Below are 57,671 nucleotides of genomic sequence, written 5' to 3'. Positions count from 1 at the left end.
GTGCCGTGCATTCCCGGCTACGAAGGAGCAGCCCAGGACGATGACACCCTGAGCCGCGAGGCCGAGCGCATCGGCTACCCGCTGATGATTAAAGCCAGCGCCGGTGGCGGCGGCCGTGGCATGCGGCTGGTACACGAGTCCAGCGAGTTACTGGCGCAAATCCGCACGGCGCGCTCGGAGGCGCAGAACGCCTTTGGCAGCGGTGAGCTGATCCTTGAGCGTGCGGTGATCCAGCCGCGCCATGTGGAAATTCAGGTGTTTGGCGACCAGCACGGCCACATCGTCTATTTGGGCGAGCGCGACTGCTCGGTGCAGCGCCGCCACCAGAAAGTGGTTGAGGAAGCGCCCTGCCCGGTGATGACGCCCGAGCTGCGCCAAGCCATGGGCGAAGCTGCGGTCAAGGCCGCTGCCTCGGTGAATTATGTCGGCGCTGGCACCGTCGAGTTTCTGCTGGATCAAAGCGGCGAATTCTTCTTTCTGGAGATGAACACCCGTCTGCAAGTGGAGCACCCGGTCACCGAACTGATCACCGGCCAAGACCTGGTCGCCTGGCAAATTCGCGTCGCCGAAGGCCAGCCGCTGCCACTCAAACAAGACGAAATTCGCCTGACCGGCCACGCCATGGAAGTGCGCCTGTACGCCGAGGACGCCGCCCATAACTTCCTGCCGCAAACCGGCACCGCGTTGCGCTGGGAACCGGCGCTGCGTGACGGCATCCGCATCGACCATGGCCTGCTTGAAGGCCAGGTGATAAGTCCGTTCTACGACCCGATGCTGGCCAAGGTGATTGCCTACGGTGCCACCCGCGAAGAAGCCCGGCGCAAGCTGGTGCGCGCCGTGGAAGATTGCGTGCTGCTGGGCGTTAACGCCAACCAGCGCTTTCTCGCCAACCTGCTCAGCCACCCTGAATTTGCCGCTGGCAACGCCACCACCGCGTTTATCGCCGAGCACTTTGCCAACGACCCAAGCCTGTCGCCGCAGCCGCCGGCCGCCGGCGAACTGGCTGTTGCTGCCGCATTGCTGTTCCAGCAATCGGCCAACGCCCGCGCCCATCAGCCGGGGCTGGCCGGTTGGCGCAATGCCGGCAGCGCGCCATGGCACTTTGTCCTCAAACACGGCGAACAATCACTGACGGTTGAGCTGGAAGTACGCGCAGACGGCCCGCAGCCAAGCTTGTTGGCCACTGTGGGCGAACAACAGGTGAGCCTCACGTTGCTCGCCAGTGACGGCCGCTGGGCCACCGTTGAGCGCGATGGCATTCGCCAGCGCCTGGCCTATCACCTGGATGGCGAGCACATCTGGCTGTATGGCCACACCGGCAACCTGCACTTCACCGACATCACCCACCAACCGGTCAGCAGTGAGGCCGGGGCCGGTTCGGGCAGCGTCAAAGCGCCAATGGACGGGGCAATTGTCGAGGTGCTGGTTGAAGAAGGCGCAACGGTGAGCAAAGGCCAACTGCTGGTGGTGCTGGAGGCGATGAAGATGGAGCACCCGCTGAAAGCCAGCATCGACGGCGTGGTCCGCCGCATTGGCGTCAGCCGTGGCGATCAGGTGAAGAACCGTCAGCTGTTGGTAGAAATCGAAGCCAGCGAGGCCTGACCCATAGGGTGCGCCATGCGCACCAAAATCCCGACGGTGTGCACGGCCTAGAAACGTAGGATGGGTTGAGCAGAGCGATACCCATCGGCACTCAACATTGTTGGGATTGTTGGGTATCGCTGCGCTCAACGGAACGCCGCCCGCCCCACCCTACAAAAGCAGCTCATTTGAAGAACAAATCACGGAGCACGTCTATGTCACTGCACGGCAAAACCCTGTTCATCACCGGTGCCAGCCGCGGCATCGGCCGGGAGATCGCCCTGCGCGCCGCGCGCGATGGGGCCAACATCGTGATTGCGGCGAAAAGCGCCGAGCCCCATGCCAAGTTGCCCGGCACTATCTATTCGGTGGCCACCGAGGTCGAGGAAGCAGGCGGTAAGGCCCTGGCCCTGCAAGTCGATGTACGTGACGAGAACGCGGTGAAAGCCGCCATGGCCAAGGCGGCCGAATATTTCGGCGGCATCGACGCGCTGATCAACAACGCTGGCGCAATCAAGCTGGTCGGTGTGGAGAAACTCGAGCCCAAACGCTTCGACCTGATGTTCCAGATCAACACCCGTGCGGTGATGGTCTGCAGCCAAGCCGCCCTGCCGTTCCTTAAGCAGAGCAGCAATGGGCATATCCTCAACCTGTCGCCGCCACTGAATATGGACAGCAAGTGGTTCGCCCAGCACGGCCCCTACACCGTGACCAAGTACGGCATGAGCATGCTCACCTTAGGCATGAGCGAGGAGTTCAAGAAGTACGGCATCAGCGTCAACTCGCTGTGGCCGAAAACCATGATCGCCACCGCCGCCATCGAGTTCGAACTGGGCAGCCGCGAGGCCTTCAAACGCGCCCGTACCCCGGCGATCATGGCCGACGCCGCCCACGCCATTGTGTCGAGCCAAGGCCGCAGCCTGACCGGGCGCTTGCTGATTGACGAAGATATGCTGCGTGAACAGGGCCAACGCGAGTTCGAGCACTACCGCTTCGACCCCGATGGCGGTGCATTGATTACTGACCTGTTTGTCGACTAGCCAGACAACCCGGCCACAACCCCGCGTGGAGCGCGCGCAACCCGGCTGCGGCTATCGCTTGAACTCGAACTGCAGCTCGGCACCCTCCAGCGAATCCCAATAGTCATCTTCCTGCTCATTGGTAATCAACTTGCCATGGAGCTGGAAAGGACTTTGCGAAGACTCTTGTGCCCGGAACAGCGGCGGTAGAAGAGCCGGAGACGAGAATTCATCGGGGGTAGCGAACGGCTGCAACTCGTCAAACAAATCCGCCGGCAAGCTCAAGTCCAGGTTCTCCTTGAGCGCAGGGGTAACAGCAGGCTCTTTGGCCGCTGGCTTGGGAATGGGCCGAGCAGGCTCGCTTGGCGGTTTGACTGGCGGCTTGGGCGTGGGCACCGGTTCGGGGTCGGGCACAGGCACAACATCTGCGGGCGCAGCGGGCACCACGACAGCAGCGGGTTTGGCCGGCTCACGTGGTGCAGTGGCGGCTGGCTCTTGGTTGTCGCAGGCACTCAGTGCTAGCAGGGCCATCAATAAACACGAAAAACGTAAGCTGATCATCAACATGCACAATCGCAGAAATAAGAGGAACCCATGCTCGCCTCTCCTCCGGCATCAAGCAAGCCTGGCGCCTGATGCTTACACAGGTTTTACTCAACCCGCGGTTAGCCAAGAGCACTTCGAGTAAGGCACGCTTCTACGCCGAGCCTGAGCTGCATTGTGGGCAACCAGAATGACGGGCTAGCAATATCTGGAGCCTGATCAGCTACTCGGCGCTTCTTCCTGACACAACTGGCTGGCCAGCATGCCCAGGGTCATCAAGGCACGCTCGGCCTCGCGGTTCCAGGGAATGCCACAATTGAGGCGCACGCAATGGTTGAACTGTTCGGTGTTGCTGAAGATCAGCCCCGGCGCGATGCTGATGCCATGCTGCAGCGCGCGCACGTGCAAGTCCTTGGTATTGACCCGCACTGGCAGGCTGATCCAGAGAATGAAGCCGCCGTTGGGCCGGGTCATCTGCGTGCCTTCGGGAAAATACTGCTGCACCGCCAACTGGAAGGCGCTGAGGTTCTTGCGGTACTCCTGGCGGATATAGCGCAGATGACGGTCATAACCGCCGTTTTCCAGATAGGCCGCCACCGCCATCTGCGTGACACTGCAGGCTGAGTGAGTGCTGAAAGTCTGCAGGCGCTGAATTTCATCCTGGTATTTACCGGCAATGATCCAGCCGATGCGCACGCCGGGCGACAGGGTTTTCGAGAAGCTTGAGCAATACACCACCCGCCCTTCACGGTCATGCGACTTGAGTGCCTTGATCGGCCCTTGATCGAACATCAACTCGCCGTAGATATCATCCTCGACAATCTGCATGTCGAAATCTCCAGCCAGACGCAGCAACTGCTTCTGCCGCGCCTCCGGAATACTGCCGCCAAGCGGATTACTCAGGCGCGCGGTCAACACCAGCGCCTTGATCGACCACTGACTGGCGGCCAGTTGCAACGCCTCCAGGCTGATCCCCGTAGTCGGATCGCTGGGAATCTCGATGACTTTCAAACCCAACAGATCAGCCAGTTGCAGCAGCCCGTAATAGGTCGGCGACTCAGTGGCGATCAAGTCACCCGGCTTGGTCAGCACCCGCAGCGACATCTGCAACGCATCGACGCAGCCATGGGTAATCACCACCTCGTCTGGATCGACCACCACACCGGCATCGCGCATGCGGATCGCCACCTGGCGACGCAGCGGTTCGAAGCCTGGACTGAACATATAGCTGAAAGCGCGCGGGCTCTGAAACCGGGTGACCTTGGCCAACTGCTGATGCAAGGCGCGCACCGGCAGGTAGTCGACATGCGGCACCGCAGCGCCCAGGGGGAACACACCCTCGCGGCGCGACTCGGTGAGGATCTGATTGATGATGCTGCTGCGCGTCACCAGGCTGGGACGCTCGACCCGGGCAATATCCGGGGTCGGTGCAGTCAGGGCTGGAGTCTGGTGCACATAAAAGCCGGATTGCGGGCGGGCACGGATCAACCCTTGATCCTCCAGGTTGGCGTAGGCCTGCAATACCGTGGCATGACTGACATTGAGCTGCGAACTCATCTTGCGTACCGACGGCACTCGCTCTCCCGGCTGATAAACGCCGCGACGGATATCTTCCGCCAATTGCTGGGCGATACGCTGATAGAGCAACAGATTAGTCATGACCACCTTCCCGCTTTATTGGACCCAAACAGTAACCCGGTGACCTACACGTGCACCGGTACAGTTTTGTCGATTGTGAACCACACAGTAACAATTCACTAGTGACTGTATTGGATCAATTCTCCATCGACTCAACTGTTTGCAGATTGCTTTACACGCAGCAGGCCTGCCGAACGGTTGCTGCGTAAATTCCAAAGCCGTTGGGTGATGGCGCCCCAGCGCTCAAATCACAGTAGGGTCTGCGCGTCATACCCCACGCCCAGCTGCGTTCTGGGTGTAGCTCTTATATGCAAACACTCACATTGCTGGCATGGCACCACCGCACGCGGCAGAATGCCGGCATGAGCAACCTGTACCTGCCTCCCTGCTGCACTCCGTTGAGTGATCACTGGCCACTGCCCCAGGCATTACCTGGCGTGCAGCTGATCAGCACCCGTTTCGATGCAGCCCGGCTCGACGCCAACGACTTCGACCTTAGCGGCATCGCCGCCGTCAACGGCGTGGCCAAACGCCAGAGCGAATACCTCGCGGGACGCCTGTGTGCGCGCGAAGCCTTGCGCCGAGTGACGGGCACGGCCACGGTGCCAGCGGTCGGTGCCGACCGTGCTCCGCAGTGGCCGGCCGGGGTCAGTGGTTCGATCACCCACGGCAGCGGCTGGGCTGGCGCCATGGTTGCGTACGCCAGCGCCTGGCGTGGCCTCGGTGTCGATGTGGAGCGCAGGCTGACGCCGGCGCGCGCCGAACGACTGGCCGGAGAAATCCTCACCCCTGGCGAGCTGCAGCAGCTACAAGGTCTGACAGCGGAGCAACAGGCCTGGCGCATCAGCCTGACCTTCTCGCTCAAGGAAAGCCTGTTCAAGGCGCTCTACCCCTTGGTATTGAAGCGTTTCTATTTCCAGGACGCCGACCTGCTGAGTTGCCATGCCGGCGGCAGCGCGCGCCTGCGCCTGCTCATCGACCTGAGCGGCGACTGGCCAGCCGGCAGCGAGCTGGATGGCCAGTTCGTCGAGCACGATGGTCATCTGCTCAGCCTGGTCGCCATCCCTGCCTGAGCCATTAACGTTGCATGTACCCAATGCGCCGGCCAATTCCGATAAACTCCGCGGATTGCCGCCAGGAGCGCCCCATGCGCGAAGAACTCAACCAAGGCCTGATCGATTTTCTCAAGGCCTCGCCCACCCCCTTTCATGCCACCGCCAGCCTGGCCCAGCGCCTTGATGCTGCAGGTTTCCAACAACTCGACGAGCGCGCGCCCTGGCATACCAATGCCGGCGGCCGCTATTACGTGACCCGTAACGACTCCTCGCTGATCGCCTTCAAACTGGGCCAGCGTTCGCCGCTAGAAGGCGGCCTGCGCCTGGTCGGTGCCCATACCGACAGTCCCTGCCTGCGCGTCAAGCCGCAGCCGGAGTTGCAGCGCCAGGGCTTCTTCCAGCTCGGTGTGGAAGTCTATGGCGGCGCCCTGTTCACCCCCTGGTTCGACCGCGACCTGTCGCTGGCCGGGCGGGTGACCTACCGCCGCGATGGCAAGGTGGAAAGCCAGCTGATCGACTTCCAGCTGCCGATCGCCGTAATCCCCAACCTGGCCATTCACCTCAACCGCGAGGCCAACCTGGGTTGGCCGATCAATGCGCAAACCGAGCTGCCGCCGATCCTGGCCCAGCTGGCTGGCACAACAGCGGCGGATTTCCGCGCGCTGCTCACCGAGCAACTGGCTCGCGAGCACGACTTCAGTGCAGATGCAGTGCTCGATTTCGAGCTGAGTTTCTACGACACCCAGGCCGCCGCGGTAATCGGCCTGAATGGCGACTTCATTGCCGGCGCGCGGCTGGACAACCTGCTGTCCTGCTACGCCGGCCTGCAGGCCCTGCTGGCCGCACCGGACGCGGAAAGCTGCGTGCTGGTCTGCACCGACCACGAAGAAGTCGGTTCCAGCTCAGCCTGTGGCGCCGATGGCCCGATGCTCGAGCAAGTGCTGCGCCGCGTGCTGCCGGAAGGCGAAGGCTTCGTGCGGACCATCCAGCGCTCCTTGCTGGTTTCCGCCGACAACGCCCACGCCGTGCACCCCAACTACCCGGATAAGCACGACGACAACCACGGCCCCAAGCTCAACGCCGGCCCGGTGATCAAGATCAACAGCAACCAGCGCTACGCCACCAGCAGCGAAACCGCCGGTTTCTTCCGCCACCTGTGCCTGGAAAACGAAGTGCCGGTACAGAGCTTCGTCACCCGCAGCGACATGGGCTGCGGCTCGACCATCGGCCCGATCACCGCCAGCCAGCTGGGCGTGCGCACCGTGGATATCGGCCTACCGACCTTCGCCATGCACTCGATCCGCGAACTGGCCGGCAGCCACGACCTGGCGCATTTGGTCAAGGTACTGACGGCGTTCTACGCGAGCGCTGAGCTGCCCTGATGGACGCCCCGTAGGGCGGACATGCCGAAGGCTGGTCCGCCATCTGCTCGCCAGTAGACAACGCTTCGCATGTCCACACTAAAAAAGCGTGACGCGTAGCCCGGATGCAATCCGGGAAGGTCTATCGCCGCATAAATCGCTCCCGGATTGCATCCGGGCTGCGGGCCCTGCTACTCCGGCACCTCGACGCTGACGTGTAAGGCGTCATGGCGCCAGAACTCCAGATCGCAATCAATCAGGCGACCGTGTTGGTCGCGGTTGACCCGCACGATGCGCAGTGCCGGGCTGCCCACTGCAACCTTCAGTGCAGCCGCTGCTTCGCTGTGCAGGGCGGTCGGCACCATGTCGAAACGCACCCGCCCATAGTGAATGCCGTACTCGCTGACATACAGCTCGGTCAGCGACAGGGTCAGGTCAAAGTCGAGCACGCCGGGAAAGTAGGCCGGGTTCAGGTAGTGCTCGACGTACAGCACCAGACGTCCGTCGATGCGCCGCGCCCGACGGATTTGGTACACGCTGGACAATGCGGGCAAGGCCAGTAGCTGACAGACCTCGGCGCTGGCTGGAATCAGTCTCGCGCTCAACACCTCGGTAGCCGGCACCCTGCCCTGTTCGCCAACCATGGCATGAAAGTGACTGCGTACCAGCGGGTTATAGGCCACACGCGGCGGCGAAACAAACCAGCCGCGGCGCTCCTCGCGGTAGATCAGTCCCTGGGCCTCAAGCTGGCCCAACGCCTCGCGCAAGGTGATCCTCGTCGTGTCGAACACCTCACTGAGCTTGCGCTCTGCCGGCAACTGACTTCCCGACGGCAACAGACCGTGTTCGATCTGCTCCTCCAATGCCCGGCATATCGCTGTGACTGCCCGCGGCGCTTCATCGCGCATCAAGACCTCCAAATTTGGACTAGTCCAGCCCCACTAAAGGGCATGAAATCGTGTGTGCAGCGATAAAAACAATGTTTCAAGTTTAAGCAGTCTTGATGACCAGGCCATGACAACTTTCTTTCAGTGGCAGTAAAAGCTGATGAAAATTGGCCTGCATGCCATACATGACCGATTTTTTCATGGTCTACGCTAGTAATGCACCGGTTTGTGCCGGCCGGATCTAACTGAAAAATGACCCGCATACATAAAAATGTCATTTAACACGCCTAGATTGGCCTAGGTCTTGCTGATCTAGACCAGACCTTTTTCGCTGCATGCATTTCAATCGCAAAGGAGTTTCCAATGAAACAACTGCTGCTGGCTTCATTGATGGGTTCAGCCATCGCCCTGGCAACCTCGGCCATGGCTGCCGACACGGATCTGCAGGCGCTGGAACAGGCTGCACGCGCGGAAGGCGCGGTGAACAGTGTGGGCATGCCCGACAGCTGGGCTAACTGGAAAGACACCTGGGCTGACCTGAACACGCTGTATGGCCTAAAACACATGGACACCGACATGAGTTCGGCCCAGGAAATCGCCAAGTTCGCCGCTGAAAAAGATAACGCTACCGCCGATATCGGCGACGTCGGTGCCGCCTTTGGCCCTATCGCCGTGCAACAGGGCGTGACTCAGCCGTTTAAGCCAAGCACCTGGGAGCAGATCCCGGCCTGGGCCAAGGACGCCGACGGCCACTGGATGCTCGCCTACACCGGCTCCATCGCCTTTATCGTCAACAAGCAACTGGTCAAAGACATTCCGCGCTCCTGGGCCGATCTGAAAACCGGCACCTATAAAGTGTCTGCCGGCGACGTCAGTACCGCCGCACAAGCGGTAAACGGCGTTCTGGCGGCTGCCATCGCCATGGGCGGTAACGAAAGCAACGTCAAACCGGCCCTGGAGTTCTACGGCGAACTGGCTAAGCAAGGTCGCCTGTCACTGGCCAACCCGACTATCCAGACCCTGGAAAAAGGCGAAGTAGAAGTCGGCGTGGTCTGGGACTTCAACGGCCTTAGCTACCGCGACCAGATCGACCCCGAGCGCTTCGAGGTGCTGATTCCGTCCGATGGTTCGGTGATCTCCGGCTACAGCACCATCATCAACAAGTGGGCAAAAAACCCCAACGCCGCCAAGCTGGCGCGTGAGTACATCCTCTCCGACGCAGGCCAGATCAACCTGGCCAAGGGCAACGCCCGGCCGATCCGCGCCGAGTACCTGACCCTGCCGGAAGAGGTGCAGGCTAAATTGCTGCCCCAGGCGCAGTACGCCAACGTGCAGCCGATCAAGGATCCCGCCGCCTGGGAAAATACCTCCAAGGCCCTGCCGCGCCTGTGGCAGGAACACGTGATCATCAATATGAACTAACAGCTTCAGTAACCCGTAGCCCGGGTCGAGCGCAGCGACACCCGGGAAACCTGACCTGGCTATCGCTGTGCTCAACCCAGGCGACGACTCACTTAACGATCACAGGATAATCCATGGTGTCCAAGGTCATTCTCGTCATTCTCGACGGTCTGAATTACCAGGTGGCCCAGCATGCGCTGGGTCATTTGCAGGCTTACTGCCAGGCAGGACGGGCCGCGCTGTACAAACTCGAGTGCGAGTTACCGGCGCTCTCACGTCCGCTGTACGAGGCAATTCTCACTGGTGTCGCGCCAATCGACAGCGGCATCGTGCACAACGATGTCGTGCGCCTGAGCAATCAGCGCAGCATGTTCCACTATGCCCGCGATGCGGGGCTGACCACCGCAGCTGCGGCCTATCACTGGGTCAGCGAACTGTACAACCGCGCGCCCTTCCAGGCTGCTCGCGACCGCCACACCTGCGATGCGGCACTGCCTATTCAGCATGGCCACTTCTATTACGCCGACCACTACCCGGACTCACACCTGCTGGCCGATGCCGACAGCCTGCGCCAGCGCTACCAGCCCAACCTGCTGCTGGTGCACCCGATGAATATTGACGACGCCGGCCACAAACACGGCCTCGATAGCTCGCAGTACCGCAACAGCGCACGCCGAGCCGATATTTTGCTGGCCGAATACCTGCAGACCTGGCTGGAGGCTGGCTACCAGATTCTGGTCACTGCCGACCACGGCATGAATAACGACCGCTCGCACAACGGCCTGCTCGCAGAAGAGCGTGAAGTGCCGCTGTTCGTGCTCGGCAGCGCCTTCAGCCTGAATCCCCAGGCTCAGCCTAGCCAGCTCGAAATCTGCGGCACGGTCTGCCAATTGCTCGGCGTGGCCCACGACAAACCTGTCTGCCGGGAGCTTCTGCAGTGATCAAAGCCCTTCGCGGCAAGTGGCTGGCACTCTTGTGCCTGCTGCCTTTTACCCTGTTTTTCATCGCTTTTCAGGTCGCGCCACTACTCTGGGTCGCCAGTAATAGCCTGAACACCGCCGATGGCTGGGGCCTGGGCAACTTCAGAGAAGCCTTTGCCTCACCCTTCTACCGCCAGGCGATCCGTCACAGCCTGGAAGTCAGCTTCTGGTCGAGCCTGATCGGCATCAGCATCGCCATTATCGGCAGTTATTCGCTGCGCCAGGTCGACAGCAAGCTGCGCGACTTTGTCATGGCCTTTTCCAACATGACCAGTAACTTTTCCGGGGTGCCACTGGCCTTTGCCTTCATCATCCTGCTCGGTTTCAACGGCGCGCTGACCATCCTGCTCAAGCAGGCGGGGATCATCGAGGACTTCAACCTCTACTCCAAGACCGGCCTGATCGTGCTCTACAGCTACTTCCAGATCCCCCTCGGCGTGCTGCTGCTGTACCCGGCCTTCGACGCGTTGCGCGAGGACTGGCGCGAGTCCGCCGAGCTGCTCGGCGCCAGCAACTGGCAGTTCTGGCGGCATATCGGCCTGCCAGTGATGGCGCCAGCCTTGCTCGGCACATTCGTCATCCTGCTGGCCAATGCCCTGGGCGCTTACGCCACGGTCTACGCCCTGACCACCGGCAACTTCAACATTCTGCCCATTCGCATCGCGGCCATGGTTTCCGGCGACATCTTCCTCGACCCGAACATGGCCAGCGCCCTGGCGATGATTCTGGTCGGCCTGATGACCCTGATCACCATCGTTCACCAATGGCTGCTGCGCCGGAGCTACCATGCCACACGCTGAAAAACGCTCACCGTTGCTGCACCAATTGATCGTCTATGCGCTGTTCATCATCCTGCTGCTGCCACTGCTCGGCACCCTGCTCTATTCACTGTCGACCAGTTGGTCGGCGAGCATCCTGCCCAGTGGCCTGACCTTCAAGTGGTACCTGGCGCTGTGGAGCGATGCGCGCTTTCTTGCCGCCTTTGGCCGGTCGTTGCTGATCTGCTTTGCCGCCATGGCGCTGGCGCTGATCTTGATTTTACCGCTCCTGTTCGTGGTCAATTACCACTTCCCCAGGCTCGACGGGCTGATGAACGTGCTGATCCTGCTGCCGTTCGCCATTCCCCCAGTGGTGTCCTCGGTCGGCCTGATGCAACTGTTCGCTGGCGGTCCGCTGCCGATTCTCGGCACTCCGTGGATCCTTATCGGTACCTACTTCACCATCGCCCTGCCGTTTATGTACCGGGCGATCAGCAACAACCTGCAGGCGATCAACCTGCGTGACCTGATGGACGCCGCCCACCTGCTCGGCGCCAGCACCTGGCGCGCGGCCTTTATGGTGGTGCTGCCGAATCTGCGCAAGGGCCTGATGGTCTCGGTGTTCCTCTCGTTCAGCTTCCTGTTCGGTGAGTTCGTATTTGCCAACCTGCTGGTGGGCAGCCGCTACGAGACCCTGCAGGTATACCTCTACAACATGCGCAACGACAGCGGTCACTTCACCAGCGCCCTGGTGATTTCCTACTTTATGTTCGTGCTGCTGATGACCTGGGCGGCCAACCGCCTGAATAAGGACAAGTCATGAGTTATCTGAGTATCCAAGGCCTGCACAAAAGCTACGGCACTACCTCGATCTTCAGTGACATCAACTGCGAGATCGGCAAAGGCGAATTCATCACCCTGCTCGGCCCCTCCGGCTGCGGCAAGTCCACATTGCTGCGCTGCATCGCCGGCCTGACCGGGGTCAACGGTGGGCAAATAGTCCTCGACGGCCAAGACCTGGTGCCGGTTGCCCCGCAAAAACGCGGCATCGGCATGGTCTTCCAGAGCTACGCACTGTTCCCCAACATGACTGTGCAGCAGAACGTCGCCTTCGGCCTGCGCATGCTCAAGGTCAAGGGCAGCGAAGCCGAACAACGGGTCAAGCAGGCCCTGGAAATGGTCGAGCTGAATGACTTTGCCGGCCGCTACCCACAGCAACTGTCCGGCGGCCAGTGCCAACGTGTGGCCCTGGCCCGCTCGCTGGTTACTCGCCCACGCCTGCTGCTGCTCGACGAACCGCTCTCGGCGCTCGATGCACGGATCCGCAAGCACCTGCGCGAGCAGATCCGCAGCATTCAACAGGAACTGGGCTTGACCACTATTTTCGTCACCCATGACCAGGAAGAAGCCCTGGTCTTGAGCGACCGCATTTTCCTGATGAACGCTGGGCAGATCGTCCAGAGTGGCGACGCCGAGACGCTCTATACCGCACCGGCCGATGCGTTCGCCGCCGGCTTTATCGGCAACTACAACCTGCTCGACGCCGAAACTGCCAGCCGCTTGCTCGGCCGGCCGATCGACAGCCGTGTCGCGATCCGCCCGGAAGCCATCCAAATAGGTGCGCAAGGCAACATCCAGGCGCAAATCCGCAGCCACAGCCTGCTCGGTAACGTCATCCGCTACCGCATCGAGGCCCGTGGGGTCGAACTGCTGGTCGACGTACTGAACCGTTCGGCCAGCGACATGCACGTCAATGGCCAGCACATCAACCTGAACATCGAAGACAACGCAATCTGTGAGGTGGCCTGATGGCCCTGGCAATTTTCGACTTGGACGAAACCCTGATCGGCGGCGATTGCGCCAGTCTATGGGCCCGCGAAATGGTCACGCTCGGCTGGGCCGACGGCGACAGCTTTATTGCCCGCGAGCAGGAACTGATGCACCAGTACAGCGCTGGCGAGCTGGCCATGGAAGACTATATGGCCTTCACCCTCTCGCCGTTGGTGGGCCGCACGGCCGAAGAAGTCGCTCATGTGGTCGAACCCTTCGTCGAGGACGTAATCGAACCGATCTTCTACAGTGACGCCACTCGCTGCCTGGCTACCCATCGCGCCGCTGGTGACCGCATTCTGGTGATCTCCGCCTCTGCGCATTTTCTGGTCAGCGCCATCGCCAACCGCCTAAAGATCGAAGAAGTCCTGGCCATCGACCTGGAACAACAACACGGTCACTACAGCGGCCGCACCCAAGGCGTGCTGACCTATCGCGACGGCAAAGTAAGCCGTCTGCGCGATTGGCTGCAGGCACACGACGAAACCCTCGACGGTGCCTATTTCTACTCCGACTCACGCAACGACTTGCCACTGCTGCAGGTGGTCGACAAGCCCCATGTGGTCAATCCCGATCCGACCTTGCTGCAACACGCCCAGCAGGCCGGCTGGCCGATTCTTGGCTGGCGCTGATTCACCGCAGAAAGTGGCGCGCGTGTACCCGCACAGGCTATAAAGCGCCTCGTTTCCCTGCAGCGCAGTCCTATTTTATGCCCAATAACTCTCCCCTGACCGCCTACCAGTACGCCATCGACCACGACGGCTTCAAGCCCGACCCCGCGCAATGGCAGGCGGCCCAGGCCTTGCACGACTGCCATCAGGCCTTGCAGCAAGATGCACCGATGCAGCCTGTGAGAGGGGTTTACCTGTGGGGACCGGTTGGCCGCGGCAAGACCTGGCTGATGGACAGTTTCTACAAGGGCCTGAAGGTACCGGCACGGCGCCAGCACTTTCACCACTTCATGCGCTGGGTGCACATCCGCCTGTTCCAGCTGACCGGCACCGCCGATCCCCTGCAGGCACTGGCCGTGGAGCTGAGCGAAGAGGTTCGGGTACTGTGCTTTGACGAGTTGTTTGTTGGCGATATCGGCGACGCGATCATTCTCGGCCGCTTGTTCCAGGCCATGTTCGAGCAGGGCGTGGTGCTGGTCGCCACCTCTAACCAGGCGCCCGAGCAGCTGTATGCCGATGGCTTCAACCGCGAACGCTTCCTGCCAGCCATCGTTGCGCTGCAGCGACATATGCACGTAGTGGCTATCGACGGTAACCAGGATCATCGCCTGCATCCCGGCACCGGCCATCGCCGCTACTGGGTCACCGCGCCCGGCATGCCCGGCGTGCTCAATCGCAGTTTCAGCCAGTTAGCCGCTGGCAGGCAGAGCTGCGACCAGCCCGTGAGTTTGGGTTCGCGGACGCTGCAGGTCATCCGCCACTGTGAAACGGCGCTATGGTGCCGCTTTGCCGACCTCTGCGAACAGCCCTTTGCGGCGCAGGACTTTATCGTTCTGTGCAACCGCTTCAGCGCCATTCTGCTGGATCAAGTACCTAACCTGAGCAGTCCGCAGCGCGCCGCGAAGATCGCCCGCGGCACCGAAGATGGCGTCGAGCGGGTGCAGGCCGGTGATCGACAGTTGCCCGCGCTGTCGATCAAGGACGACAGCGTGCGGCGCTTTATTGCCTTGGTCGATGAGTGCTACGACCGCAAGGTGCCGCTGTATATCGAAGCCCAGGTGCCCCTGGCCGATCTCTATACCGAGGGTTACCTGAGTTTTGCCTTTCGCCGCACCTTGAGCCGTCTGCAGGAAATGCAGTTGCAGCGTTTCGGCACAGGCACCTGCACCTGAGCAGTCAGGACTGCATGCCTGCCCGGCTCGGGCTACTGACAGACCCGTGCGCTGCATTCGACCTTTCGATGAGCTAAAAAGCGCATGCACAAAAAACCCCGCCGCGGCGGGGTTCTTCAAGGCAAAGCCGACTCAGGCGTCGGTTTTTTGCATGGCGTTCTTGATCAGGGTCTGCAGCTCACCCTTCTCGAACATCTCGGCCACAATGTCGCTGCCGCCAACCAGTTCACCGCCAACCCAAAGCTGCGGAAAGGTCGGCCAGTTGGCGTACTTGGGCAGGTTGGCGCGGATTTCCGGATTCTGCAGGATGTCGACATAGGCGAATTTCTCGCCACAGGCCATCACAGATTGTGAAGCTTTCGAGGAAAAACCGCACTGCGGGGCGTTCGGCGAGCCTTTCATGTACAACAGAACGGTGTTGTTGGCGATCTGTTCTTTGATGGTTTCGATGATATCCATGGGGCACCTCAGGTCTTAACTTCCCGACTCTCGGGTCGGCACGATGACGGCATTGTAGCTAAAAGCCGAGCGCAATGCTCGGCATTAGCCCGACGAGCTTTATCGGCCTGATAAAAGGCCATTTACCCATGCGCCGCCGCGCAGAGCGGCGCGTCATCCGCGAGCAGTCAGGCAGCGCTCACCACGACCGGCACACCATTGAGCACGGCATTGCCGGATAAGGCATCCAGCTGGCGCTCGTCGGTCAAGTCGTTGGCGCTGGCACCAGGTTGCGCGCTGGCAATGGCCAATTGTACGCCTGGGCGTGCGTGCCCCCAGCCGTGGGGCAGGCTGACCACACCGGGCATCATCTCGTCGCTGGCGACGACGTGCACGTCGACAGCCCCAACCCGCGAGCGTACCCGTACCAATTGGCCATCGCTGAGACCGCGCTGATCCAGATCAACCGGGCTCATGAGTAACTGATGGCGCGGCTTACCTTTCACCAGGCGATGGTAGTTGTGCATCCAGGAGTTGTTACTGCGCACATGGCGACGACCGATCAGCAGCAACTCGTCGGCCTTGGGCTGCGGTTGCATGGCGAAACGCGGCAAGTCGCTCAAGAGCAAGGCAGGTGCGGCTTGAACCTGCTGGCCCGGGGAGCGCAAACGCGCGGCCAGATTGGGCGTCAGCGCCCCCAGGTCGATGCCATGCGGATGTTCCAGCAACGTTGCCAGGGACAGTTTGTGCTCGGACTTGTCGCCATAACGCCCCATACGCAGGCCCATGTCGACTATCTCGGCCGGCGCCATGGTCGGCTTCAGCGCCACGCCGAGCGTGCCGGCGAAGGCCTTGGCCAAGCCGACGAAAATCTCCCAGTCATGTAGCGCGCCAGCCGGTTTTTCCAGCACTGGCAGGTTGAAGCGGGCGACATTACGCACGGCAAAACTGTTGAAGGTCATGTCGTAATGATCATGCTCCAGCGGGCCGGTGGGCGGCAGGATCAGATCGGCGTAGCGGGTGGTTTCGTTGATATAGGGGTCGATGCAGAGCATGAACTCCAGGCCTTCCAGCGCCTGCTCCAGCTGGCGGCCATTGGGGGTCGACAGTACCGGGTTGCCAGCGACCGTAACCAGTGCGCGAATCTGCCCCTCGCCCGGCGTCAGCATCTCTTCGGCCAAGGCCGCGACTGGCAGTTCGCCGCCGTATTCCGGCAGGTTGGAAACGCGGCTGCGCCAGCGGTCGAAGTGGGTGCCGGAACTGCCGGTGGTCAAATCAATCGCCGCCTCGGTGCACAGCGCCCCACCTTCGCGGTCGAGGTTAGCGGTGACCAGGTTGATCAGCTGGATCAGCCAATGACAGAGCGTGCCGAAGGCTTGGGTGGAAACGCCCATGCGGCCATAGCACACCGCCTTGTCGGCTGCGGCGAAGTCGCGGGCCAGTTGGCGAATAGTTTCGGCCGGCACACCGCAGCGCGCACTCATGGCCTCGGCGGTGAAGCCGGCGATGGCGTGGCGCGTTTCGTCCAGGCCGGCAATCGGCAGGTGACTGCTACGGGTCAGGCCTTCTTCGAACAGGGTATTAAGCAGGCCGAACAGCAGCGCGGCATCCTCGCCAGGCCGCACGAACACGTGCTGATCGGCAATCGCTGCGGTTTCGCTGCGGCGCGGGTCGACCACCACTACTTTGCCGTCGCGCGCCTTGATCGCCTTCAGGCGTTTCTCCACATCGGGCACCGTCATGATGCTGCCGTTGGAGGCCAGGGGATTGCCGCCAAGAATCAGCATGAAGTCTGTGTGATCGATATCCGGAATCGGCAGCAGCATGCCGTGACCGTACATCTGCAGGCTGACCAGGTGGTGCGGCAGTTGATCCACCGAGGTGGCCGAGAAGCGGCTGCGGGTCTTCAGCAAGCCGAGAAAGTAATTGCTGTGGGTCAAAAGCCCATAGTTATGCACGCTGGGATTGCCCTGATAGACGGCCACGGCGTTCTGTCCGTGGCGCGCCTGAATAGCACCGAGGCGTTCGGCGACCAGGGCGAACGCCTCGTCCCACTCGATCGCCAGCCACTCGCTGCCAACCCGGCGCATGGGTTGGCGCAAGCGGTCGGGGTCGTTCTGAATATCCTGCAAGGCCACCGCCTTGGGGCAAATATGGCCGCGACTGAAACTGTCCTGAGCGTCGCCCTTGATCGAGCGAATCTGCTGACTGCCGTTGGCCTGAAGCTCGGTTTCGATGGTCAGGCCACAGATGGCTTCACAGAGATGGCATGCACGGTGATGGAGGGTCTTGGTCATGGCCTGGCCTCATATTCTTGTTAGAAACGACCGCCGAAGGTCGATAAACCAGACTATGGAGGCTGGGAGCACCCCGCACCAGCAGCGTTAGTTTCATGAATCGACGAGCATCAGGCCAGCCAATTGCGCATAACGGCGGCACTGTCATGCCATACCTGAACAACCGGACGATTTGCGCCTGCCCGAGGTTCCTTATAAGATCGCGCCTTTCCCGTTTCGTCGCACTGTGCGGCTCCCAGCCGTAGGTTCTGCCGTTTTCCCTGTTAAACCCGGCCCTTGAACCTGCGCCCTGCTGTCAAAAGGTAGTTAACCATGAGCGCAAGACACTTTCTCTCGCTGAAGGACTGCACACCGCAAGAACTGGTGAGCCTGATCCGCCGCGGCATTGAGCTGAAGGACTTGCGCAACCGTGGGGTGCTGTTCGAGCCGCTGAAGAACCGTGTGCTGGGGATGATTTTCGAGAAAGCCTCGACCCGCACGCGCTTGTCGTTCGAGGCGGGCATGATCCAACTGGGTGGCCAGGCGATCTTCCTTTCGCCACGCGACACCCAGCTCGGCCGCGGCGAGCCGATCGGCGATGCCGCCATCGTCATGTCGCGCATGCTCGATGCGGTGATGATCCGCACCTTTGCCCACAGCACCCTGACCGACTTCGCGGCAAATTCGCGAGTACCGGTAATCAATGGTTTGTCCGATGACCTGCACCCCTGCCAGCTGCTGGCCGACATGCAAACCTTTCACGAGCAGCGCGGCAGTATCAAAGGCAAGACCGTGGCCTGGATCGGCGATGGCAACAACATGTGCAACTCTTATATAGAAGCCGCTGAGCAATTCGACTTCCAACTGCGCATCGCCTGCCCTGAGGGTTACGAGCCACACGCCGAATTCCTGGCCTCCGCCGGCGAGCGGGTACAGATCCTGCGCGACCCACGTGAAGCAGTCGCCGGCGCACACCTGGTAAGCACCGACGTCTGGGCCTCAATGGGCCAGGAAGAGGAAGCCGCCGAACGTCACAAGTTGTTCGCGCCCTATCAGGTCAACCGAGCCCTGCTTGATGCCGCCGCCGTAGACGTGCTGTTCCTGCATTGCCTGCCAGCCCACCGCGGAGAGGAAATCAGCGAAGACCTGCTCGACGACCCGCGCTCGGCAGCCTGGGATCAAGCGGAAAACCGTCTGCATGTGCAAAAGGCCCTGCTCGAGTTTCTGGTCGAGCCGGCGTACCACCACGCATGAGCCAACCCCTACTGCTGAACCTGCGCGACCTGAGCTGTGGTTACAACGAACACAAGGTGGTGCAGGACCTCAATCTACACCTCAATGCTGGGGACATCGGTTGCCTGCTCGGACCTTCAGGTTGTGGCAAGACCACCACCCTGAGGGCCATCGCAGGCTTCGAGCCAGTGGTCACAGGCGAGATCCAGCTGGCAGGTGAAGTCATCTCGCGCGCAGGCTATACCCTGGCGCCTGAGAAGCGCCGCATTGGCATGGTGTTCCAGGACTATGCGCTGTTCCCGCACCTGAGCGTGGCGGAAAATGTCGGGTTCGGTGTCCGCAAGCAGGCCAACTGCGAGCGCATCACCCAGGAGCTGCTGGAGCTGGTCAAGCTCAGCCACCTGGCCAAGCGCTACCCACATGAGCTGTCGGGTGGCCAGCAACAGCGTGTGGCCTTGGCCCGCGCACTGGCTCCCGAGCCACGCCTGCTGCTGCTCGACGAACCCTTTTCCAACCTCGATGGCGAATTGCGTCGACGCTTGAGCCATGAGGTGCGTGACATCCTCAAAGCCCGTGGTACCAGTGCGATTCTGGTGACCCATGACCAGGAAGAAGCCTTCGCCGTCAGCGATCATGTCGGCGTCTTTAATGAGGGTCGGCTGCAGCAGTGGGACACCCCCTACAACCTCTATCACGAACCGCTGACACCCTTCGTCGCCAGTTTTATCGGCCAAGGCTACTTTATTCGCGGCCAGTTGCTTAGCCCGGACACCGTGCAGACCGAGCTGGGCCTGATTCGCGGCAATCGCGCCTACACCTTGGCAAGCGGCAGTACCGTGGATGTGCTGCTGCGTCCGGACGACATCATTTACGCCCCGGACAGCGCGCTGAAAGCGCTGATCGTCGGTAAGACCTTCCTTGGCGCAGCCACCCTCTACCGCCTGCAACTGGCCACCGGCAGCCTGCTGGAGTCGCTGTTCCCCAGCCATGCCGACCACCACCTTGGCGAACATGTCGGCATTCGTGTGGCGGCGGACCACCTGGTGGTGTTCCCTACCCCCGGCAGCGTCGCCACCCAAGTCAGCCTTGGTGAATCAGGGGTCAGGCGCTGCAGCAGCGCCAGCTAACTAGCGCCGCTCGCAGGGTGCGCAGGGCCGCCCAGGCCATGCGCACCAACTCCACGGTTAACCCGGTCCACCATCCTCGCTCAAACACAGCCGCCCGCTGGCCACTAATACCGCCTGACCGGCGATCTTGACGCGCTCACCCTCCAGCCTACAGTGCAACTCGCCACCGCGCGCCGAACACTGATAGGCACTCAGTTGCGTCTTGCCCAAACGCTCGGCCCAATAGGGCGTGAGCATGCAATGGGTCGAGCCGGTGACCGGGTCTTCGTTGATGCCGATAGCAGGGGCGAAGTAGCGCGAGACGAAATCATGCTGCTCGCCTGGCGCGGTGATCAGCACCCCCAGACCCGGCAACTCGGCCAGGGCTGGCAGATTCGGCCGAAACGCGCGCACGGCGGCTTCCGACGGCAGAATCACCAAAAGTTCCTGAATCCCCTGCGGGCCTTGCAGGGCCAATAACGCCTGCACCGGCATGCCCATGGCCTGCTCGACCTGCGCGTTCAACCCACAGGGTTCGGCCCTGCGCAGCGGGAAATCCAGCACCAGCAGGCCCGCCTCGCGACTCACCCGCAGCGCACCGGACAGACAGATAAAATCGATGGTCTCGCCCGCCTCGGCATACAACTCAAACAGCACATAGGCACTGGCCAGGGTGGCATGCCCGCACAGCGGCACCTCGGCGAGCGGGGTAAACCAGCGGATATGCCAGGCACTGCCCTCCTTCACCAGAAAGGCGGTTTCTGCCAAGTTGTGTTCGGCGGCGATTTGCTGCATCAGTGCATCGCTGAGCCAGCGGTCCAGGCGATAGACAATGGCCGGGTTGCCGGCGAAAGGGCGATTGCTGAAGGCGTCGACCTGATGGAACTCGAGTTGCATAGGGGGTACTCCTGATCTGCAAGAAATCGAGCATGCCGAAATCCGCGCCCGTGCGCCCGCTACAGTCGCCCGCGATAAAGGCATTACAGCTGCACTGTCCCAAGGCGCAGCGAGCGAGCGCGGTGCACGGATCAATCGCGAAAGGTTCTAAAAAAACCACTAATCCTAAATAAATCAGACACTTGAAAATCCTGGCACGCCACCTGCTATGTCTAGCCTCGGTCAGCACAACGGCGTGTCTGCCACACATCCGACAACAACGTCACCGTACCCCGCTCATCTTCGAGCCGCGGGCACTGTGACGTTTTTTTTTGCGATTTTGGCCCATATAGGAAGCATGCCATGCGCCCGATAACACTCTCCCTCTTGTCCCTGGCCATCGCCAGCAGCACCTTCAGCCACGCCGCTTTCGCTACCCAGCCACTGAGCACACTGATCACCGAAGGCAAGCCAATCCTCGACCTGCGCTACCGCTACGAACACGTCGATCAGGACAATACGCTGAACAACGCCAACGCCCAGACCCTGCGCACCCGCGTCGGCTTCCAGAGCGGCAAGTGGTACGGCCTCTCGGCGCTGGTCGAGGCCGACAACGTCAGCCGCATTGGTGACGCCAGCTACAACAGCACACGCAACGGCCAGGGCGACTACTCAGTGGTCGCCGACCCGGACGGCAGCGAGGTCAACCAGGCCCTGTTGCGCTATGACCATACATACGGCAGCGCCGTGCTTGGTCGCCAGCGCATCAACCTGGACAACCAGCGCTTCATCGGCGGCGTCGCCTGGCGGCAGAACGAGCAGACCTATGACGGCGCCCTCCTGCAGCTCAAGCCCCTCACCGGGCTGACCCTGAGCTACGCCTATATCGACACTATCAATACCATCTTCGGCCCCGGCAACGGCCGCTTCGATACCGCCGCCAACCCGGCCAATATCGACGGCCACAGCCACCTGCTGAATGCCCAGTACGTGCTGATGCCCGAGCTGATTGCCAGCGCCTACCAGTACCGCCTGGGCCTGGATAACCTGGCCGCTGGCGGCCAGTCGAGCCAGACCACCGGCGTACGCCTGAATGGCGTCATCTCGGGGATCAGCTATGCCCTGGAGTACGCCAAGCAAAAGGATTACGCCGATAATCCATTGAAGCTGGATAGCGACTACTACCTGGCCGAACTGGGCTACACGATCCAGGGCGTCGCGCTGAAGGCTGGTTATGAGGTACTGGGTGGTGCTTCGGGGCCGGGTAACCGCGCCTTCCAGACCCCGCTGGCGACCAAGCATGCTTTCCAGGGCTGGGCCGACATCTTCCTGCTGACCCCGGCCAATGGGATCAAGGACGCCTACCTCGGCGGCAGCGCACCGCTACTGGGCGGCACCCTGGCGGCCTGGTATCACGACTACCGCGCCGAGCGTGGCAGCAGTCACTACGGCTCGGAGATCGATGTCTCCTACGCCCATGCGATTCCCGGCGTGAAGGGCCTGGTCGGCCTGGTCAAGTACGCCGGCTACAATGCCGACGACGTCTCCGTCGACACCGACAAGCTCTGGGTGCAACTGCAATACAGCTACTGACGGCCAGGCCCTGCTGTGCGGGGCCTTTCCCGTGGATCTGCTGCGGTTATGCGTTGCCACGAGTGCAGCCTGGATGACTGTATCGTCCCGTATGAGCGGCTTCAGCCGCGAAATTCGCGGATAAAGACCAGGCGTCCACAGCGCACCGGCAAAAGCACCACACCGTATGCAGACCACGGCCTTGCGCTTACGCCGCAGTCCGGTCGTCGCGGACCTCAAGGAGACACCCCCTATGCTCAAACCCATTATTGCCAGCCTGCTGTTCGGCCTAGCCCTGCTCAGCCCACCGAGCTGGGCAACCATCAACGCCGCCGAAGCGATGAACCTGTCCGGCATGCAGCGCATGCTCAGTCAGCGTATCGCCAAGAGTTACCTGATGATCGGCGCCGAGGTTCGTCCGGACCTGGCCGAACAACAACTCGACCAGAGTATCGCCAAGTTCGAGAGTAACTACCTGGCCCTCGGTGACTATGCACCCACCGCACAGATTCGCACCGCTCTGACCGACGTGGGGCAAACCTGGCAACGCTACCGCGAACTGGCACTGTCGCGCCCGGACAAACAGCAGGCGCTGACCATGCTGGAACTCAGCGATCAACTGCTGGCGCAGAGCGAGCAGGTGGTGCAACTGCTCGAACGCCACAGCGGCGGGCAAAGCGCACGCCTGGTCAACCGCAGCGGCCGCCAGCGCATGCTCAGCCAGCGCATCGCCAAACTCTACCTAGCCATGAGTTGGCGCCTGCCGGTCGCCGGCCTGGAGCAGGCCTTCGATCAAGCTGTGGAGGAATTCGACCAGGCCCTGCAGGAACTGCAGCAGGCCCGGCAGAACACCCCGGCCATCGCCAAGGGCCTGCAGCAGGCCGAAGCGCAATGGCGCTTCACCCGCGCCGGCTTCAACCTATCGGCCGACTCGCGCTTTGTACCGACAGTGATCGCCACCACCAGCGAGACCCTGCTGTGGCAGATGAATGAGCTGACCAGCCAGTATGAAGGGGTGATGCTGGCGGGTTCCTGAGGCGGCCGGCAGGGCGTGCCATGCGCACCACCTCGACCCGCCCAACACAATTGGTGCGCGCAGCGCACCCTACGCTGGCCAATGTTTATCCCGGCCAGCGCAGCACTGCGGTGCACCCGCTCAATCCCGTAGGGTGCGCCGTGCGCACCAGCTCGACCCGCCCAACACAGTTGGTGCGCGCGGCGCACCCTACGCTGGCCAATGTTTATCGCTGGCCGGCGCAGCACTGCGGTGCACCCGCGCAACCTGAAGGGTGCGCCGTGCGCACCAGCTTCGCAGCGCCTACCCATTAGTGGGCGAGACGCACCCTACGCTGGCCAATATTTATCGCTGGCCGGCGCTGCACTGCGGTGCACCCGCTCAATCCCGTAGGGTGCGCCGTGCGCACAAGCTTCGCCGCGCCTACCCATTGGTGGGCGAGACGCACCCTCCACTGACCAATGTTTATCGCTGGCCGAGCACTGCGATGCACCCGCTCAATCCCGTAGGGTGCGCCGTGCGCACCAGCTTCGCCGCGCCGACCCATTGGTGGGCGAGACGCACCCTACACTGACCAATGTTTATCGCTGGCCGGTGCATCGCTCAACCCTCGCTGCGCACCCGCTGCACGGCATCCAGCCAGCCGTGGTAAAGCGTGCTGCGGTGCTCTGCGCCCATGCGCGGGTCAAAGCGCTGTTGGCGCTGCCAATGCCCGGCAATCTCGTCGAGGTCGCGGTAGATGCCCGCCTTCAGCCCCGCCAGATAGGCCACGCCGAGGGCGGTGGTTTCGGTGATCTCGGGGCGCTCGACCGGCACGCCGAGGATGTCGGCAAGAAACTGCATGACCCAGTTATTCTCCACCATGCCGCCATCCACCCTTAGCGCGCTGGGTTCGGCGGCGCCGTCCTGGCGCATGGCTTCAAGCAGGTCCCGGGTCTGGTAGCAGACTGATTGCAAACCGGCGGTAACGATCTCTTTGATCCCGGTGTCACGGGTCAAACCGAAAATCGCGCCGCGCGCCTTCGGGTCCCAGTAGGGCGCGCCGAGGCCGGTAAACGCCGGTACCAGGTAGACCCCGCACGCATCGCCAGTCGCCTCAGCCAGAGCCTCGCTTTCGCGCGCATGGCTGATCAGCTTGATGCCGTCGCGCAGCCACTGCACCGCGGCGCCAGCGACGAAGATGCTGCCCTCCACCGCATACGTGACCTTGCCATCCAGGCGGTAACCGACGGTGGTGAGCAAGCGATTTTTCGAGGCCACCGGCGTATCGCCGGTGTTCTGGATCATGAAGCAGCCAGTGCCATAGGTACTCTTGACCATGCCCGGCTGGAAGCAGGCCTGGCCGATCAGCGCCGCCTGTTGATCGCCAGCCATGCCCAGCACCGGGATCGCTGCGCCGAGCAGTTCGGCGTCGATGACACCGAAGTCGGCGGCGCAATCCAGCACCTCGGGCAGCAGGCTGGGCGGAATCTCCAGCAACGCCAGCATGTGCGCATCCCACTGCTGAGTGTGGATATTGAACAGTAGAGTGCGCGAGGCATTGGTCGCGTCGGTTTTGTGCGACTTGCCGCCGGTCAGGCGCCACAGCAAAAAGCTGTCCACCGTACCGAAGCGCAGTTCGCCACGCTCGGCACGCTCGCGGGCACCGGCGACGTTATCGAGAACCCAGCGCAACTTGGTGCCGGAGAAATAAGGATCGATCAACAGCCCGGTCTTGGCCGCCACTGCCGCCTCGTGGCCAGCGGCCTTGAGCTCGGCGCAGTAATCGGCGGTGCGCCGATCCTGCCAGACAATAGCCGGGTGAATCGGGGTGCCGGTCGCCGCGTCCCACACCAGAGTAGTCTCGCGCTGGTTGGTGATGCCGATGGCCGCGATCTGGCTGGCGTCCAGATTGCCCTGGATGAGCGCTTCACGGCAGACCGCAAGAGTGCTCTGCCAGAGCTCTTCACCGTCGTGCTCGACCCAGCCATCCTGCGGGAAGTACTGCTTGAACTCCTGCTGCGCACGTGCCACCGGCAAGCCCTGGGCATTGAAGATAATGGCGCGGCTGCTGGTAGTGCCTTGGTCGATCGCAAGCAGGTAGTCGGACATGCAGATTTCCTTGTTGTTATGGCGTTTGCAACAGTGTGTGCGCTGCGCTCAGCGCCAACCTACGGTGCCAGCGGTTAAAGCACCGGCGCAACTCATTACCGGCCGATGGCAGCGAAACCGGCCTGGGTCAGTTGCGCCAGCACCTCAGCCGCCAACTCCACCTCCAGCCCGCGCCGCCCGGCGCTGACGAAGATACTCGGATAGTGCTGCGCCGACTCATCAATAAAGGTGCGCAAGCGCTTCTTCTGCCCCAGCGGGCTGATGCCACCGAGTAGATAGCCGGTGGCGCGTTGCGCCGCAGCGGGGTCGGCCATGTCGACCTTCTTCACCCCGGCGGCGTGGGCCAGGGCCTTCAGATCGAGGCTACCGGCAACCGGCACCACGGCGACCAGCAACTCGGCTTTCTCACTGGCGACCAGCAACGTCTTGAACACCCGCGCCGGTTGCAGATTGAGTTTCTCCGCGGCCTCCAGACCATAGGAGGCAGCCTTGGGATCGTGGCTGTAGCTGTGCACCTGATGTGCAACTTTGTGTTTCTTCAGCAGATCGATGGCTGGCGTCATGTTCGTTTGTGAAGATTATCTGGCTAAGTCCGCGTACCTTAGCCGAAAAAACTGCCAGGAGCAGTTTTTAACGTCGCGCAGCGACGGCCCGCAGGGTGGCCGCCATGGATGGCAGACCATAAAATTTCTTCAACGACAGCCTATAATGCTGAACAAAACAAGGATCCCGACCATGACCCTGGCGCCCCGCCAACATGACATCCTCGCCCTCGCTCGCGAACGTGGCTACGTCAGTATTGACGAGCTGGCCCAAGCATTTGCCGTCACCCCGCAAACTATCCGTCGCGACATCAACCAGTTGGCCGAGCAAGGCCTGCTAAGGCGCACCCATGGCGGCGCGGCGAGCGAAGCGTCGAGCACCCAGAACACCGCCTACACCATGCGAGCCGGACAGATGCGCGAGGAGAAACAACGCATCGCTGCGGCCATCGCAGCACACATCCCCGATCACGCTTCACTGTTCATCAACATCGGCACCACCACCGAGGCAATTGCCCGTGAACTGCTTAAACGCAAGGGTTTGAAGGTCATCACCAATAACTTGCAGGTCGCCGCCCAGCTCAGTGCCAAGGCAGATTTCGAGGTATTGGTGACCGGCGGCACCGTGCGCAGCGACGGCGGAATAGTCGGCCAGTCGACGGTAGATTTCATCCAGCAGTTCAAGGTCGACTTTGCCCTGGTAGGTATCAGCGGCATCGATGAGGACGGCAGCCTGCTCGACTTTGATTACCAGGAAGTACGGGTTTCCCAGGCCATTATCGACAATGCCCGGCAAGTCTTTCTCGCCGTCGATTCGAGCAAGTTCGGGCGCAATGCAGTCGTGCGCCTGGGCTCAATCACCCTGGTCGACCGAGTATTCACCGACGCCGCACCGTCACCCACAATTAAGCGCCTGCTGGCCGAGAACAAGGTCCAGCTGGACGTGGTCTGACGCCTGCTGCCTCCACCATGACCGCTCGGCGCGAACCCGAATATCCGCACTGGCGTAGCCGTGCATATTCGACTAGGATATTTTCGAAACCGAACATCACAAAGTTCACTTTCGACTTTCCGGTGCTGCCATGCTTATTCGTCCCAATCACACGACCCCTCTTGCCGAAGTCTATGACCTGGCGGTCGTCGGCGGTGGCATCAATGGCGTCGGCATCGCCGCCGATGCGGCCGGTCGCGGCCTGTCGGTATTCCTTTGTGAAAAGGATGACCTGGCCGAACACACCTCATCGGCCAGCAGCAAGCTGATCCACGGCGGCCTGCGCTACCTGGAGCACTATGAATTTCGCCTGGTGCACGAAGCCCTGGCAGAGCGCGAAGTGCTGCTGGCCAAGGCGCCACATATCGTCAAGCCCATGCGTTTCATCCTGCCGCACCGGCCGCACCTACGCCCGGCCTGGATGATTCGTGCCGGCCTGTTTCTTTATGATCACTTGGGCAAGCGTGAGAAACTCCCTGGTTCGCGCAGCCTGCGTTTCGGCGCTGGCAGCCCATTGAAAGCGGAGATCAGTCGTGGCTTCGAGTATTCCGATTGCTGGGTCGACGATGCCCGCCTGGTAGTGCTGAATGCCATGGCCGCCCGCGAACAAGGCGCTCATGTACACACCCGCACCCGCTGCGTCAGCGCACGGCGTGCCAAGGGCTTGTGGCACCTGCATCTGGAACGCGCCGATGGCAGCCTGCTGTCGATCCGCGCCCGTGCCCTGGTCAATGCCGCCGGCCCCTGGGTGGCGCGCTTTATCCGCGAGGACCTGAAACAGGACTCGCCCTACGGCATCCGCCTGATTCAGGGCAGCCATATCATCGTGCCGAAGCTGTTCGACGGTGAGCAGGCCTACATCCTGCAAAACGAAGACCGCCGCATCGTCTTCGCCATCCCCTACCTCGACCGCTTCACCATGATCGGCACCACCGACCGCGAATACACCGGCGACCCGGCCAAGGTGGCAATCAGCGATGAGGAAACTGCTTACCTGTTGCAGGTGGTCAACGCCCACTTCAAGAAACAGCTCGAACGTGGCGACATCCTGCACAGCTTCGCCGGGGTGCGGCCGCTGTGCGACGACGAATCCGACGAGCCTTCTGCGATCACCCGTGACTACACCCTGGCGCTATCGGGACAACCGGGGGAGGCGCCCTTGCTCTCGGTGTTCGGCGGCAAGCTGACCACCTACCGCAAATTGGCGGAGTCGGCACTGGCACACTTGGCGCCGCACTTCCCGCAGATGAAGCCAAGCTGGACCGCCAGCGCCCTGCTCCCTGGCGCGGAAAACCTGCAAAGCCAAAGCGCCATGGTCGAAGCCCTGAGCGCACGGTTCGGCTGGCTGCCAAGCGCCCTCGCCCGGCGCTGGGCCAGCTGCTACGGCAGCCGCAGCTGGGTTCTGCTGGATGGAGTGAAGGAACTGAGCGACCTCGGCGAACACCTGGGCGGCGGTTTATATACGCGGGAAGTGGATTACCTGTGCCAGCAGGAATGGGCCATGGACGCCGCTGATATTCTCTGGCGGCGCACTAAGTTGGGCTTGTTCATGACCCCGTCACAGCAGGCGCGGCTGACCCGCTACCTGAGCCTGCCGTCGCTCGCTCACGCAACCTGAGAGCCTCGATCCCGATCACCCAAGACGTGGAACTTGTTTCCCGCAGAGTGCTAAAGCCTAGCCCAGTGCCCGTCCTGACGATGCGCCTTGAGATGCGGCAGCACCGCCGCCAGCAGCGGCTCCTTGAATGCCTCTTGGAAACGATGCGCCAGGCCGGGAATCAGCTTCAACGCGCTGCCTTGGATGTGCGCAGCAACATGCACGCCGTGCATGGCTGGCAGCAGCGGATCGGCGGTGCCGTGCACCACCAGCGTTGGCACCCGCAGACGGTTGAGCAGTTCGACCCGGCTCGGTTCGGCGAGAATCGCCAGCAACTGGCGCTGCACGCCCTCAGGATTGAACGCGCGGTCGTAGGCTGTCTCGGCCAGTTGCAGCAGCAATTGGCGATCATCACTGACCAACGGGCTGCCCAATGCAGCGAGCAGATTGGCCTGCTGTTCGAGCGCCACTTCGCGACTGGGTGCCGCGCGCTCGGCCAACAGGGTCAACAATGCCGGACTGGGCGCCGGCAACCCTTGAGCGCTGGAGCTGGTCATGACCAGGGTCAGGCTCTGCACCCGGGTCGGCACCAGGTCGGCCATATGCTGGGCAATCATCCCGCCCATGCTCGCGCCGAGCACATGAAACTGGCGCACGCCGAGGGCATCCATCAGGTTCAGGGCATCGCCGGCCATGTCGCGCAGCCGGTAAGGCGCGGATACCGATAAGCCGATTCGGTAACGCAGCGCCTCGTAGACAAGATTGGCTGGCGGCGCCACGCCGACCCAACTGCTCAGACCCGTATCGCGGTTGTCGAAACGGATCACCCGGAAGCCCTGCTCGCACAGGCGCGCGAGCACCTCATCCGGCCAGTGAATCAGTTGGCCACCGAGGCCCATGATCATCAGCAACACCGGATCACTGGCGCGGCCGATGCTTTGGTAAGCCAGTTGTACATCGCCCAACTCGACCTTGAAGGTCGGTGCCTGCACATCGCAGCGCTCGCTGGCCAAAACAGGCCCGCCGCAAAGGAGCGCGGCAAGAAGAATTAACACCCGCATAGAAACACCAAAATGCACAACCTCATTGAGAAGCGAGTTTGCTGACATTCAGGCGAGCGCGCCGCCACACAACCATGACAATTTGATGAATATTGCCGAATGACCGGACGTCGGGTGCGGCGACAAGGACGCGGAGCGGCCGAACCGGCGCGCCCACGCAAATCTAGAGGGCAGCTTGAGAAACCTGCTGCCAGCCCAACGGTGCGGCTGTCAGGCCAACTCGCTGCGCAACTGCCGCGCCGCCGCCACCATGTTGACCAACGCCGCTTCGGTTTCCGGCCAGGCGCGGGTTTTCAGGCCGCAGTCCGGGTTGACCCACAAGCGTTCGGCGGGAATGCGCTGCGCCGCCTTGCGCAGCAGCTTGACCATCTCACTGGTGTCCGGCACCCGCGGCGAGTGGATGTCGTAGACCCCTGGGCCGATATCGTTGGGGTAGTCGAAGCGCTCAAAGGCCTCCAGTAACTGCATATCCGAACGCGAGGTTTCGATGGTGATCACGTCGGCATCCATGGCGGCGATCGACTCGATCACATCGTTGAACTCGCTGTAGCACATGTGAGTGTGGATCTGCGTTTCGTCACGCACGCCCGAGGCACACAGGCGGAACGATTCAGTAGCCCAGTTCAGGTAACCCTGCCAGTGTGCCTGACGCAACGGCAAGCCTTCACGGAAGGCGGCTTCGTCGATCTGGATGATCTTGATTCCGGCCGCCTCCAGGTCCACCACCTCATCACGAATCGCCAGGGCCAGTTGCCGCGCCTGCTGCTCGCGAGAAATATCGTCACGCGGGAAGGACCACATCAGCATGGTCACCGGGCCGGTCAGCATGCCCTTCATGACCTTCTGGGTCAGGGTCTGGGCGTAGCTGATCCACTCCACGGTCATGGCCTTGGGCCGGCTCAGATCACCAAAGATCACCGCCGGTTTGACGCAGCGCGAGCCGTAGCTCTGCACCCAGCCGAAACGGGTAAAGGCATAACCATCGAGCTGTTCAGCGAAATACTCGACCATGTCGTTACGCTCGGCCTCGCCATGCACCAACACATCCAGACCAAGGTTTTCCTGCACCTCGACAGCATGGCGAATCTCACTGTACATGGCCTCGGTGTAGTCGCCAGGCGACAGCTTGCCGGCCTTGAACGCCTGGCGTGCCAAGCGGATGGCCGCAGTCTGCGGGAACGAGCCGATGGTGGTGGTCGGCAATGCCGGTAGCTGCAGACGTGCGCGCTGCTGCTCGATGCGCTGCACAAACGGCGACTGACGCTGGCTGTCGGCGGCGCTAATGGCGGCCAGACGGGCCTGCACCGCCGGTTTGTGGATACGTGGCGACTGCGCACGGCGGACCTGCACCGCCTGGCTCTGCGCCAACGCGGCTTGTACCTTGGCGTTCTGCGGGTCATTCAGGGCGGTGGTCAGCAGTGCGACTTCCTCGCACTTCTGCACGGCAAAAGCCAACCAGCTTTTCAGCTCGCCATCCAGCTTGTCCTCACGGTTCAGGTCGACCGGGCTGTGCAGCAGCGAGCAGCTCGGCGCCACCCACAGGCGCTCACCCAAACGTTGCTGGGCCTGCTGCAAAATATTCAGAGCCTGCTGCAGATCGGTGCGCCAGACATTACGGCCGTTGACCACACCCAGCGACAGCACCTTGTAGGCCGGCAAGCGGTCGAGAATGCTCGGGAATTGTTCGGGGGCGCGCACCAAATCAATATGCAGGCCATCCACCGGCAGACTAGCGGCCAGGCCGAGGTTATCTTCCAGACCAGCGAAATAGGTGGCGATCAGCTTCTTACCCGGCTCGCGCTGAAGAATGTTGTACGCACGCTCGAAGGCGTTCTTCCAGTCTTGCGGCAGGTCGAGCGCGAGGATCGGCTCATCAATCTGCACCCACTCCACGCCTTGGGCAGCCAGACGCTGGAGAATCTCACCGTAGACCGGCAGCAGCCGTTCGAGCAGGTCGAGCTTGTCAAAGCCTGCTGTCCCAGTGGCAGCGCCCTTGGCCTTGCCCAGCCATAGATAGCTCAGCGGGCCGATCAGCACCGGCTTGACGGTGTGCCCCAACGCATGGGCTTCGTCGACTTCCTCGAACAGCTGTTCCCAGCTGAGCTGGAACTGCTGATCGGCACTGAACTCGGGGACCAGGTAGTGGTAGTTGGTGTCGAACCACTTGGTTAGCTCTTGGGCATGGGCCCCGCCACAGCAACCGTCGCCGCTCTTGCTTGCAACGGCACCCCGCGCCATGCCGAACAGGGTTTCCAGGCTCGGCTTGTCGTTGTGCCGACGGAAACGTTCGGGGATCACGCCGAAGGTCAATGAGTGGGTGAGTACCTGGTCGTACCAGGCGAAATCGCCGACCGGCAGCAGGTCAATACCGGCGTCTTTCTGCAACTGCCAATGGGCAGCGCGCAACTGGCGGCCAACCGCCTGCAAACCAGCTTCATCCAGCTCACCTTTCCAGTGAGCCTCCAGGGCCTTCTTCAGTTCGCGGTCGGCGCCGATACGCGGGAAACCCAGGGAATGGGACAGGGCCATGTCAAAACGCTCCATAAATAAACAAAAACAAGATGGAACGTATTCTCGGCAAACGGCCATCGTGAGACAAACTCAATCTATTCGTCTTGATCTATAGTTTTACTCATGTTCTGCTAAGCAACATATTTGCAGGAGCCAGCTTGCTGGCGATGCCTTTGATCTGCCGGGATCGCCAGCAAGCTGGCTCCTACAAGGATTTATTCTGATTAAGTTCCTATACAAATCAACGATTTATCTTTTTTTGGTAAGAGCTCGCTTCTCCACACAGTAACGTTGTGAACCCCCCTGGAACTCCCATGCTTGAATTGCGCCACCTGAAAACCCTCCACGCACTGCGCGAAAGCGAAAGCCTGGTCGACGCCGCCGAACGCCTGCACCTGACCCAATCGGCGCTGTCACACCAGTTCAAGGAGCTGGAAGAACGTCTCGGCATGCAGCTGTTCGTGCGCAAGACCAAGCCGGTGCGCTTCACCAGCGCCGGCCTGCGCTTGCTGCAACTGACCGATGCAGTGTTGCCGCTGCTGCGCAGTGCCGAGCGCGACCTGGCCCGGCTGGCCGGCGGCACCGCCGGGCGCCTGCATATGGCGATCGAGTGCCACAGCTGCTTCCAGTGGCTAATGCCGACCATCGACCAGTTCCGCGACGCCTGGCCGGAGGTGGAGCTGGATCTGGCCTCAGGCTTCTCCTTCGCCCCGCTGCCGGCGCTGGCCCGTGGCGATCTGGATCTGGTGGTGACCAGCGACCCGCTAGAGCTGGCCGGGATCACCTATGTACCGCTGTTCACCTACGAGGCCATGCTCGCGGTGGCCAACCAGCATCCGCTGGCCAGCAAACCGTTTATCCAGCCCGAAGACCTGGCCACGGAAACCCTGATCACCTACCCGGTAGAACGCGACCGGCTGGACATCTTCACCCGCTTCCTCGAACCGGCGGATGTCGAGCCCGCCCAGGTACGCACCTCCGAGCTGACGGTAATGATGATGCAACTGGTCGCCAGCGGCCGCGGCGTCTGCGGCCTCCCCAACTGGGCGCTGCACGAGTACAGCTCGCGCGGCTACGTCACGGCCAAACGCCTGGGCGACAAGGGCCTGTTCGCCACCCTGTACGCGGGCATTCGCACCGACATGCTCGACTCGCCGTTTATGCGTGATTTTTTGCTCACCGCCAAAGACACCTCCTTTGCCAACCTGGAAGGGGTCAGCGTGGCGCGCTGAACGGCCAATGCTCTGCGCCAGTCAGGCGCGCACCCCAGTAACCGCGACTGGTACAACGCGTTCCAGCGGCCCATGGCCGCGAATTCTTCGCGGTACAGCAAACGGCGTAACGCCGCCCAGCCGCTCATAAAGCAGCAGGCCTCGCGCGCATCCAGTTTGCTGCGGACAGCGCGGCGCGCTGGACGATGGAGATTTCCTACATAATTTTTGCGCTACAGCGCGATGACGCAGTCCGTAGATCCTATGTTCATACGCAAGGTCTGCGGCATCGGGGTAGGTGACGCCTTTTTCATCCGCCACCGCGATTGGTGGATGGATGGCGCGTCATCCACCTCGCACGTCGTCACAGATGATCCAACCCGCGCCAAGCGCCGTTACAACTACTCGCTTGCTCAGCGTGACCACTAGTCATAGCATGACCATCAGTCACAGCCAGATAGCCAACAGCCCATGCGCCTTCAAGACCAGCTCTTCCTGCAGCGCGAAAGCGCCCTTCTCGACGCCGCGCGCCTGCTGTTTCGCCAGCAGCCCTGGGATCGGGTGACCATTGCCGAAGTGGCGACCCAGGCAGGCATCGGCAAGGGCACGGTGTACAAGCACTTTCCCAGCAAGGAAGCGCTGTTTGCCCGCCTGGCCTTGGACATGAGCCGGGCAAACCTCGATGAGCTACTCGCCCTGCATGCTGCCCAGGCGCCGCAACAGGTGATGCGCCAGGTGATCCGTCACCACTTCACGTTGATGCTCGCCGACCCGATCCTCGCGCAGCTGTGCCAACACTGCGACCGCCCGGCCTTTCAGGAGCGCCTGGAGGCGCCCTACCGCGAGCAGTTCCAGCAGCTGGAGCGCGACTACGTCAACTTCTTCGGCCAGTTGCTGCGGGACACCTTCGATGACCGCGCACTGTCCCCCAACGACTGCCAATACCTGCTGTGGGGCGTGGAGGCCTGCATCAACGGGGTGATGGCGCGCATCGCTTCCGGTGGCTTCGAGCACTGGGCCGACCCCATTGCCCTGAACGACTACTTCGACCGCGTCAGCGATTTCATCATTGCCGGCCTGCATGGCCAGGCCGGCAGCCTTGGCTCACCATCCGCCAACCACGAGTAACCGTCATGTTCAGTCAAGTGTCCAAACGTCCGTGGTTGATTGCCGTCGCCATCAGCGTCTTGCTGGTGCTGTGGTTGCTCAGCGGTTCGCTGTTCAAGGCGCAGAAAGTCGCCAGCGCCGATCAACCGGCCACCGAGCAAGGTCTGGCGAAAGTCGAGATTCAGTGGCTAGAGGCGCAACCGATGCAGCGCCAGCATGTGGTCCAGGGCCAGGTCGAAGCCTGGCGCCGGGTCGAGTTGCGCGCGCAGATCAGCGCCAGCGTGCAGCGTCTGGACCGGGACAAGGGCCAACCGGTCGAACAGGGCGAGTTGCTCCTCAGCCTGTCGCCGGACGACCGCACCGCCCAGGTGGCGCGCAGCGAAGCCGAGGTGCGCCAGCGCGAGACCGACGTCAGTTCGGCCAAACGCCTGCGCGAACGCAATCTGTTTTCCGCCAACGAACTGCTGCGCCTGGACAGCGAGCTGGCCAAGGCCCGTGCCGAACTGGCAACCGCCCGCTTGCAACTGCGCAACACCCGCATCGAGGCGCCCTTTGCCGGGGTCTACGATGCGCGCCAGGTCGAGCTGGGCGACTTCGTCCAGCCCGGGCAAAGCCTGCTGACCCTGGTCGACATCCGCCAGCTCAAGGTCAGCGCGCAGATCGCCCAGCAAGACGTGATCAACCTGACCCTTGGCCAGCCGGTTCGCGTGCAGTTGCTCGACGGCCGTGAGCTGAATGGCGAACTGCACTTTATCGCCGCTGCCGCCGACCCCGACTCGCGCAGCTTCCGTATCGAGGTACGGATCGACAACCCCGAGCGGCTGCGCCTGGCCGGTGCCAGCGCCACCCTGCACATCCAGACCGGTGAAGCCATGGCCCATCGCCTCTCGCCAGCGCTGCTCAGCCTCGATGCAGCCGGGCGCCACGGGGTGAAATGGGTCAATCAGCAGCAAAAGGTCGAGTTCACCGCGGTGACGCTGATCAGCGTCGACAATCAGGGCGCCTGGGTCAGTGGCCTGCCGCAGCGGGTCGCGCTGATCACCCTCGGCCAGGGTTTTGTCGAACCTGGCCAGCAGGTACTCAGCCAACTCGCCAACGAGGGCAGCTGAAATGCACGCCCTGATCGCCGCGGCGCTGGACCGCAGCCGCACCAGTTTGCTGCTGCTGGCTTTTCTCATCATCGGTGGCCTGGCTGCCTACCTGGTCATCCCCAAGGAAGCCAACCCGGATGTCAGCATCCCGATCATCTATGTCTCGGTAAGCCTGGAAGGGATCAGCCCGGAGGACGCCGAACGCCTGCTTGTGCGCCCGCTTGAACAGGAGCTGCGCAGTCTGGAGGCGGTCAAGGAAATGCGCTCCATGGCCAACGAAGGCAACGCCTCGGTGACCCTGGAGTTCGATGCCGGCTTCGACGCCAAGGCAGCCCTGATCGACGTGCGCGAGAAGGTCGATACCGCACGCAGCAAACTACCGGAAGAAGCCGACGAACCGACGGTCACCGAAGTCAACGTGGCGCTGTTCCCAGTGCTCTCGATCGGCCTGTCCGGGCCGATCGCCGAAGCGCAGCTGGTGTATATCGCCCGCCAACTAAAAGAAAACATCGAAGGCATCGCCGAGGTGCTCTCGGTAGAGATCGGCGGCGACCGCGAAGACCTGCTGGAAATTGTCGTCGACCCTCAGGTGCTCGACAGCTACGGCATCGATTACAACGAACTGTTCACCCTGGTCAGCCGCAATAACCGCCTGGTTGCCGCCGGCAGCCTGGACACCGGCGCCGGGCGCATGAGCATGAAGGTGCCCGGGGTCATCGAGAACCTGGACGATGTCATGTCCATGCCGATCAAGGTGGTCGGCGGCAGCGTGGTGACCTTCGGCGATGTCGCCAGCATTCAACGCACCTTCAAGGACCCCACCGGCTTCGCCCGCATCAACGGGCAGCCGGCCATCGTTCTCGAAGTGGCCAAGCGCAGCGGCGCCAACATCATCGCCACCATCGAACAGGTCAAAGTGCTGATGGCCCAGGCCCAGCCGCTGCTCCCCGACGGCCTGCAGGTCAGCTACATCATGGATCAGTCGCAGGAAGTCGAGAGCCTGCTCGGCGACCTGCTCAACAACGTGATGACCGCCATCGTCCTGGTGCTGATCCTGGTGGTGGCGAGCATGGGCATGCGCTCGGCGCTGCTGGTCGGCCTGACTATTCCCGGGGCTTTTCTGACTGGCATCCTGCTGATCTGGATGCTTGGCTTCACCCTCAACATCGTGGTGCTGTTCAGCCTGATTCTGGTCACCGGCATGCTGGTGGACGGCGCCATCGTGGTCTCCGAACTGGCCGACCGCAACCTGCACCAGGGCCAGAACCCGCGCCAGGCCTGGGCCAACGCGGCGACGCGGATGGCCTGGCCGGTGATCGCCTCAACCGCCACCACCCTGGTGGTATTCCTGCCGCTGCTGTTCTGGCCGGGGGTGGTCGGCCAGTTCATGAAATACCTGCCGGCCACGGTGATTCTCTGTCTGCTCGCCTCCCTGGCCATGGCCCTGGTGTTCCTGCCGGTGCTCGGCGCGGTCACTGGCGGCCGCCCGCAACCGCTGCCGAGCACCCCCAGCCGCAGTGCCAAGGCCTACCGCAAACTGCTCGGAAAACTGTTGCGCCGACCCGGCCTGACCCTGCTCGGCATGCTCGCGCTGATCACTCTGATCTATGCCGGCTACGGCCGCTTCAACCATGGCGTGGAGTTCTTCCCCAACGCCGAACCCGATACTGCGCAGATCTGGCTGCGCGCCCGTGGCGACCTGTCGGTACAGGAAAAAGATGCCCTGCTACAGCAGGTCGAGCGCCGCTTGCTCGGCATGTCCGAGGTCAAGGCGCTGTATGCCCGTTCCCTGGCTCAACCGGGCGGCCAGCTCGGCGTCGACGTGATCGGCACCCTGCAATTCCAGTTCGTCGAATGGCATGAACGGCGTCCTGCGCAGCAGATCCTGGCCGACATGCGCGAGCGTAGCGCCGATATTCCCGGGGTGATTCTGGAGTTCCGCGAGCAAGAGCAAGGCCCCAGCGGTGGTAAACCAGTCAAGCTGCAGGTCAGTGCCCTCGACCCGGCCCGGGCCGATCAATACGTTGAGCAGTTGCGTACCAGCATGCTCGCCATCGGCGGCTTCTTGGACGTCGAAGATGACCGCGCCCTGCCCGGCATCGAGTGGCGCATCAAGGTCGACCGTGAAGCCGCCGCACGCTTCGGCGCCGACGTACTGAGCGTCGGCAACGCCGTACAGATGATCACCAATGGCCTGAAGCTGGCGACCTACCGACCGGAAGACGCCACCGACGAAGTCGACATCCGCGTGCGCTTGCCCAGCAACTGGCGTTCGCTCGACCAACTGGGGCGCCTGACCCTCAATACCCCCAGCGGCCAGGTGCCACTGAGCAACTTTGTCAGCCTGGAACCAGCGCCCAAGGTCGGCACCCTAAGGCGGATCGATGGCACCCGCACCATTACCCTGCAGGCAGATCTGGCCGATGGCGCGCGCCTGGACGAACGCCTGCCAGCGCTGCGTGAAGCCATGGGCGAGCTGCCAGCGGATATCCAGCTGACATTCGCCGGCGAGGATGCCGACCAGCGCGAAGCCGCGGTCTTTTTGGCCACCGCCTTCGGCGTGGCGATCTTCCTCATGGCGCTGATCCTGGTGACCCAGTTCAACAGCATCTACCAGGCCCTGCTGGTGCTCTCGGCCATCGTGCTGTCCACCGCCGGGGTATTGATGGGCCTGATGGTCAACGGCCAGTCGTTCGGCATCGTCATGGTCGGCATGGGCCTGATCGCCCTGGCCGGCATCGTGGTGAACAACAACATCATCCTCATCGACACCTACAACCAGCTGCGCCGCCAAGGCCTGGAGCCGCACGAGGCGGCGCTGGAAACCGGCAGCCTGCGCCTGCGCCCGGTGCTGCTAACCGCAGTGACCACCATCCTCGGGCTGATGCCCATGGTCCTTGGCGTCAACATCGACCTGCTGACCCCGAGCCTGGGCGTGGGCGCGCCCTCGACCCAGTGGTGGACCCAACTGTCCAGCGCGATCGCCGGTGGCCTGAGCTTCGCCACCGCGCTGACCCTGCTATTGACACCCTGCCTGCTGGTGCTGGGCGCACGCTTCGAACGGCGCCCGCCACCGCTGGAAACCTTCGACGATGACCTGCTCGATCTACCGGAGCACCTACTCGCCCCGCGACCAACCAAGGCCAGCCTGAGCAGCTAGAGCGTGCCAATAAGCTCAAGGAGCGAATCAAACATCCCCTTCGGTACGACCGACTGGAGCCTGATCGAACCCATCGCTCCTCGACGGCAACCGGCGCGCGGTTGTTCATCGTCGACTGAGTAGCCATCAACCCGTAGGGTGCGCCGCGCGCACCAACTGCCCGATCACTACGCTGCACATCAAACCACCCGCCAGCGCTGCGCACAGCGCACCCTACCCAGGCGCAAACGGCGCTCCAATGGCCGCTCAGCCATCAACCCGTAGGGTGCGCCGCGCGCACCAACTGTCCACGATCACTACGCTGCACATCAAACCACCCGCCAGCGCTGCGCAAGCGCACCCTACCCAGACGCAGGCGCGAACGGCGTTCATCGAAAAAATTAAGCAGCCCCGCACTCTTTGCGACGTGGTCAACAACACCAGCGTCTACTTCATAAAGTAGCGACTAAGCTGTGGTTAAGGGTGGCGTGGGGGTCAGACCGAACAATCATGGGCATATTATGGAAATCCGCTGTACCTGAGAAAACACTACCGTTGAGCAAGCAGCCGGCGTACGAACTGACGCCGATCAAGCATGTCAGCAAGTTGCGCATCGCCGCCTGGTCAATCCTGACACTGCTGATTGTGGCCGCTGTACTGCTGATGGTTTTCGAGTTGCGTACCGCACATTTCCAGGCCCGCTACCTCAGCCACTACAGCACTAGCCTGAGCTACCGTGTACAACCTGGCCCCAGCCCGGCGATTGTCTACCCGCAGGACGGCCCCTTCGACAAACGCCTGGGTTACGCCTACCTGCCGCTGATGCTCGAACGCCTGCAGCAGCGCGACTTCCAGATTAGCCAACAGGCACAGTTCTCCCCGGCGTTGCTCGACTACACGCAACGCGGATTTTTTACCCCCTATCCGGAAAAAATTCAGACCGGGCTGAGCATCAGTGACTGCCGCGGCACACCCTTCTATGAGTTCCGCTACCCACAACAGCGCTACCCCAGCTTCAGCGCCATCCCGCCGCTGGTAGCGGGCAGCCTGCTGTTCATCGAGAACCGTCACCTGCTCGACCCCGAACAGCCCCTGGCCAACCCGGCGGTGGACTGGCCGCGCTTCGCCACGGCAGCGATCTCGCAGGTCGGCAAGATGCTGGACATGCAGGATCAATCCGCTGGCGGCAGCACCCTGGCCACCCAATTGGAGAAGTACCGCCACTCGCCGGACGGCCTGACCTCTTCGGCCAAGGAGAAACTGCGGCAGATGGTCTCGGCCAGTGTGCGCGCCTACCAAAGCGGCGCACACACCCAGGCGGCGCGGGAAAACATTGTGCGCGACTACCTCAACAGCGTGCCGCTCTCCGCTGCGCCCGGGCATGGCGAGGTGCATGGCCTGGCCGATGGCTTACGCATCTGGTTCGGCGCTGACTTCGCCCAGGTCAATCGCCTGCTCGACCCCGAACGCTCGCCCGAGGCAAGCAATGCCGAGCGCGGCCTGGCCCTGCGCCGGGTGCTGGCCATGCTGATCGCCCAGCGCCGCCCCTCTTATTACCTGGCCCAGGGCCGGCATGCACTGGCCGAACTGATCGACAGCCATCTGCGCCTGCTGGCGAGCGGCGGCCTGATCGATGCAGGCTTGCGCGATGCAGCGTTGGCTCAGCCGCTGCGCTACCGCGACTGGGTGCTGGAGCCGAACCTGCAAACGGTGAACGGCAACAAGGGCATCAGCGTCGCCCGCACCCGCCTCTCCGGTTTGCTCAATATGCCGCTGTATGACCTCGACCGCCTGGACCTGTCCGCCAGCACCACCCTCAACAACGAATTGCAGCAAACGGTCAGCACCTACCTGGAGCAACTCGCCGACCCCGCCTTTGCCGAGCAGATCGGCCTGTTCGGTGAGCGCTTGTTGTCTGCCGAAAAAACCGGCGATGTACGCTACAGCTTCACCCTGTTTGAACGCACGGCCAACGGCAGTCGGGTACGGGTGCAGACGGACAACACCGACCAGCCCTTCGACATCAACGAAGGCAGCAAACTGGAACTCGGCTCCACCGCCAAACTGCGCGTGCTGGCCACCTACCTGGAGGTCATCGCCGAGCTGCACCAGCGCCATGCCGGACAGAGCGCCGCCGAGTTGCGCAGCGTGGAGCTTGCCGAGCAGGACTACCTGAGCCGCTGGGCCATCGACTACCTGAGCCGCAGCCCCGCTGCCACCTTGCCGGCCATGCTCGAAGCCGCGCTGGAGCGCAAGTACTCCGCCAGCCCGCACGAACGCTTCTTCACCGGTAGCGGCCTGCATACCTTCGGCAACTTCCGCCGCGAAGACAACGGCCGCAACCCGACCCTGCGCGAAGCGCTACGCGAGTCGATCAACCTGCCGTTCATCCGCCTGATGCGCGACCTGGTGCGCTACAGCACCTACCAGGCCCCCGGCAACAGCGCCGAATTGATGAAGGACGACAAGGACCCGCGGCGCCAGGCCTACCTTAGCCGCTTCGCCGACCGCGAAGGCACGACCTTCCTCCTGCGTTTCTGGCGCAAATACCAGGGCCAGCCGGCGCAACAGCGCCTCGACAGCTTCCTCGGTGGCCTGCGCCATACCTCAGTGCGCCTCGCCGCCGTGCACCGCTACCTGATGCCGGAAGTCGACGAAGCGACCTTCGCCGCCTTCCTGCGCGCCCATGTGCCTGGCGAAAAACTCAGCGACAAACGGATCCGCGAGCTGTACCTGAACTACGGCCCTGGCGCCTACAGCCTGCCCGACCAGGGCTATATCGCCCGCGTCCACCCGCTGGAACTGTGGCTGCTCGGTTACCTGCTGGAAAACCCCGAGGCGCGCTTTAGCGATGCCGTAACCGCCAGCCGCGACCAGCGCCAGGAAGTTTACGGCTGGCTGTTCCGCAGCCGGCACAAGAGTGCCCGCGACAGCCGGATCCGCATCATGCTCGAGGTCGAGGCCTTCCTCGATATTCACCGCCGCTGGCAGAAACATGGCTACCCCTTCGAGTACCTGGTGCCGTCGCTGGCCACCGCCATCGGCAGCTCCGGCGACCGTCCGGCAGCGCTGGCCGAACTGATGGGCATCATCCAGAACGATGGCATCCGCCAACCCACGGTGCGCATCGACAGCCTGCATTTCGCCGCCGACACGCCCTACGACACCCAGGTCGAGCGCAACGCCCTGAACGGCAAACGAGTCATGCCCAGCGAAGTGGCCGCGGCGCTGCGTGGTGCGCTCTCGCAAGTGGTTGAAGGCGGCACTGCACGGCGCCTGCAAGGCAGCTTCAGCCTACCCGACGGCCGCCTGCTGACCCTCGGCGGCAAGACCGGCACCGGCGACAACCGGATCGAAACCGTTGGCCGCGGTGGTCAGGTGCTCAGTTCACGGGCGATGAACCGTACCGCTACCTTCGTGTTTTTCATCGGCCCGCGCCATTACGGCACCCTCACCGCCTTCGTTCCCGGCCGCGCCGCGGAGAAATTCACCTTCACCTCAGCCTTGCCGGTGCAGGTGCTCAAAGGCATGGCACCGATCCTCGCACCCTACCTGGAGCCGGGCAGCCACAGCCAATGCGCGCCACCGTTGACCCCGGTGCAGGCACGTTGGCAGTAGGCATCAGGCGTAAGGCCTGCAAGAGCCTGGATGAAACTTTACTCACTACAGGCCCAGCAGCCCTTAGCGGCTATGGAACTGGGCGTCCCGGCCGCTCCTACGGTAGGCGGTGTTCTTGTGGGAGGGGCTTTAGCCGCGAATATGTTTGATGGGCTTGCAGCACTTAGCGGCTATGGAACTGGGCGTCCCGGCATGCAGTCTGTTGCGCGGCTCAGCCCTTTTTCTGCAGGCGGATATATAGCGCCTCGACCTTCTCCCGCGCCCAAGGGGTCTTGCGCAGGAAGGTCAGGCTGGACTTGATGCTTGGATCGCTCTTGAAGCAGCGGATATCGATGCGCTCCGCCAGGCCATCCCAGCCCAGCTTGGCCACCAGGTCATTGAGGATGGCTTCCAGGGTGACGCCATGCAGCGGGTCTTTCGGCGATTGAGTCATGTAGAACCTGTGTCGACAGCGTGGCGCGGCGCACCGGCTGACAGGCTCGGGCGCGCGTGGGCGCACATTCTGACCTGACTGCCCGGCCAGCTCCAGCGCAAAAGCGCCGCCATGAACGAAGTGCAGCCATATTGCGGGAAACTCGGCGAGCAATGACGCCCCGACAAAAAACGGCCCATCACCAGGGGGATGGGCCGCTACAACACCAGCGAATCGACTGCAGCTGCGGCAAAACGTGCAGGCCGGGTTGGCGCTAATGCATGTTGCCGATGATCTTGCGCATCTCTTGCTCCGAAAAGCCGCGCAGTGTCTGGGTGCGCGTATTGCCGAGCGAGCCTACTTTGAGCAGCAGAGAGGTGGCGGCCTCCTCGTCGCCCTCGACGATCAGCACCAGGTCGTAGCTGCCGACGGTCCAATAGACCGCCTTGACCTCAATGCCCAGCGTTTCTCCCAGCGCCTTGAATGCCTGGAAGCGATCCGGTGAGTCCTTGACCTCCCGGATACCCTTATCGGTGAAGTTAACCAGCGAAATGAAGGTTGCCATGATTACACCCCTTGTCAGGGTTGTTGAATGGCGGTCACAGAGCTGGCCACGACTACCTGGAAGAGGGCCGCCATTCTTCCAAATCCGTGGGTCCGAGCATCGATTAGTTGAACCTGTCACTTGCGTATAACTGCACCAACCGAAGCCTCTGCTCTGCTTCGGCAGTGCGTCTTGTCAGGAATAGCAGGCCACTGCAGCACCCGCACGACCATTGATCCACTCAGGCAAAAAAAAACCGGCCCTACACAACAAGGTGTGGGCCGGCAAAGCACTATCGGGTCGTCGTGGAGCCCGAGCAGGGCATCAGCATAGAAATCCTTACTCGGGCGCCCCGCCTGCAGACGACCGGCTGCAGGCGGGGATGAAACGCATCAGGCCAGCTTGCGCTCGACCTCGTCGAACTGGGCTTGCAGAGCAGCTTCCGGTTCTTTGGTCAGCAGGCTGACCACGATGATGGCGATGGTCGCCAGGATGAAACCGGGGATGATTTCGTACAGGTCGAAAATCCCGCCGGACAGTTGCTTCCAGACCACCACGGTCACGCTGCCCAGCACGATGCCAGCCAACGCGCCATTGCGGTTCATGCGCTTCCAGTACAGCGACAGCAGGATGGCCGGGCCGAAGGCGGCGCCGAAGCCAGCCCAGGCGTAGGAAACCAGGCCCAGTACGGTGTTGTCGGGGTTCAATGCCAGCACCAACGCGATGAGGGCAATCAGCACCACTGCGCCACGACCGATCCATACCAGTTCAGCATCGCCAGCATCTTTCTTCAGGATCGCTTTGTAGAAGTCTTCAGCCAGAGCCGAGGAGCTGACCAGCAGTTGTGAGTCGGCGGTGGACATGATCGCAGCCAGCACGGCAGCCATCAGGATACCGGCCACTACCGGGTGGAACAGGCTGTTTACCAGAACCATGAACACGGTTTCGGCATCGCCCAGGTCAGTTTCCAGGTAGCCAACGCCAATCCAGCCGATGGCCAGCGCGGCAACCAGGGTCAGGGCAGTCCAGCTCACGGCAATGCGACGGGCAGTCGGCATGTCCTTGTCATTGGCGATTGCCTTGAAGCGCGCCAGGATATGCGGCTGACCGAAGTAACCCAAACCCCAACCGAGCAGCGAGAGAATCGCGATGATACCCAGCGGCTCACCCTTGGCATCGTTGAAGAAGGTCAGCAGCTCCGGGTTTTTCGCCTGAATGGCCATGTGGGCGGCGTCGATACCACCCACTGCATTGAGGGCGAAGACTGGCACCAGCACCAGCGCAGCCGCCATAAGCAACCCTTGCACCACGTCGGTCCAGGCCACGGCGAGGAAGCCGCCGAACAGGGTGTAGGACACCACTGCCAGGGTGCCAACGATCACCGCGATCTTGTAGTCGAGACCGAACACGGTTTCGAACAGCTTGCCGGACGCCACCAAGCCGGAGCTGGTGTAGAACAGGAAGAACGCCAGGATGATCAACGCCGACACCACACGCAGAGCGCGGGATTTGTCGTTGAAGCGATTCTCGAAGTAGGACGGCATGGTCACCGAGTCATTGGCCGTGTGCGAGTAAATGCGCAGACGCTGAGCAACGAACAACCAGTTCAGCCAGGTACCGGCCAACAAGCCGCCAGCGATCCAGGTGGCTTCAAAACCAGCTGCCAGGGCATAACCCGGCAGACCCAGCAGCAGCCAGCCGCTCATATCGGAAGCACCCGCCGACAGCGCCGCGGTGGTCGGACCGATGGAACGGCCGCCAAGGATATAGTCGGACAAATTGCTGGTGCGCTTATAGGCCACCAGGCCCAACCACAACATCAATGCCAGGTAGACCACGAAGGTCACCCCTACAACAAAAACGTTCTGCTCGTTCATCTTGTTGTTCTCTTATTGGCACGGCTTGGGCCGTGACTCTAGTTTTTTAAAACAGTCGCCATAGGCGACCGCAGCGTGAAACCACAGAGCAGGTGCACGCACGAACCTGCTCCGGGGCGGGACAGGCCTTGTGAGCCTGCCCCTGAAAGGCCTTAGTCCTCGTTGATTAGCGACAGCAGCGACGCATTGCCGCCCACCGCCGTGGTGTTGACCGACGTGGTGCGCTCGTTGACGAAGCGCAACAGGTAGCTCGGGCCACCGGCTTTCGGGCCGGTACCGGACAGGCCGCAGCCGCCGAAGGGTTGCACACCGACCACAGCGCCGATCTGGTTGCGGTTGACGTAGAGGTTGCCGACGCGCGCCAAGGCTTCGATGCGCGCGGCGGTTTCTTCGTTACGGGTATGCACGCCGAGGGTCAAGCCATAGCCAGTGCCGTTGATCGCAGCGACCACCTGCTCCAGCTCGCTGGCCTGGAAGCGCACGATGTGCAGGATGGGGCCGAAGTTTTCTTTCTGCAGTTCGGCGATGCCGCTGATCTCGAACGCTACCGGGGCAACGAAGTGACCGTCCAGACCTGCTGGCAGCGGCGTTTCGGCAATCAGCTTGCCTTCGCTCTTGAGCTGGGCAATGTGCGCCTGCAGGCCTTCGCGGGCCTCGGCATCGATCACCGGGCCGACGTCGCTTTCGCGCAGATGGGTCGGGCCGACTTTCAGTTCGGCCATGGCGCCCTTGAGCAGGTCGAGCACGCGCTCGGCAATATCAGCTTGCACATAGAGCACGCGCAGGGCTGAGCAACGCTGACCAGCGCTGGTGAAGGCTGACTGCACGGCGTCCTTGACCACTTGTTCCGGCAGCGCCGTGGAGTCGACGATCATTGCGTTCTGCCCGCCGGTCTCGGCGATCAGCGCAGCAATCGGACCGGCTTTCTCGGCGAGCTGACGGTTGATGATCCGCGCGGTGTCGGTGGAGCCGGTGAAGCACACGCCAGCAACCCGCGCATCGCGGCAGAACACGCCGCCCAGGGTCGCGCCGTCGCCTGGCAGGAAGGCGATCACATCCACCGGCAAGCCGGCTTCAAACATCAGTTCCAGGGCACGGGCAGCGATCAGACTGGTCTGCTCGGCCGGCTTGGCCAGCACGCAGTTACCCGCCACCAGGGCCGCGGCGATCTGGCCCAGGTAGATGGCCAAGGGGAAGTTCCACGGGCTGACGCAGACGAAGATGCCGCGACCTTCATGGAACAACTCATTGCGCTCGCCGGTCGGGCCTTTCAGCTCTTCACGGCCCAGACGCAGGCGCGCCTGCTGGGCGTAGTAACGGCAGAAATCAACCGCTTCGCGCACTTCGTCGATACCGTCCTGCATCGACTTGCCGGCTTCTACGGTGCACAGCGCCATCAGCTCGGCGCGGTTGCTCTCCAGCAGGTCGGCCAGACGCTCGAAGATACTCGCGCGGCTGTCGATGGGCGTGGCATTCCAGCGCGGCCAGGCAGCACTCAACCCGTCCAGCGCCTGAGCTGCCTGGGCAGCGGTGGCGAACTGTGCAGTACCAACCACCTTGCTCAGCTCATAGGGGCAATGCACTTCCTGCACGGCGCCAGGCAGCAACTGCCCGTTGATCACCGGTGCGGCGTGCCATTGACGAGCGAGGTGCGGCTGGTAGGCGAGCTCTAGCTCAGCCAGAGTGTGCTGGATGTTCATGTTGAGGCCTTGGGAGTTTTTCCGCGCGGCGCCGAACAGGGCAGGCGCAAGAGGGATTTTGTCATTGCCGAGGGTTTTGAACTTGCGCAGTTGCGTCACCGGGTGATCAAGAAGTGACTCGATCGGGGTACTTGGGTCGACCAACTGGTGAACGAACGAAGAATTCGCACCGTTCTCCAGCAAGCGACGCACCAGATACGGCAGCAAATCCTTGTGCGCGCCGACCGGGGCGTAGATGCGCACGTTCTTGCCATGCTTCTCCAGCACCGTGTCGTACAGCGCATCGCCCATGCCATGCAGGCGTTGAAACTCGAACTCGCGCGGCTGCTGATGTTCGGCGGCAATCGCCAGAATGCAGCTGACCGTGTGCGCGTTGTGGCTGGCGAACTGCGGGTAGATCACCCCACGGGTGAACTCGGACAACAGGTAGCGGGCGCAGGCCAGGTAGGACGTATCGGTGCCTTCCTTGCGGGTAAACACCGGGTAGCCGTCCAGGCCCTGGACCTGGGACTGCTTGATCTCGGTGTCCCAATAGGCACCCTTGACCAGGCGCAGCGGCATTTTCTCGCCGAGTTCCTTGCCCAGCAGGGTCAACCACACCAGCACCGGCAGGCAACGCTTGGAATACGCCTGCACCACCAGACCGAACTCGCCCCAGCCCTTCAGGGCCGGATCGCGCATCAGCTTTTCATACAGTTCAAGGGACAGTTCGAGGCGATCGGCCTCCTCCGCGTCCACCGAGATACCCACGTCCAGCTTGCGTGCACGCACCGCCAGTTCCAGCACATTGGCGAACAGCTCGGTGAGCACGCGCTCACGCTGGGCCACTTCGTAACGCGGGTGCAGGGCAGACAGCTTGATCGAGATCGACGGCTTCGGTCCCGGGCCAACTTGCGGCTCGGCACCGACCGTGTCGATGGCCTTGCGGTAGTCGGCCATGTACTTCTCGGCATCGGCCTGGGTAAGCGCCGCCTCGCCAAGCATGTCGAAAGAATAGGTGTAGCCCTTTTCGCGCTCCGGGCGACCGTTTTTCAGGGCCTCGGCGATGTTGCGACCAAGCACGAACTGCTTGCCCATCATCTTCATCGCCTGGTTCATCGCCGCGCGAATCACCGGTTCACCGGAGCGTTTGATCAGCTTGCCGAGGACATTCTTCGGCCGGCCGTCGGCGGTTTGCGGATCGACCACCTTGCCCGTCATCACCAGCCCCCAGGCGGCGAAATTGACCAGCACACTGTCACTCTTGCCGAGGTGGCGTTCCCACTCGGCAGCGCTCAGCTTGTCGCGGATCAATGCGTCAGCGGTAGCGGCGTCTGGTACACGCAGCAGAGCCTCGGCCAGGCACATGAGCATCAGCCCTTCCTGGGTGTCGAGGCTGTACTGACGAAGCAATGCGTCGAGGGTATCGACGGCGTTGTCCCGGCTACGTACGTCCTGAATCAGGGTACGGGCACCGCGGCTGATAACCTCAATGCCGGCCTCACCGGGATCGGCGAGCTGCAAGAGCTCAGTAAGATAGGCTGCCTCGTCAACGCTGTAATTGGCGCTGATGACAGGGAAAAAATCGGCGGCCTTGGCGGCAGAGATCCGGTTAAGGAACTCGTCCTGCAAGACGTGACTGGCTTTAAACATCACGCCCATCCTCTTGTGGAGACTGTTGTTGTAGGGACTGTTGATATTTGGTTTGGCAGGTCGCCATAACTAAGGCACTTGCCAACCACACACGGCAAACAGTGGGTAACGAAATTTAGTGGCATCGCCATGACAGCTTCTTGCTGAAAGCTCTGGAGTTTTTGCGAAAAACTCCAGATACGGGAACTAATGGCGAATTGGCGCCCCGCTGTAAGGTTAGCTGGCGCCTGCTGCTGGTGACGCATTTCAAGCACGTTTGCTGACGACACAGGCGTGCAGGCTCGCTCTATATAAGGCTACGCACGCCTGGCAGCTCGCGATCCGCGATGGGTCCCCGATCCTTCGCGCGTCCAGACGCAGCTGGCACCGCTTTTGCTTTGTATTTTTACCAAGTAATCGCATCAGCTGTTGCGAACAAATCACATCAGCAGGATTCGCTCCTGCAAGGCAAAGGCGCCTGAACCCACTGCAGATAGTTTGCAGCGGTTTCAGGCGTTTTTTTTGGGCACTCGGGTTGGAGATTCGGACACATGAAGTGGCTTACCTACCCTGCGTTCTTGCTCCTGCGCGAACTGGGCATCGTCGGCATGCTGCGCTCGCTGCTGGGGATTGCCCTGGCGGGCGGCGCAACCACCCTACTCGCTCCAGCACTGCCAATAGAGCCGCTCTGGGCGGTGCTGGCCTATCTGGCAATTGCCAGCCTGTGGCTGCTGCTGCAAGAGGTCGGGCAGTTGCAGCGCTACTGTGAAGACGCCGCCCAGCATGGCGCCCAAGGGCCTATCAGTACCACCGAGTGGCTGTTGCTGCAGCCGGTCAGCCGGGGTTTCCAGCAGTGGCTGAACCGCGAGCAGCGCCAGCAGCAGTTGCTGCAACAGCGCCTGGATGAAATATCCCACTCCTCGCAAGAACTCGAGCAAAGCGCCGCACTGGTGACCCGTAACGCCGAAGGGCAAAGCGAATCGGCCACTGTCGCGGCGGCCGCGGTGGAACAGCTGAATGTGAGCATTGTGCAAGTGGCGGCGCTGGCCGATGAGTCACGGCAGACCAGTATCGTGGCCAGCGAGCAATTGGCTGAAGGGATCGAACAACTCACCAATCTGGTGCGTCAGGTGTCCGAAATGGCGCAGCAGGCCATCAGCACCAACCAACTGATCCTCCAGCTGAACAGCAACTCGCGCACCATCAATGAAATGTCCGGCACCATCCGCGCAATTGCCGCGCAAACCAATTTGCTCGCCCTGAATGCGGCCATCGAAGCGGCCCGCGCGGGCGAGAGCGGCCGAGGCTTCGCCGTGGTGGCCGATGAAGTGCGCCGCCTGGCCTTGCACAGCCAGGAGTCCGCGGCAGAGATCGGGCGCAACAGCGAATCGGTGCAACAGCACATCAAGGACGCCACAGTGCAAGTGTCCAACTTGACCGACCTGGCGCACCGCAGCGCTGAGAGTTCGGTCGCCGTGCGCACCCTGCTCAATCAGGTGCAGCAGCGCACCCAGCAACTGACCGAGCAGGTCGACCAGGTGGCCGTCAGCACTGACCAACAGGGCAAGGCCGTTGCGGAAATCGCCGAGCTGGCCGACCGCGTCCGCCAGGGCAATGCCAACAACCTGCTGGCCGCCGATCAGGCGCGTACCATCGCCCACCATTTGGCTCACCTGACAGGATAATCAGCATGAATGGATTCCCCCTCCTGCTCGCCGCCGCTGCCACCCTGATCATGGCCAGCCTGCTGTTCTATAGCCTGCACCGCCGCCAGCAGCAGCAAAAACGCCAACATATCCAGCTCAACATCCAGCAACTGGCCTTGCTACGCGCGCTGATCGCAGGCTTGCAGCGCCATCGCGGCCTGAGCAATGGCGTGCTCTGTGGCGATGCCAGCCTGAGTCAGGATCTGGCCACCGCGCGCCAGGGCCTGGACCGGCATATCCACACCGCCCAAGCACTCGACAGCACGCACCGGGACGCCTGGCACAGCCTGATCGATCATTGGTCGCGCATGCGCGAAGGGCGCAGCAGCGACCAGGCGAACAACCTGGCGCAACACCACCTGATCATTCGCAACAGCATCTTTCTGATGGAGGATGTGGCCAGCGAGATCGACCTGAGCGAGGGTCGTGCCGAGCTGGGCTACCTGCCCTGCATCTGGCGCGAGGTAATCCAGGCGGCGGAATGGGCGGGCCAGGCGCGCGCCCTGGGCACCGGCATCGCGGCGGCCGGTCACAGCAGCGCCGAGCAGCGCGTGCGGATGCGCTTTCTCTATCAGAAGATCGAACTGCTCTCAGGCACAGCCTTTGCTACGTTAAAGCGCCATACCGCCGAGCACCCGGCTAACGGGTTTCACCTGCAACATGGCGCACAGGTGATGACGGACTTTCTAGACTGCATCCAACACGAATTACTCGGCCAGGAAAAACCGGTGATTGCCGCTAAGAGCTACTTCCAGCGTGCTACCCAAGCCATCGACGAACTGCTGGCATTGGTCGATGCCGCGCTGGCTCAGCTCCAACACCGCTAAGGGTTTCAGATGCTCAAGACCGCCCAGCCATCACGCGACGACCAACGAGCACTCACCTGCGTACCAGGCCCTTACGCGCTGGCGCAGCCAATGCCTGATGGCCGTTATCGGGGGCTGTCGCTGACCAGCCATTTCCAACCGATTTTCAGTATCGCCCACGGCCGGGCAGTGGGCTACGAAGGGCTGATTCGTGCACAGCATGCCGATGGCACGGCGCAATCACCTGCAGCCCTGCTGGCGATGCCGAGCAATGGCCGGGAGTGCCTGGCGCTGGACCGCACCTGCCGAAGCCTGCACGTGCACAACTTTGCCAAGCAAGATACGGGGCAAGCCTGGCTGTTCCTCAACTTGAACTCGCAGTACCTGGTCAGTGAGCAACCGGACATTGGTTTTACCCGCAACCTGCTGCAGGCAAGCGGCCTGTCGCCGCATCGGCTGGTGATCGAAATCATTGAAAGTGAAGTCAGTGATCAGGCCCAACTAAAGCGCTTCGTCAGCCATTTCCGGCAGCTGGGGTGCCTGATCGCCATCGATGACTTCGGTGCGGGCCACTCCAACTTCGACCGCATCTGGGACCTGGAGCCCGACATCGTCAAGATCGACCGCCGCCTGATCCAGGATGCCGGTAATTCGCGTCGGGTGGAGCGCATTCTCACCGGCATGGTCAGCTTGCTGCACGAGGCCGGCAGCCTGGTCGTTGTGGAGGGCGTAGAAAGCGAACACGAAGCCCTGGTGGCGATTGCAGCCAACGCCGACATGCTCCAGGGCTTCTATTTCGCCAGACCCCAGGCCCAGATTAATCCAGGCCAGAGTTTTGCCACTACCTTTGACAGCCTGCTGCGCGGCCAGCAGTGGCAAAGCGTCAAACGCAGCGCTGACTTGCGCCACTACGTACGTGAAATAGAGGCTTTATTTCAGCAGGCCGTGGCGAGCTTTGCCGCCAACCAGCAGTTTGAGCACAGCAGCAGCTTTCTCTTCAACGACCCGCGCACTGCGCGCTGCTACCTGCTTAATGAAGCGGGCTATCAGGTCTCGCGCAATGTCCACAGCCCACACGAGCAGCCGCAAATGAACGCGCGCTTTGCGCCCCTGCTGTGTGGCGACAACGCCAACTGGTCACACAAGCATTACCACTACCGGGCCCTGAAACAGCCAGGCGTCATACAGATCAGCCGCCCCTACCTGTCGATCGCCGATTCACGCATGTGCATCACCGTGTCGCAGACCATCAAAGTCGGCGGCACACTCTATGTCTTCTGCTGCGATCTGGACTGGCAGGAACAGTGACACCGCCCGGCGGCAAGTGAACAGCCTGCTTTTGTAGATCCTATGTTCATGCGGCATCGTAAGGTGGATGACGCTCTATCCATCCACCCATAGCGATGGTGGATGAAAAAGGCCTCAGCTGCGCGCCGCGCCCCACCCTAAACCGCTCTCGTGGCCTGGATGAAATCCGGGAAAACCTTACGCCTGAACGAACGCCCCCGGCCGCCCAACGCATGTGCGAGCACAGCAGGCGGCCGTTTTGCATAACCGCTCGGCTTACACCACGCCTTGCGCCAGCATGGCATCGGCAACTTTGACGAAGCCAGCGATGTTGGCGCCTTTGACGTAGTTGACGAAGCCGTTCGGCTCGGTGCCGTAGCCGATGCAGGCATGGTGGATCGACTGCATGATGCCGTGCAGACGCTCGTCGACCTCACCCGCCGTCCAGTGCAGGCGCATGGCGTTCTGGCTCATTTCCAGGCCACTGACCGCGACGCCGCCAGCGTTGGACGCCTTGCCCGGCGCGAAGAGAATACCGGCCTCGATGAACAGGTCAACCGCCTCCAGGGTCGAGGGCATGTTGGCGCCTTCGGCCACGCAAAAGCAGCCGTTCTTCAACAGGCTGCGAGCGTCCTCGGCGTTCAGTTCATTCTGCGTCGCACAGGGCAGCGCAACATCGCATGGCAGGTGCCACGGGCGCTGACCAACGATGAACTGCAGGCCGAACTGCTCGGCCATTTCGCTGAGCCGCCCGCGACGCAAGTTCTTCAATTCCATCAGGTGCTGCCACTGCTCCTCGCTGAGGCCAGCCTCTGCATACAAAGTGCCTTCGGAGTCGGACAGCGAAATCACCTTGCCGCCCAAATCCATCACCTTGCGCGCGGCGTACTGCGCCACGTTGCCGGAACCGGAGATAGCCACCCGCAGGTCATCGATGGTCTGGTTGCGACCCTTGAGCATTTGCTCGGCGAAATACACACAGCCGAAACCGGTGGCTTCCGGGCGGATCAGGCTGCCGCCATAGGCGATGCCCTTGCCGGTCAGCACCGACGTGAACTGGTTTGCCAGGCGTTTGTACTGGCCGTACATATAGCCAATCTCGCGAGCGCCTACACCGATATCACCTGCCGGCACGTCGAGGTCGGCACCGATGTGGCGGTACAGCTCGCTCATGAACGACTGGCAGAAGCGCATCACTTCGTTGTCGCTCTTGCCCTTGGGGTCGAAGTCCGAGCCGCCCTTGCCACCACCCATCGGCAGCGAGGTCAGCGAGTTCTTGAACACCTGCTCGAAGGCAAGAAACTTGAGCACGCCCAGGTTCACCGAAGGATGAAAACGCAGGCCGCCCTTGTACGGGCCGATGGCACTGCTCATCTGCACCCGATAGCCACGATTGACCTGCACCCGGCCCTGGTCGTCGACCCAAGGCACGCGGAACAGAATCGAGCGCTCTGGCTCGACCATACGCTCGACAATGCCGGCCTGCAGGTAACGCGGATTGGCTTCGAGAAACGGCCAAAGGCTGCGCAGCACTTCCTCCACCGCCTGGTGAAACTCGGGCTGGTCAGGATCGCGCTGCTTGAGGCGCGCAAGAAAATTCTCTACAGATTCGGTCATCGGGCAGCCCTCAAGTAAGCGTGTCACAGCACGGTTACGTACTTAAATTGGGCCGCACTCTAGCAGCAGACAACGCACTGCAATAGAGCAAAATGTCGCCTTTATGAATCTTTTAGGTGCAAAAGCATAAATAACACCTGCAGGGATGCACAAAAATCGGGGCTGAGCATGGGCATACCGAGGCTTGACCCTGCCCGTCGCCAAGCCTGCGCAGGCCTGCAGAGCGCCAGCTAACGCTCGATAACCTGCCCGCGCATCGGCGCCAGGCGCGCCAGCAAGCGGTTCTGCACGGGCGCTGCAATGCCTTCGGCAACCATCGCGTCCTGCAGGTTTTCGACCAGGGCATTGAAGTCGCTGGGCGTAAGGTTTTGGCCTTTATGACTGTCTTCCATGCTGTCGCCGGTGTAGGTACAGGGGCCGCCAGCCTCGACACAAACCTGCTCGACCAGCTTGTCACGCAGCCGCACGATATCGATGTTCTCGAAGTGGCGAACAATGCGCGGGTCACGCGCGATGTTGAGCAACATCCCTTCGACGATACGGGTAATGCCCGCCTGCTCGCCCAGAGCGCGGTACAGGCTGTCATCGGTTGGCGCGCGCTGGGCGCAGGCGGCCAGACTCAACGCCAGGACCAGCAGCAAAATACGCATACCTAGAAACTCCCCTGTAGCGACAGATAGGCACCGTTCTGGTTATCCAGAGTGGCGATCTCGCCGAGGCGCGCATAGGCCAGCACCAGCGCCAGGTTTTTGCTCGGGAAGTAACCGACAAACAGGTCGGCCCAATCACTCTCGCCCGCAAAGCTCAGGTTGTCCGGCTTCTCACGGTACTCGACGCCAACCGCCCAGTGACGGTCAAGCAGCACCGCAATCGAACCTTCCTTGAGCAGCGAGTGGCGGTCGCGGCGATCGCCGCCGAAGCCGAGCAAACCCAACTCATTGGCCCGGCTGTAACGCAGGCCACCGTTGAGCAACAGGTTATAGCCGAAGGCGCCACCAAGGATCAGCCGGCTGGCCGTGAGATAGCCTTCGCTGTCCTCGCTGCGCTGGGCACCGACCAGGCTGGGAATGAGGAAATCCTTCTGCCTTTTATGCTGGATACCGAGGGACACCTGGGGCAACTGCTCGTAGATCAAGTCCCCGAACAGCCGCACTTTCACCCCGAAGATATCCTGGCTCAGGCTGTTCTGCGGCAAACTCAGGTCGCGCGCCAGGGTGCCCAGGTCGAAGCGCTGGCGGGCATAAGACAACTCCACCCGGTTGTCGAACGACACCGCCCCCCCCGCAACATCCAGCCGGTAATCGGCCGTCTCCACCCGCGTAGCGAACACATCGCCGCCCCACTCGCCACGTTCGCCGTATCCCGCCAGTACCGCCCACGGAGTGATCCCGGCGCCTGCCGAACCCTCCAGACTGCTCGCCCCGCCCGTAGCCAACAGCCGTCCCTGACCGGCAACGGCCAGGCTGGCACACACGCTCAATAGCGCCACGCCAAGCAACTGCGAGCAGCGCATACGATCAAAAAATGGCGATAACAACGGCGGTGCCTCCCACGCAGATTAAACCGAATACGATTAGCGGTTGCGCACACACAGTGCACCACCTGACCACCCCAGTGCGGCCCGCTAAAATCTCATGACCTCAGCCTTGCAGAGCACGCACGGGAGCACATCGGAATCTGCCAATAGTCGCGCCCCGCCATTCAGCTTGAGCGCTTACCTGGTTACCGATGCTTATATTGTGTCGGGCAATAGCCGCGGCTAATGTCAGGGCTGCGCAACATCAAGTGCTTGGTGGTGCGTCCACTCACCCGTTTGCGCCACAACTTGAAGCTTGGCGACTTCAAGTAACTGCGCATCATCTTTATGACCGAGGACTCGTTCAAGCCAAACTGCAGTTCAATGGCTTCAAACGGCGTCCTGTCTTCCCACGCCATCTCTACCACTCTCGACTCATCTTCTTTTGACAGTGTCATCACTATTCATCCAGCGCTCGTTTAAACAGGGGACAGCGACCACGCGCCACCTCAACTCAAATGCAACCCCAGCTTACTCAGGCAGCATCCGGTTGCACAGCCTACTCACCACCGGCACTAAACCTCGCGGCGGCGCGAACAACCGCAAGGTCTTGCGGCATATCCAGCGCAATTTTGCAGCGTTGCAGCGCTAGCCGGCTGTGGTAATTGGCAGCATCTCGCGCAGTCTCATCACCGATGGCTGCCAGAGAACACAAGGCTTTCTGCAAGCGAACTGCAACCTCGACATGGCCAGCGCCGTCACGGGCAATCGCTGTAAACGCGTCATCAAACATATCCCGCAGCGAAATTTCGGCCACCTCCACCCGCTCGTACAACAACCCAGCGCCCGCCTGCACCGGTGCAGGCTCACACCACAGGTGCAGCAGGCGAACCAGCCTCCCGACGATATCGATGGCAGTGCCAGGATCATTGACTGCAGGTGACAAGGCCCGCCCGGCAATCTCCGACATCACAACCAGACCAAACCGTGGATCGTCGTCGAAACGACGTACGGTACCAATCTGGAACGACTCAATGACAGGCCCGAAGTCATAGTCACTGAGACTTTCAGCGCAATCACTCACATACACCAGTGGCCGCTCCGGGGTGACAAACGTTCCTGGCAACGCTGCCACCGTCAGCCGCGCATTGGCGGTGGCCGCCCAGGCCTGCAGCGCAGACATATTGATGTGTTGCAGGTAACCAATCTTCGCCGTAAACATCGGTAGCCCGTCCGGCTCAGCCCGCACGACCGCCCCGTAAAGGGTGGGTGCATCGCGGCGGCGCGCCAAGGCCTCGGCAGTCGCCCGCTCCACTTTGTCTATCGTTGATGCCATCCGTCCAAGACGGGCAATGCCATCGACCCAACGCACAAACGTCAAAATAACCATGCTGAACACGAGCGCGGTCATCACAAAAAGAACAAACAGCCCTGCCGTTTCGAAATAGCCATTCTTGACCGCAGTAAGAGCCACCACCGAAAAAATGAACGCCCCGACAAAAGCCGAAAGCGCGTTCTGGGAAGCGTCGTCCGCAATGATCAGCGTGAATGCCCTGGGCGTCGCCGTGCTGCTGGCCGCAGCATAAGCGGAGACCATCGACGCCACCGAAAAAGTGGCAATAACCAGCATGCTGGCGGACATGATGGACAGCAACGTCTCGATGGAATCCGATGTAATCGGGACGAATGGGCCCAATCCTGTGCTATCGAAAATACTTGCGGTAAAGACAGCGCCAATTGACAGAAGGCAAACAGCCAATGGCCGCACCCATAGCCGCTCACGAATTTGAGCGCTCAACTGCCTGAGGCGATCCAACGAAACCATAGCGTTCATCCTGATTTTCCATGCACGGCATAAAGGTTAAGCGAACAGACGAGCAAAAGCGTAGCGCTTGCGACCCCAGCGCGCGAGATGAGCAGGGGCGAAAAACCAGCGCAAAAGCATCGTCTGAGCGCCGAATCACCGTAAACCAGCTCCGACAGATTCCGCGCGTTGGCTAGCAACAGCTCACGGGTACATGGCCATGAACAAGGCTATGTACCCGTTATGTGTTGCATGCAGCAATACCCTGTAGGAGCCAGCTTGCTGGCGATGCTGTTGCATGGGCTTGCTGGCCCGGATCGCCAGCAAGCTGGCTCCTACAGACGCGTCTGCCTTTTTACTGGTCATCTCTCCTGAGGTGCTGTCAGCGCAAGTCGTGCAACATGCAACTGGTACATAGCC

The 57,671-nt window shown here is 61.9% G+C and carries 44 protein-coding genes (1 of these 44 running past the window's edge); 25 read left to right on the top strand and 19 right to left on the bottom strand.

What is annotated here, in order from left to right; genetic code table 11:
- Both Q8K09_RS13860 and Q8K09_RS13855 read left to right on the top strand, forming a co-directional pair.
- Positions 1-1,602, top strand: the 3' portion of a protein-coding gene (locus tag Q8K09_RS13860; RefSeq protein ID WP_305255558.1) for an acetyl/propionyl/methylcrotonyl-CoA carboxylase subunit alpha. Its footprint begins 387 nt before the window's first position; the window shows 1,602 of its 1,989 coding nt (coding positions 388-1,989); the start codon falls outside the window, past its left edge; its stop codon occupies positions 1,600-1,602.
- 194 nt (positions 1,603-1,796) lie between these two features.
- Positions 1,797-2,621, top strand: a complete 825-nt coding sequence (locus Q8K09_RS13855; RefSeq protein ID WP_305255557.1) for an NAD(P)-dependent oxidoreductase — start codon at positions 1,797-1,799, stop codon at positions 2,619-2,621.
- Between the two features lie 51 nt (positions 2,622-2,672).
- Here the strand turns inward: Q8K09_RS13855 and Q8K09_RS13850 are convergent, their stop codons facing one another.
- Entirely contained in the window at positions 2,673-3,131 is a 459-nt protein-coding gene (locus Q8K09_RS13850) for a hypothetical protein (RefSeq protein ID WP_305255556.1), read from the bottom strand.
- A 231-nt stretch (positions 3,132-3,362) separates the two neighbouring features.
- Complete coding sequence (locus Q8K09_RS13845) at positions 3,363-4,802, bottom strand: PLP-dependent aminotransferase family protein (protein WP_305255555.1); 1,440 nt, start codon at positions 4,800-4,802, stop codon at positions 3,363-3,365.
- A gap of 341 nt (positions 4,803-5,143) precedes the next feature.
- On the opposite strand from Q8K09_RS13845, the gene Q8K09_RS13840 reads away from it, so the two are divergent.
- Positions 5,144-5,854, top strand: a complete 711-nt coding sequence (locus tag Q8K09_RS13840) for a 4'-phosphopantetheinyl transferase (RefSeq protein WP_305255577.1) — start codon at positions 5,144-5,146, stop codon at positions 5,852-5,854.
- Positions 5,855-5,928: 74 nt separating this feature from the next.
- Positions 5,929-7,218, top strand: coding sequence for a M18 family aminopeptidase (locus Q8K09_RS13835; protein WP_305255554.1), 1,290 nt, complete (start codon positions 5,929-5,931; stop codon positions 7,216-7,218).
- 170 nt (positions 7,219-7,388) lie between these two features.
- Here Q8K09_RS13835 and Q8K09_RS13830 read toward each other — a convergent pair whose 3' ends face one another.
- Positions 7,389-8,105 carry a UTRA domain-containing protein gene (locus Q8K09_RS13830; RefSeq protein WP_305255553.1) on the bottom strand — a complete coding sequence of 239 codons (717 nt, stop codon included), beginning with the start codon at positions 8,103-8,105 and terminating at the stop codon, positions 7,389-7,391.
- A gap of 342 nt (positions 8,106-8,447) precedes the next feature.
- Here Q8K09_RS13830 and Q8K09_RS13825 point away from each other — a divergent pair, with 342 nt between their 5' ends.
- The 7 genes from Q8K09_RS13825 to zapE all read left to right on the top strand — a co-directional run bounded on the left by Q8K09_RS13825 (position 8,448) and on the right by zapE (position 14,896).
- Positions 8,448-9,506, top strand: a complete 1,059-nt coding sequence (locus Q8K09_RS13825; protein ID WP_305255552.1) for an ABC transporter substrate-binding protein — start codon at positions 8,448-8,450, stop codon at positions 9,504-9,506.
- Positions 9,507-9,619: 113 nt separating this feature from the next.
- Positions 9,620-10,426: an alkaline phosphatase family protein gene (locus Q8K09_RS13820; protein WP_305255551.1), complete on the top strand. Its 807-nt coding sequence runs from the start codon at positions 9,620-9,622 to the stop codon at positions 10,424-10,426.
- A complete protein-coding gene (locus Q8K09_RS13815) occupies positions 10,426-11,265 on the top strand; it encodes an ABC transporter permease subunit (protein ID WP_305255576.1) in 840 nt (279 codons plus the stop codon). Before Q8K09_RS13820 ends, Q8K09_RS13815 begins: the two co-directional genes overlap by 1 nt.
- The gene (locus tag Q8K09_RS13810) at positions 11,252-12,046 is read left to right on the top strand and encodes an ABC transporter permease (RefSeq protein WP_305255550.1); all 795 of its coding nucleotides are present in this window, start codon (positions 11,252-11,254) and stop codon (positions 12,044-12,046) included. The genes Q8K09_RS13815 and Q8K09_RS13810 overlap by 14 nt, the downstream gene beginning before the upstream one ends.
- A complete protein-coding gene (locus Q8K09_RS13805; protein WP_305255549.1) occupies positions 12,043-13,032 on the top strand; it encodes an ABC transporter ATP-binding protein in 990 nt (329 codons plus the stop codon). The genes Q8K09_RS13810 and Q8K09_RS13805 overlap by 4 nt, the downstream gene beginning before the upstream one ends.
- The gene (locus Q8K09_RS13800; protein ID WP_305255548.1) at positions 13,032-13,685 is read left to right on the top strand and encodes an HAD family phosphatase; all 654 of its coding nucleotides are present in this window, start codon (positions 13,032-13,034) and stop codon (positions 13,683-13,685) included. Before Q8K09_RS13805 ends, Q8K09_RS13800 begins: the two co-directional genes overlap by 1 nt.
- 77 nt (positions 13,686-13,762) lie before the next feature.
- Complete coding sequence (zapE, locus tag Q8K09_RS13795) at positions 13,763-14,896, top strand: cell division protein ZapE (RefSeq protein ID WP_305255547.1); 1,134 nt, start codon at positions 13,763-13,765, stop codon at positions 14,894-14,896.
- 132 nt (positions 14,897-15,028) lie between these two features.
- On the opposite strand, the gene grxD is transcribed toward zapE, so the two are convergent.
- Together grxD and Q8K09_RS13785 are read right to left on the bottom strand one after the other, a co-directional pair.
- Positions 15,029-15,355, bottom strand: a complete 327-nt coding sequence (gene grxD, locus Q8K09_RS13790) for a Grx4 family monothiol glutaredoxin (protein WP_305255546.1) — start codon at positions 15,353-15,355, stop codon at positions 15,029-15,031.
- A gap of 167 nt (positions 15,356-15,522) precedes the next feature.
- On the bottom strand, positions 15,523-17,631 hold the full coding sequence (locus Q8K09_RS13785; RefSeq protein ID WP_305255544.1) for a molybdopterin oxidoreductase family protein: 2,109 nt from the start codon (positions 17,629-17,631) through the stop codon (positions 15,523-15,525).
- A 312-nt stretch (positions 17,632-17,943) separates the two neighbouring features.
- On the opposite strand from Q8K09_RS13785, the gene argF reads away from it, so the two are divergent.
- Both argF and Q8K09_RS13775 read left to right on the top strand, forming a co-directional pair.
- Positions 17,944-18,864, top strand: coding sequence for an ornithine carbamoyltransferase (gene argF / locus Q8K09_RS13780; RefSeq protein ID WP_305255543.1), 921 nt, complete (start codon positions 17,944-17,946; stop codon positions 18,862-18,864).
- Positions 18,861-19,970, top strand: a complete 1,110-nt coding sequence (locus Q8K09_RS13775) for an ABC transporter ATP-binding protein (protein WP_305255542.1) — start codon at positions 18,861-18,863, stop codon at positions 19,968-19,970. Before argF ends, Q8K09_RS13775 begins: the two co-directional genes overlap by 4 nt.
- Before the next feature lie 57 nt (positions 19,971-20,027).
- Here the strand turns inward: Q8K09_RS13775 and Q8K09_RS13770 are convergent, their stop codons facing one another.
- Positions 20,028-20,846 carry a PhzF family phenazine biosynthesis protein gene (locus Q8K09_RS13770; RefSeq protein WP_305255541.1) on the bottom strand — a complete coding sequence of 273 codons (819 nt, stop codon included), beginning with the start codon at positions 20,844-20,846 and terminating at the stop codon, positions 20,028-20,030.
- A 342-nt stretch (positions 20,847-21,188) separates the two neighbouring features.
- Between Q8K09_RS13770 and Q8K09_RS13765 the strand changes: the two genes are divergently transcribed.
- Both Q8K09_RS13765 and Q8K09_RS13760 read left to right on the top strand, forming a co-directional pair.
- Positions 21,189-22,418, top strand: a complete 1,230-nt coding sequence (locus Q8K09_RS13765; protein ID WP_305255540.1) for an alginate export family protein — start codon at positions 21,189-21,191, stop codon at positions 22,416-22,418.
- A 232-nt stretch (positions 22,419-22,650) separates the two neighbouring features.
- Positions 22,651-23,433: a type IV pili methyl-accepting chemotaxis transducer N-terminal domain-containing protein gene (locus Q8K09_RS13760; protein WP_305255539.1), complete on the top strand. Its 783-nt coding sequence runs from the start codon at positions 22,651-22,653 to the stop codon at positions 23,431-23,433.
- A gap of 582 nt (positions 23,434-24,015) precedes the next feature.
- Here the strand turns inward: Q8K09_RS13760 and glpK are convergent.
- Positions 24,016-25,503, bottom strand: coding sequence for a glycerol kinase GlpK (glpK, locus tag Q8K09_RS13755; RefSeq protein WP_305255538.1), 1,488 nt, complete (start codon positions 25,501-25,503; stop codon positions 24,016-24,018).
- A gap of 95 nt (positions 25,504-25,598) precedes the next feature.
- On the bottom strand, positions 25,599-26,066 hold the full coding sequence (ybaK, locus tag Q8K09_RS13750; RefSeq protein WP_305255536.1) for a Cys-tRNA(Pro) deacylase: 468 nt from the start codon (positions 26,064-26,066) through the stop codon (positions 25,599-25,601).
- 172 nt (positions 26,067-26,238) lie between these two features.
- Between ybaK and Q8K09_RS13745 the strand changes: the two genes are divergently transcribed.
- Together Q8K09_RS13745 and glpD are read left to right on the top strand one after the other, a co-directional pair.
- Positions 26,239-26,997: a DeoR/GlpR family DNA-binding transcription regulator gene (locus Q8K09_RS13745; protein ID WP_305255535.1), complete on the top strand. Its 759-nt coding sequence runs from the start codon at positions 26,239-26,241 to the stop codon at positions 26,995-26,997.
- 130 nt (positions 26,998-27,127) lie between these two features.
- Positions 27,128-28,654: a glycerol-3-phosphate dehydrogenase gene (gene glpD, locus Q8K09_RS13740; protein WP_305255534.1), complete on the top strand. Its 1,527-nt coding sequence runs from the start codon at positions 27,128-27,130 to the stop codon at positions 28,652-28,654.
- A 50-nt stretch (positions 28,655-28,704) separates the two neighbouring features.
- Here glpD and Q8K09_RS13735 read toward each other — a convergent pair whose 3' ends face one another.
- Positions 28,705-29,694 carry an alpha/beta fold hydrolase gene (locus Q8K09_RS13735; protein ID WP_305255533.1) on the bottom strand — a complete coding sequence of 330 codons (990 nt, stop codon included), beginning with the start codon at positions 29,692-29,694 and terminating at the stop codon, positions 28,705-28,707.
- 210 nt (positions 29,695-29,904) lie between these two features.
- Complete coding sequence (gene metE, locus Q8K09_RS13730) at positions 29,905-32,223, bottom strand: 5-methyltetrahydropteroyltriglutamate--homocysteine S-methyltransferase (protein ID WP_305255532.1); 2,319 nt, start codon at positions 32,221-32,223, stop codon at positions 29,905-29,907.
- Between the two features lie 296 nt (positions 32,224-32,519).
- Here metE and metR point away from each other — a divergent pair, with 296 nt between their 5' ends.
- The 5 genes from metR (at position 32,520) to Q8K09_RS13705 (ending at position 42,371) form a co-directional block, all read left to right on the top strand.
- Entirely contained in the window at positions 32,520-33,437 is a 918-nt protein-coding gene (gene metR, locus Q8K09_RS13725) for a transcriptional regulator MetR (protein WP_305255531.1), read from the top strand.
- A gap of 450 nt (positions 33,438-33,887) precedes the next feature.
- Positions 33,888-34,544 (top strand): TetR/AcrR family transcriptional regulator, encoded by a 657-nt coding sequence (locus tag Q8K09_RS13720; RefSeq protein WP_305255530.1) that lies wholly within the window; start codon positions 33,888-33,890, stop codon positions 34,542-34,544.
- 5 nt (positions 34,545-34,549) lie between these two features.
- Complete coding sequence (locus Q8K09_RS13715; RefSeq protein WP_305255529.1) at positions 34,550-35,632, top strand: efflux RND transporter periplasmic adaptor subunit; 1,083 nt, start codon at positions 34,550-34,552, stop codon at positions 35,630-35,632.
- 1 nt (position 35,633) lies between these two features.
- A complete protein-coding gene (locus Q8K09_RS13710) occupies positions 35,634-38,774 on the top strand; it encodes an efflux RND transporter permease subunit (RefSeq protein ID WP_305255528.1) in 3,141 nt (1,046 codons plus the stop codon).
- Between the two features lie 489 nt (positions 38,775-39,263).
- Positions 39,264-42,371 (top strand): transglycosylase domain-containing protein, encoded by a 3,108-nt coding sequence (locus tag Q8K09_RS13705; RefSeq protein WP_305255526.1) that lies wholly within the window; start codon positions 39,264-39,266, stop codon positions 42,369-42,371.
- 211 nt (positions 42,372-42,582) lie between these two features.
- Here Q8K09_RS13705 and Q8K09_RS13700 read toward each other — a convergent pair whose 3' ends face one another.
- From Q8K09_RS13700 to putA, 4 genes are all read right to left on the bottom strand, one after another.
- The gene (locus Q8K09_RS13700; protein ID WP_305255525.1) at positions 42,583-42,804 is read right to left on the bottom strand and encodes a VF530 family protein; all 222 of its coding nucleotides are present in this window, start codon (positions 42,802-42,804) and stop codon (positions 42,583-42,585) included.
- 253 nt (positions 42,805-43,057) lie between these two features.
- Entirely contained in the window at positions 43,058-43,348 is a 291-nt protein-coding gene (locus tag Q8K09_RS13695; RefSeq protein ID WP_305255524.1) for a GYD domain-containing protein, read from the bottom strand.
- Between the two features lie 371 nt (positions 43,349-43,719).
- Entirely contained in the window at positions 43,720-45,204 is a 1,485-nt protein-coding gene (putP, locus tag Q8K09_RS13690) for a sodium/proline symporter PutP (RefSeq protein WP_305255523.1), read from the bottom strand.
- A gap of 152 nt (positions 45,205-45,356) precedes the next feature.
- The gene (gene putA, locus Q8K09_RS13685) at positions 45,357-48,536 is read right to left on the bottom strand and encodes a bifunctional proline dehydrogenase/L-glutamate gamma-semialdehyde dehydrogenase PutA (RefSeq protein WP_305255522.1); all 3,180 of its coding nucleotides are present in this window, start codon (positions 48,534-48,536) and stop codon (positions 45,357-45,359) included.
- Between the two features lie 530 nt (positions 48,537-49,066).
- On the opposite strand from putA, the gene Q8K09_RS13680 reads away from it, so the two are divergent.
- From Q8K09_RS13680 to Q8K09_RS13670, 3 genes are read left to right on the top strand one after another with little or no spacing between them, the layout of a single operon-like run.
- Positions 49,067-50,200 carry a methyl-accepting chemotaxis protein gene (locus Q8K09_RS13680; protein ID WP_305255521.1) on the top strand — a complete coding sequence of 378 codons (1,134 nt, stop codon included), beginning with the start codon at positions 49,067-49,069 and terminating at the stop codon, positions 50,198-50,200.
- A 5-nt stretch (positions 50,201-50,205) separates the two neighbouring features.
- Complete coding sequence (locus tag Q8K09_RS13675) at positions 50,206-51,048, top strand: nitrate- and nitrite sensing domain-containing protein (RefSeq protein ID WP_305255520.1); 843 nt, start codon at positions 50,206-50,208, stop codon at positions 51,046-51,048.
- A gap of 9 nt (positions 51,049-51,057) precedes the next feature.
- Entirely contained in the window at positions 51,058-52,335 is a 1,278-nt protein-coding gene (locus Q8K09_RS13670) for an EAL domain-containing protein (protein ID WP_305255519.1), read from the top strand.
- Positions 52,336-52,590: 255 nt separating this feature from the next.
- Here Q8K09_RS13670 and gdhA read toward each other — a convergent pair whose 3' ends face one another.
- From gdhA to Q8K09_RS13645, 5 genes are all read right to left on the bottom strand, one after another.
- Positions 52,591-53,931, bottom strand: a complete 1,341-nt coding sequence (gene gdhA / locus Q8K09_RS13665) for an NADP-specific glutamate dehydrogenase (protein WP_304869097.1) — start codon at positions 53,929-53,931, stop codon at positions 52,591-52,593.
- A gap of 230 nt (positions 53,932-54,161) precedes the next feature.
- Positions 54,162-54,581: a group 1 truncated hemoglobin gene (locus tag Q8K09_RS13660; RefSeq protein WP_304869099.1), complete on the bottom strand. Its 420-nt coding sequence runs from the start codon at positions 54,579-54,581 to the stop codon at positions 54,162-54,164.
- Between the two features lie 2 nt (positions 54,582-54,583).
- Positions 54,584-55,444: a DUF3034 family protein gene (locus tag Q8K09_RS13655; RefSeq protein ID WP_305255575.1), complete on the bottom strand. Its 861-nt coding sequence runs from the start codon at positions 55,442-55,444 to the stop codon at positions 54,584-54,586.
- A 209-nt stretch (positions 55,445-55,653) separates the two neighbouring features.
- On the bottom strand, positions 55,654-55,905 hold the full coding sequence (locus Q8K09_RS13650; protein WP_304869101.1) for a TIGR03643 family protein: 252 nt from the start codon (positions 55,903-55,905) through the stop codon (positions 55,654-55,656).
- 101 nt (positions 55,906-56,006) lie between these two features.
- A complete protein-coding gene (locus Q8K09_RS13645) occupies positions 56,007-57,281 on the bottom strand; it encodes a DUF2254 domain-containing protein (RefSeq protein WP_305255516.1) in 1,275 nt (424 codons plus the stop codon).
- Positions 57,282-57,671 lie beyond the last annotated feature (390 nt).

This window comes from Pseudomonas sp. (assembly GCF_030683065.1).
GTDB lineage: Bacteria > Pseudomonadota > Gammaproteobacteria > Pseudomonadales > Pseudomonadaceae > Aquipseudomonas.
The sequence above is the reverse complement of the archived record's forward strand: the minus strand, read 5'-3'. Positions and strand labels throughout refer to the sequence as shown.

Bases quoted from the DNA above. Each gene is read 5' to 3' on its own strand.
- gdhA (WP_304869097.1), bottom strand. From the start codon at position 53,931: ATGACCGAATCTGTAGAGAATTTTCTTGCGCGCCTCAAGCAGCGCGAT.
- Q8K09_RS13760 (WP_305255539.1), top strand. From the start codon at position 22,651: ATGCTCAAACCCATTATTGCCAGCCTGCTGTTCGGCCTAGCCCTGCTC.
- Q8K09_RS13710 (WP_305255528.1), top strand. From the start codon at position 35,634: ATGCACGCCCTGATCGCCGCGGCGCTGGACCGCAGCCGCACCAGTTTG.
- Q8K09_RS13820 (WP_305255551.1), top strand. From the start codon at position 9,620: ATGGTGTCCAAGGTCATTCTCGTCATTCTCGACGGTCTGAATTACCAG.
- Q8K09_RS13825 (WP_305255552.1), top strand. From the start codon at position 8,448: ATGAAACAACTGCTGCTGGCTTCATTGATGGGTTCAGCCATCGCCCTG.
- Q8K09_RS13830 (WP_305255553.1), bottom strand. From the start codon at position 8,105: ATGCGCGATGAAGCGCCGCGGGCAGTCACAGCGATATGCCGGGCATTG.
- Q8K09_RS13850 (WP_305255556.1), bottom strand. From the start codon at position 3,131: ATGGCCCTGCTAGCACTGAGTGCCTGCGACAACCAAGAGCCAGCCGCC.
- metE (WP_305255532.1), bottom strand. From the start codon at position 32,223: ATGGCCCTGTCCCATTCCCTGGGTTTCCCGCGTATCGGCGCCGACCGC.
- Q8K09_RS13745 (WP_305255535.1), top strand. From the start codon at position 26,239: ATGACCCTGGCGCCCCGCCAACATGACATCCTCGCCCTCGCTCGCGAA.
- Q8K09_RS13670 (WP_305255519.1), top strand. From the start codon at position 51,058: ATGCTCAAGACCGCCCAGCCATCACGCGACGACCAACGAGCACTCACC.
- Q8K09_RS13855 (WP_305255557.1), top strand. From the start codon at position 1,797: ATGTCACTGCACGGCAAAACCCTGTTCATCACCGGTGCCAGCCGCGGC.
- Q8K09_RS13775 (WP_305255542.1), top strand. From the start codon at position 18,861: ATGAGCCAACCCCTACTGCTGAACCTGCGCGACCTGAGCTGTGGTTAC.
- argF (WP_305255543.1), top strand. From the start codon at position 17,944: ATGAGCGCAAGACACTTTCTCTCGCTGAAGGACTGCACACCGCAAGAA.
- glpD (WP_305255534.1), top strand. From the start codon at position 27,128: ATGCTTATTCGTCCCAATCACACGACCCCTCTTGCCGAAGTCTATGAC.
- Q8K09_RS13680 (WP_305255521.1), top strand. From the start codon at position 49,067: ATGAAGTGGCTTACCTACCCTGCGTTCTTGCTCCTGCGCGAACTGGGC.
- Q8K09_RS13835 (WP_305255554.1), top strand. From the start codon at position 5,929: ATGCGCGAAGAACTCAACCAAGGCCTGATCGATTTTCTCAAGGCCTCG.
- Q8K09_RS13845 (WP_305255555.1), bottom strand. From the start codon at position 4,802: ATGACTAATCTGTTGCTCTATCAGCGTATCGCCCAGCAATTGGCGGAA.
- Q8K09_RS13645 (WP_305255516.1), bottom strand. From the start codon at position 57,281: ATGAACGCTATGGTTTCGTTGGATCGCCTCAGGCAGTTGAGCGCTCAA.
- Q8K09_RS13660 (WP_304869099.1), bottom strand. From the start codon at position 54,581: ATGCGTATTTTGCTGCTGGTCCTGGCGTTGAGTCTGGCCGCCTGCGCC.
- Q8K09_RS13715 (WP_305255529.1), top strand. From the start codon at position 34,550: ATGTTCAGTCAAGTGTCCAAACGTCCGTGGTTGATTGCCGTCGCCATC.
- zapE (WP_305255547.1), top strand. From the start codon at position 13,763: ATGCCCAATAACTCTCCCCTGACCGCCTACCAGTACGCCATCGACCAC.
- Q8K09_RS13650 (WP_304869101.1), bottom strand. From the start codon at position 55,905: ATGACACTGTCAAAAGAAGATGAGTCGAGAGTGGTAGAGATGGCGTGG.
- glpK (WP_305255538.1), bottom strand. From the start codon at position 25,503: ATGTCCGACTACCTGCTTGCGATCGACCAAGGCACTACCAGCAGCCGC.
- Q8K09_RS13695 (WP_305255524.1), bottom strand. From the start codon at position 43,348: ATGGCAACCTTCATTTCGCTGGTTAACTTCACCGATAAGGGTATCCGG.
- grxD (WP_305255546.1), bottom strand. From the start codon at position 15,355: ATGGATATCATCGAAACCATCAAAGAACAGATCGCCAACAACACCGTT.
- Q8K09_RS13805 (WP_305255549.1), top strand. From the start codon at position 12,043: ATGAGTTATCTGAGTATCCAAGGCCTGCACAAAAGCTACGGCACTACC.
- putP (WP_305255523.1), bottom strand. From the start codon at position 45,204: ATGAACGAGCAGAACGTTTTTGTTGTAGGGGTGACCTTCGTGGTCTAC.
- Q8K09_RS13705 (WP_305255526.1), top strand. From the start codon at position 39,264: ATGGGCATATTATGGAAATCCGCTGTACCTGAGAAAACACTACCGTTG.
- Q8K09_RS13840 (WP_305255577.1), top strand. From the start codon at position 5,144: ATGAGCAACCTGTACCTGCCTCCCTGCTGCACTCCGTTGAGTGATCAC.
- Q8K09_RS13800 (WP_305255548.1), top strand. From the start codon at position 13,032: ATGGCCCTGGCAATTTTCGACTTGGACGAAACCCTGATCGGCGGCGAT.
- metR (WP_305255531.1), top strand. From the start codon at position 32,520: ATGCTTGAATTGCGCCACCTGAAAACCCTCCACGCACTGCGCGAAAGC.
- putA (WP_305255522.1), bottom strand. From the start codon at position 48,536: ATGTTTAAAGCCAGTCACGTCTTGCAGGACGAGTTCCTTAACCGGATC.
- Q8K09_RS13765 (WP_305255540.1), top strand. From the start codon at position 21,189: ATGCGCCCGATAACACTCTCCCTCTTGTCCCTGGCCATCGCCAGCAGC.
- Q8K09_RS13810 (WP_305255550.1), top strand. From the start codon at position 11,252: ATGCCACACGCTGAAAAACGCTCACCGTTGCTGCACCAATTGATCGTC.
- Q8K09_RS13785 (WP_305255544.1), bottom strand. From the start codon at position 17,631: ATGACCAAGACCCTCCATCACCGTGCATGCCATCTCTGTGAAGCCATC.
- Q8K09_RS13675 (WP_305255520.1), top strand. From the start codon at position 50,206: ATGAATGGATTCCCCCTCCTGCTCGCCGCCGCTGCCACCCTGATCATG.
- Q8K09_RS13700 (WP_305255525.1), bottom strand. From the start codon at position 42,804: ATGACTCAATCGCCGAAAGACCCGCTGCATGGCGTCACCCTGGAAGCC.
- Q8K09_RS13720 (WP_305255530.1), top strand. From the start codon at position 33,888: ATGCGCCTTCAAGACCAGCTCTTCCTGCAGCGCGAAAGCGCCCTTCTC.
- Q8K09_RS13770 (WP_305255541.1), bottom strand. From the start codon at position 20,846: ATGCAACTCGAGTTCCATCAGGTCGACGCCTTCAGCAATCGCCCTTTC.
- Q8K09_RS13735 (WP_305255533.1), bottom strand. From the start codon at position 29,694: ATGCGGGTGTTAATTCTTCTTGCCGCGCTCCTTTGCGGCGGGCCTGTT.
- ybaK (WP_305255536.1), bottom strand. From the start codon at position 26,066: ATGACGCCAGCCATCGATCTGCTGAAGAAACACAAAGTTGCACATCAG.
- Q8K09_RS13655 (WP_305255575.1), bottom strand. From the start codon at position 55,444: ATGCGCTGCTCGCAGTTGCTTGGCGTGGCGCTATTGAGCGTGTGTGCC.